The sequence below is a fragment of the Vibrio sp. 10N.286.48.F5 genome, assembly GCF_041469785.1.
GTDB lineage: Bacteria > Pseudomonadota > Gammaproteobacteria > Enterobacterales > Vibrionaceae > Vibrio > Vibrio crassostreae_C.
On sequence record NZ_JBFRLG010000034.1, the window covers coordinates 59,024 to 116,694 of the forward strand.

44 protein-coding genes and 1 other RNA gene (1 of these 45 cut by a window edge) are annotated in these 57,671 nt (G+C 46.1%); 31 read left to right on the top strand and 14 right to left on the bottom strand.

The window, feature by feature from the left end:
• Nucleotides 1-207 precede the first annotated feature (207 nt).
• The 7 genes from rplM to sspB all read left to right on the top strand — a co-directional run bounded on the left by rplM (nucleotide 208) and on the right by sspB (nucleotide 5,196).
• On the top strand, nucleotides 208-636 hold the full coding sequence (gene rplM, locus AB4185_RS18325) for a 50S ribosomal protein L13 (protein WP_010434689.1): 429 nt from the start codon (nucleotides 208-210) through the stop codon (nucleotides 634-636).
• Nucleotides 637-649: 13 nt separating this feature from the next.
• The gene (rpsI, locus tag AB4185_RS18330; RefSeq protein ID WP_004740758.1) at nucleotides 650-1,042 is read left to right on the top strand and encodes a 30S ribosomal protein S9; all 393 of its coding nucleotides are present in this window, start codon (nucleotides 650-652) and stop codon (nucleotides 1,040-1,042) included.
• 330 nt (nucleotides 1,043-1,372) lie between these two features.
• Complete coding sequence (gene petA / locus AB4185_RS18335) at nucleotides 1,373-1,963, top strand: ubiquinol-cytochrome c reductase iron-sulfur subunit (RefSeq protein WP_017061434.1); 591 nt, start codon at nucleotides 1,373-1,375, stop codon at nucleotides 1,961-1,963.
• The gene (locus AB4185_RS18340; protein WP_017061435.1) at nucleotides 1,963-3,228 is read left to right on the top strand and encodes a cytochrome bc complex cytochrome b subunit; all 1,266 of its coding nucleotides are present in this window, start codon (nucleotides 1,963-1,965) and stop codon (nucleotides 3,226-3,228) included. The genes petA and AB4185_RS18340 overlap by 1 nt, the downstream gene beginning before the upstream one ends.
• On the top strand, nucleotides 3,225-3,962 hold the full coding sequence (locus tag AB4185_RS18345) for a cytochrome c1 (RefSeq protein ID WP_017061436.1): 738 nt from the start codon (nucleotides 3,225-3,227) through the stop codon (nucleotides 3,960-3,962). The genes AB4185_RS18340 and AB4185_RS18345 overlap by 4 nt, the downstream gene beginning before the upstream one ends.
• Before the next feature lie 97 nt (nucleotides 3,963-4,059).
• The gene (gene sspA / locus AB4185_RS18350; protein ID WP_009848943.1) at nucleotides 4,060-4,695 is read left to right on the top strand and encodes a stringent starvation protein SspA; all 636 of its coding nucleotides are present in this window, start codon (nucleotides 4,060-4,062) and stop codon (nucleotides 4,693-4,695) included.
• Between the two features lie 6 nt (nucleotides 4,696-4,701).
• Nucleotides 4,702-5,196: a ClpXP protease specificity-enhancing factor gene (sspB, locus tag AB4185_RS18355; RefSeq protein WP_017072808.1), complete on the top strand. Its 495-nt coding sequence runs from the start codon at nucleotides 4,702-4,704 to the stop codon at nucleotides 5,194-5,196.
• Between the two features lie 255 nt (nucleotides 5,197-5,451).
• Here the strand turns inward: sspB and AB4185_RS18360 are convergent, their stop codons facing one another.
• The 4 genes from AB4185_RS18360 to AB4185_RS18375 are packed head-to-tail and all read right to left on the bottom strand — an operon-like array spanning nucleotide 5,452 to nucleotide 8,869.
• A complete protein-coding gene (locus AB4185_RS18360; protein ID WP_017059276.1) occupies nucleotides 5,452-6,057 on the bottom strand; it encodes a BON domain-containing protein in 606 nt (201 codons plus the stop codon).
• 16 nt (nucleotides 6,058-6,073) lie between these two features.
• Nucleotides 6,074-6,664, bottom strand: a complete 591-nt coding sequence (locus AB4185_RS18365) for a phosphoheptose isomerase (RefSeq protein ID WP_004729817.1) — start codon at nucleotides 6,662-6,664, stop codon at nucleotides 6,074-6,076.
• Between the two features lie 2 nt (nucleotides 6,665-6,666).
• Entirely contained in the window at nucleotides 6,667-7,065 is a 399-nt protein-coding gene (locus AB4185_RS18370; RefSeq protein ID WP_017059277.1) for a YraN family protein, read from the bottom strand.
• On the bottom strand, nucleotides 7,052-8,869 hold the full coding sequence (locus AB4185_RS18375; RefSeq protein ID WP_017069550.1) for a penicillin-binding protein activator: 1,818 nt from the start codon (nucleotides 8,867-8,869) through the stop codon (nucleotides 7,052-7,054). Before AB4185_RS18375 ends, AB4185_RS18370 begins: the two co-directional genes overlap by 14 nt.
• Before the next feature lie 61 nt (nucleotides 8,870-8,930).
• Here AB4185_RS18375 and rsmI point away from each other — a divergent pair, with 61 nt between their 5' ends.
• From rsmI to AB4185_RS18485, 22 genes are all read left to right on the top strand, one after another.
• Nucleotides 8,931-9,797: a 16S rRNA (cytidine(1402)-2'-O)-methyltransferase gene (gene rsmI / locus AB4185_RS18380; protein ID WP_372135739.1), complete on the top strand. Its 867-nt coding sequence runs from the start codon at nucleotides 8,931-8,933 to the stop codon at nucleotides 9,795-9,797.
• Between the two features lie 176 nt (nucleotides 9,798-9,973).
• Nucleotides 9,974-10,413: RNase P RNA component class A (rnpB, locus tag AB4185_RS18385), an RNA gene on the top strand.
• A gap of 228 nt (nucleotides 10,414-10,641) precedes the next feature.
• Entirely contained in the window at nucleotides 10,642-11,592 is a 951-nt protein-coding gene (rsmH, locus tag AB4185_RS18390) for a 16S rRNA (cytosine(1402)-N(4))-methyltransferase RsmH (RefSeq protein ID WP_017066240.1), read from the top strand.
• Nucleotides 11,593-11,595: 3 nt separating this feature from the next.
• Nucleotides 11,596-11,913 carry a cell division protein FtsL gene (gene ftsL, locus AB4185_RS18395; RefSeq protein ID WP_048662657.1) on the top strand — a complete coding sequence of 106 codons (318 nt, stop codon included), beginning with the start codon at nucleotides 11,596-11,598 and terminating at the stop codon, nucleotides 11,911-11,913.
• A complete protein-coding gene (locus AB4185_RS18400; protein ID WP_102332769.1) occupies nucleotides 11,910-13,667 on the top strand; it encodes a penicillin-binding transpeptidase domain-containing protein in 1,758 nt (585 codons plus the stop codon). The genes ftsL and AB4185_RS18400 overlap by 4 nt, the downstream gene beginning before the upstream one ends.
• An 18-nt stretch (nucleotides 13,668-13,685) precedes the next feature.
• Nucleotides 13,686-15,170: a UDP-N-acetylmuramoyl-L-alanyl-D-glutamate--2,6-diaminopimelate ligase gene (murE, locus tag AB4185_RS18405; protein ID WP_102332770.1), complete on the top strand. Its 1,485-nt coding sequence runs from the start codon at nucleotides 13,686-13,688 to the stop codon at nucleotides 15,168-15,170.
• A complete protein-coding gene (gene murF / locus AB4185_RS18410; RefSeq protein WP_102332771.1) occupies nucleotides 15,170-16,543 on the top strand; it encodes a UDP-N-acetylmuramoyl-tripeptide--D-alanyl-D-alanine ligase in 1,374 nt (457 codons plus the stop codon). Before murE ends, murF begins: the two co-directional genes overlap by 1 nt.
• A complete protein-coding gene (gene mraY, locus AB4185_RS18415; protein WP_017059284.1) occupies nucleotides 16,540-17,622 on the top strand; it encodes a phospho-N-acetylmuramoyl-pentapeptide-transferase in 1,083 nt (360 codons plus the stop codon). Before murF ends, mraY begins: the two co-directional genes overlap by 4 nt.
• A gap of 57 nt (nucleotides 17,623-17,679) precedes the next feature.
• Nucleotides 17,680-18,996 (top strand): UDP-N-acetylmuramoyl-L-alanine--D-glutamate ligase, encoded by a 1,317-nt coding sequence (gene murD / locus AB4185_RS18420; protein WP_372106023.1) that lies wholly within the window; start codon nucleotides 17,680-17,682, stop codon nucleotides 18,994-18,996.
• Nucleotides 18,997-19,018: 22 nt separating this feature from the next.
• Nucleotides 19,019-20,215 (top strand): cell division protein FtsW, encoded by a 1,197-nt coding sequence (ftsW, locus tag AB4185_RS18425; RefSeq protein WP_065584711.1) that lies wholly within the window; start codon nucleotides 19,019-19,021, stop codon nucleotides 20,213-20,215.
• Between the two features lie 12 nt (nucleotides 20,216-20,227).
• Nucleotides 20,228-21,289: an undecaprenyldiphospho-muramoylpentapeptide beta-N-acetylglucosaminyltransferase gene (gene murG / locus AB4185_RS18430; RefSeq protein WP_017062898.1), complete on the top strand. Its 1,062-nt coding sequence runs from the start codon at nucleotides 20,228-20,230 to the stop codon at nucleotides 21,287-21,289.
• A gap of 13 nt (nucleotides 21,290-21,302) precedes the next feature.
• Nucleotides 21,303-22,763 (top strand): UDP-N-acetylmuramate--L-alanine ligase, encoded by a 1,461-nt coding sequence (gene murC, locus AB4185_RS18435; protein ID WP_102428620.1) that lies wholly within the window; start codon nucleotides 21,303-21,305, stop codon nucleotides 22,761-22,763.
• A 278-nt stretch (nucleotides 22,764-23,041) separates the two neighbouring features.
• Nucleotides 23,042-23,734, top strand: a complete 693-nt coding sequence (locus AB4185_RS18440) for a cell division protein FtsQ/DivIB (RefSeq protein ID WP_372050049.1) — start codon at nucleotides 23,042-23,044, stop codon at nucleotides 23,732-23,734.
• Nucleotides 23,727-24,995, top strand: coding sequence for a cell division protein FtsA (gene ftsA, locus AB4185_RS18445; RefSeq protein WP_010434747.1), 1,269 nt, complete (start codon nucleotides 23,727-23,729; stop codon nucleotides 24,993-24,995). The genes AB4185_RS18440 and ftsA overlap by 8 nt, the downstream gene beginning before the upstream one ends.
• Before the next feature lie 31 nt (nucleotides 24,996-25,026).
• Nucleotides 25,027-26,256, top strand: coding sequence for a cell division protein FtsZ (gene ftsZ, locus AB4185_RS18450; RefSeq protein WP_017059291.1), 1,230 nt, complete (start codon nucleotides 25,027-25,029; stop codon nucleotides 26,254-26,256).
• 96 nt (nucleotides 26,257-26,352) lie between these two features.
• Entirely contained in the window at nucleotides 26,353-27,270 is a 918-nt protein-coding gene (gene lpxC, locus AB4185_RS18455) for a UDP-3-O-acyl-N-acetylglucosamine deacetylase (protein WP_010434751.1), read from the top strand.
• 390 nt (nucleotides 27,271-27,660) lie between these two features.
• Complete coding sequence (secA, locus tag AB4185_RS18460; protein WP_017066234.1) at nucleotides 27,661-30,387, top strand: preprotein translocase subunit SecA; 2,727 nt, start codon at nucleotides 27,661-27,663, stop codon at nucleotides 30,385-30,387.
• Nucleotides 30,388-30,735: 348 nt separating this feature from the next.
• On the top strand, nucleotides 30,736-31,134 hold the full coding sequence (mutT, locus tag AB4185_RS18465; RefSeq protein WP_017062897.1) for an 8-oxo-dGTP diphosphatase MutT: 399 nt from the start codon (nucleotides 30,736-30,738) through the stop codon (nucleotides 31,132-31,134).
• Between the two features lie 92 nt (nucleotides 31,135-31,226).
• Nucleotides 31,227-32,051 carry a 4-hydroxy-tetrahydrodipicolinate reductase gene (gene dapB / locus AB4185_RS18470; protein ID WP_020628676.1) on the top strand — a complete coding sequence of 275 codons (825 nt, stop codon included), beginning with the start codon at nucleotides 31,227-31,229 and terminating at the stop codon, nucleotides 32,049-32,051.
• A gap of 503 nt (nucleotides 32,052-32,554) precedes the next feature.
• Nucleotides 32,555-33,709: a glutamine-hydrolyzing carbamoyl-phosphate synthase small subunit gene (gene carA / locus AB4185_RS18475; protein ID WP_010434758.1), complete on the top strand. Its 1,155-nt coding sequence runs from the start codon at nucleotides 32,555-32,557 to the stop codon at nucleotides 33,707-33,709.
• Between the two features lie 16 nt (nucleotides 33,710-33,725).
• Nucleotides 33,726-36,956 (top strand): carbamoyl-phosphate synthase large subunit, encoded by a 3,231-nt coding sequence (carB, locus tag AB4185_RS18480; protein ID WP_017059294.1) that lies wholly within the window; start codon nucleotides 33,726-33,728, stop codon nucleotides 36,954-36,956.
• 195 nt (nucleotides 36,957-37,151) lie between these two features.
• Nucleotides 37,152-37,931, top strand: a complete 780-nt coding sequence (locus tag AB4185_RS18485; protein ID WP_372102359.1) for a TSUP family transporter — start codon at nucleotides 37,152-37,154, stop codon at nucleotides 37,929-37,931.
• Here AB4185_RS18485 and AB4185_RS18490 read toward each other — a convergent pair.
• The 10 genes from AB4185_RS18490 to gltB (AB4185_RS18535) form a co-directional block, all read right to left on the bottom strand.
• Nucleotides 37,882-38,727 carry a LysR family transcriptional regulator gene (locus tag AB4185_RS18490; protein ID WP_372057792.1) on the bottom strand — a complete coding sequence of 282 codons (846 nt, stop codon included), beginning with the start codon at nucleotides 38,725-38,727 and terminating at the stop codon, nucleotides 37,882-37,884. The two genes, AB4185_RS18485 and AB4185_RS18490, sit on opposite strands and share 50 nt — an antisense overlap.
• Before the next feature lie 204 nt (nucleotides 38,728-38,931).
• Nucleotides 38,932-39,549, bottom strand: coding sequence for a TRIC cation channel family protein (locus AB4185_RS18495; RefSeq protein WP_017062893.1), 618 nt, complete (start codon nucleotides 39,547-39,549; stop codon nucleotides 38,932-38,934).
• A 74-nt stretch (nucleotides 39,550-39,623) separates the two neighbouring features.
• Nucleotides 39,624-40,493, bottom strand: coding sequence for a vitamin B12 ABC transporter substrate-binding protein BtuF (btuF, locus tag AB4185_RS18500; protein WP_372135740.1), 870 nt, complete (start codon nucleotides 40,491-40,493; stop codon nucleotides 39,624-39,626).
• 1 nt (nucleotide 40,494) lies between these two features.
• Nucleotides 40,495-41,454, bottom strand: a complete 960-nt coding sequence (locus AB4185_RS18505; RefSeq protein ID WP_372135741.1) for a cobalamin biosynthesis family protein — start codon at nucleotides 41,452-41,454, stop codon at nucleotides 40,495-40,497.
• Nucleotides 41,455-41,464: 10 nt separating this feature from the next.
• A complete protein-coding gene (gene mtnN, locus AB4185_RS18510) occupies nucleotides 41,465-42,160 on the bottom strand; it encodes a 5'-methylthioadenosine/S-adenosylhomocysteine nucleosidase (protein WP_017059300.1) in 696 nt (231 codons plus the stop codon).
• Between the two features lie 127 nt (nucleotides 42,161-42,287).
• Nucleotides 42,288-42,716 carry a DUF1499 domain-containing protein gene (locus AB4185_RS18515; protein ID WP_017059301.1) on the bottom strand — a complete coding sequence of 143 codons (429 nt, stop codon included), beginning with the start codon at nucleotides 42,714-42,716 and terminating at the stop codon, nucleotides 42,288-42,290.
• Between the two features lie 443 nt (nucleotides 42,717-43,159).
• The gene (locus AB4185_RS18520) at nucleotides 43,160-44,572 is read right to left on the bottom strand and encodes an FAD-dependent oxidoreductase (RefSeq protein ID WP_372135742.1); all 1,413 of its coding nucleotides are present in this window, start codon (nucleotides 44,570-44,572) and stop codon (nucleotides 43,160-43,162) included.
• A gap of 16 nt (nucleotides 44,573-44,588) precedes the next feature.
• Nucleotides 44,589-49,052 (bottom strand): glutamate synthase large subunit, encoded by a 4,464-nt coding sequence (gltB, locus tag AB4185_RS18525; RefSeq protein WP_372135743.1) that lies wholly within the window; start codon nucleotides 49,050-49,052, stop codon nucleotides 44,589-44,591.
• Between the two features lie 428 nt (nucleotides 49,053-49,480).
• On the bottom strand, nucleotides 49,481-50,950 hold the full coding sequence (locus AB4185_RS18530) for a glutamate synthase subunit beta (RefSeq protein ID WP_017066517.1): 1,470 nt from the start codon (nucleotides 50,948-50,950) through the stop codon (nucleotides 49,481-49,483).
• Nucleotides 50,950-55,497 carry a glutamate synthase large subunit gene (gene gltB / locus AB4185_RS18535; protein ID WP_372135744.1) on the bottom strand — a complete coding sequence of 1,516 codons (4,548 nt, stop codon included), beginning with the start codon at nucleotides 55,495-55,497 and terminating at the stop codon, nucleotides 50,950-50,952. Before gltB (AB4185_RS18535) ends, AB4185_RS18530 begins: the two co-directional genes overlap by 1 nt.
• A 529-nt stretch (nucleotides 55,498-56,026) precedes the next feature.
• Here gltB (AB4185_RS18535) and AB4185_RS18540 point away from each other — a divergent pair.
• Both AB4185_RS18540 and AB4185_RS18545 read left to right on the top strand, forming a co-directional pair.
• The gene (locus AB4185_RS18540) at nucleotides 56,027-56,980 is read left to right on the top strand and encodes a TIGR01212 family radical SAM protein (protein ID WP_017059306.1); all 954 of its coding nucleotides are present in this window, start codon (nucleotides 56,027-56,029) and stop codon (nucleotides 56,978-56,980) included.
• Nucleotides 56,981-57,071: 91 nt separating this feature from the next.
• Nucleotides 57,072-57,671, top strand: the start of a protein-coding gene (locus AB4185_RS18545; RefSeq protein WP_017059307.1) for a diguanylate cyclase domain-containing protein. Its footprint extends 1,152 nt past the window's final position; only the first 600 of its 1,752 coding nucleotides appear in the window; the start codon lies at nucleotides 57,072-57,074; its stop codon lies off the right edge, out of view.

Here is a 57,671-nt window from a genome sequence, read left to right on the forward strand (position 1 = left end):
TGATTTTGTTCAAAAAGAGGTGATTTTTTCTTCGCTCTTCTCTATAATCCTGCGACCTACCGTTACTGCGGGCCTCTAGCGATGAGTAAAATCACGTTATGCCAAGAGTTTTCCAACACTCGAAGGGGTGATGAATGGTAACTCTTAGACAGTGGGAATACGCGAGTATTCCTTAAGTGTAAATTTTTTAAATAGGTAATTATTAGCATGAAAACTTTCGTTGCTAAACCAGAAACTGTAAAACGCGACTGGTATGTTGTAGACGCTGAAGGCAAAACTCTTGGCCGTCTAGCAAGTGAAATCGCTTCTCGCCTACGCGGCAAGCACAAAGCAGAATACACTCCTCACGTAGACACTGGTGATTACATCATCGTTGTTAACGCTGAGAAAGTTGCTGTAACTGGTAACAAAGCTAAGGGTAAGGTTTACTACCGTCACTCAGAGTTCCCAGGTGGTCTTAAAACTATCACTTTTGAAAAGCTAATTGCTAAGAAACCAGAAATGGTTCTAGAACTAGCAGTTAAAGGTATGCTTCCACGTGGTCCTCTAGGCCGCGCGATGTACCGTAAGCTTAAAGTGTACGCTGGTACTGAGCACAACCATGTTGCTCAACAGCCACAAGTACTAGACATCTAAGGGGATTATGAAAATGGCAGAGAATCAATACTACGGCACTGGTCGTCGCAAAAGCTCAGCAGCTCGTGTTTTCATCAAACCAGGCTCTGGTGAGATCGTAATCAACAAGCGTAGCCTTGATGTTTACTTCGGTCGTCCAACTTCTCGTATGGTTGTTAAGCAACCTCTTGAGCTAGTTGAACTAACTGAGAAACTTGACCTTTACATCACTGTTTCTGGTGGTGGTATTTCTGGTCAAGCTGGCGCAATCCGCCACGGTATCACTCGCGCTCTTATGGAGTACGATGAAACTCTACGTCCTGCTCTACGTGCAGCTGGCTACGTTACTCGTGACGCTCGTTGCGTTGAACGTAAGAAAGTTGGTCTACGTAAAGCACGTCGTAAACCTCAATTCTCTAAGCGTTAATTTTTCTTTACGAAAAAGTACACGCCCCCAGTTTTACGACTGGAATTGTGGTTCAAAGCTCGGCTATATGCCGGGCTTTTTGTTTTTATACCCCCTCTAAACGCTTTCCCTTCCTCGTTTTATTTCCAAATTCTTATATTTTGAAAGCTTTTGTAACCCAATGTGCGCTTTGCCTCATGATTGTTACAAAAAGGTAGCTTTATCTTGTCAAAAAGTAGGGTTTTATTTATCATTTGCCGTCAATAAATAGAACTAAATACATATTTTGTTAGCCATGCTCTTTAATCGGAATTATTTCAATCCACAAGGAGCAAATGGGAGAATGTTTGGATGAGCAACGCGCCTTTAAATAACGGTCGCAGGCGTTTCTTAACCGCAACAACAGCCGTTGTTGGTGGTTTAGGAGCAGCTGCTGTAGCCGTGCCTTTTATTAAATCATGGAATCCGAGTGCCAAGGCGAAAGCTGCGGGTGCGCCGGTGGAAGTGGAAGTCAGTAAGTTAGAACCGGGACAAATGGTTCGTGTCGAGTGGCAAGGTAAACCTGTATGGGTTGTACGCCGTGCTGAGTCGGTACTAGAAAACCTAAAATCGATCGGTGGTCAACTTCGTGACCCTCAATCTGAAGCTGAACAACAACCAGAATACGCACAGAACGAGTTCCGTTCAATTAAGCCGGAATTCTTCGTTGCTGTTGGTTTCTGTACGCACTTAGGTTGTTCTCCAACTTACCTGCCGGATTCTTTTGCAGAACAAGTTCAGGGTGTTAAGTCTGGTTTCTTCTGTCCTTGTCATGGTTCAAAGTTTGATATGGCAGGTCGAGTATTCCAAGGCGTACCAGCTCCATTGAATCTTGTTGTACCAAAGCATATGTATTTGAGTGACACTAAGATCATGATCGGTGTGGACGAGGGAGACGCGTAATGCAAGGATTGCTTGATTGGGTAGAGAAACGTCTACCCGCGATGAATGCGTATAAAAAGCATTTATCTGAATACCCAATGCCTAAGAACTTTAACTTTTGGTACCTTTTCGGTTCTTTGGCAATGTTGGTATTGGTTAACCAAATCCTTACGGGTATTTGGCTAACAATGAACTACGTACCGTCAGGTGAGGGTGCATTTGCTTCTGTTGAATACATCATGCGTGATGTGGAATACGGTTGGCTACTACGTTACATGCACTCAACAGGTGCTTCGGCATTCTTCGTTGTTATCTACCTGCACATGTTCCGTGGCCTAATCTATGGTTCTTACCAAAAGCCTCGTGAGCTACTTTGGATCTTCGGTATGTTGATCTTCTTAGTGCTTATGGCTGAGGCTTTCATGGGTTACCTACTACCATGGGGTCAAATGTCTTACTGGGGTGCTCAGGTTATCATTTCTCTGTTTGGTGCGATCCCTGTTATCGGTGATGACCTAACGCTTTGGATCCGTGGTGACTACATCATCTCTGGTGCAACGCTGAACCGTTTCTTCGCACTGCACGTTATCGCTCTACCAATTGTACTTCTGCTGCTTATCGTACTTCACGTACTAGCACTGCACGAAGTGGGTTCGAACAACCCAGACGGTATTGAGACGAAACTTCCTAAAGGCACAATGGGCGACGACTACAAAACGCAGTTCCCATTCCACAAGGATTACACTAAGAAATACGACATCATTGACTCTATTCCTTTCCACCCATACGGGACCGTGAAAGATATGGTTGGTGTGGCCGGTTTCCTATTCTTCTTCTGTTATGTGCTGTTCTTTAACCCAGAGATGGGTGGATTCTTCCTTGAGCCGCCAAACTTTGAAGCTGCTAACCCACTGAAAACACCAGAGCACATCGCTCCGGTATGGTACTTCACGCCGTTTTACGCAATTCTGCGTGCTGTTCCTGATAAGTTGCTAGGTGTTGTAGCAATGGGCGCATCTATTGTTGTGCTATTCCTACTACCATGGTTCGACCGTTGTAAAGTGCGTTCTTACCGTTACCGTAGCAAACTGCATTTGATTAACATCATCCAATTCACAATAAGCTTTATTGCGCTTGGTGTACTTGGTGCGCTTCCAGCAACGCCAACATACACGCTACTGGCTCAAATCTTTAGCTTAGGTTACTTCATGTTCTTCGTTCTACTGTGGTTCTACAGTAAAAATGAAGCGACGAAACCATTACCAGAAAGGGTGACATTCAAATGAAAAAGTGGATTGTAATTTTATTTGCTATGTTGCCGTCACTGGTGATGGCAGCGGGTGCAAACGTACCATTAGACAAAGCGAACAATGATTTAACAGACAAAGCTTCATTGCAAAATGGCGCTAAGATGTTCATGAACTACTGTTTCGCTTGTCACTCAACGCAGTACCAGCGCTATGAACGTGTTGCGAATGATTTAGAGATCCCCGTTGATCTTATGAAGGAAAATCTGATTTTCGACCCTGAAGCGAAAATCGGTGACTTGATGGTTAATGCTATGCCTTCTGATCAAGCGGCAAGTTGGTTTGGTGCTCCGCCACCAGACCTAACATTGGTTGCTCGTGTTCGTGGCGCAGACTGGCTGTACACTTACCTTCGTACTTTCTATGAAGATCCGTCTCGTCCATTTGGCGTGAACAACATTGTTTTCCCAAGCGTTGGTATGCCGCACGTTCTTGAAGAACTGCAAGGTATCCCAACACCAATCTACGATACTCATATGGTAGATGGCGAGGAAGTGACGGTTGTTGTTGGCACTGAGACTGACGGCTCTGGCGAATTAAGTGCTGGTGAATACGACGAAGCAGTTCGTGACCTTGTTAACTTTTTGGTTTACTCGGGCGACCCAGTTCAACTTGAGCGTCACGCTATGGGTTGGTGGGTAATGGCCTTCTTAGTAATCTTCACTATCATCGTGATTTTGCTGAAGAAAGAGTATTGGCGTGATGTGCACTAATTGTGCTATAATACCGTGCTAATTCCCAAATTATGTTAATGTTCAATGGAGGCTTTAGGCCTCCATTGTTTTTATTTAAAGTGTACTGGAGGGCTCCATGGCTGTAGCTGCCAATAAACGTTCTGTAATGACTCTTTTCTCAAGTGCTTCTGATATGTATAGCCATCAGGTGCGCATCGTTCTTGCTGAAAAAGGCGTAAGTGTTGAAGTTGAGTTGGTTGATGAAAAAAATCTACCAGCAGAGCTTGTTGAACTGAACCCGTACAAATCAGTACCTACTCTTGTTGATCGTGAGCTTGCTCTATATGACTCGAAGATCATCATGGAATACCTAGATGAGCGTTTCCCTCACCCACCGTTGATGCCTGTATACCCGGTTGCTCGTGGTAACAGCCGTCTAATGATGTACCGCATTGAGCGTAACTGGTATTCAGTTGCAGAGAAGATCGTTAAAGGCAACGCTGAAGAATCTGAAGCAGCTCGCGTTAAACTGCGCAACGACCTACTGACTCTTGCTCCTATCTTCGCTGAGTATGAATACTTCATGAGCGAAGAGTTTAGCCTAATTGATTGTTACCTAGCTCCGCTATTATGGCGTTTACCTGAGCTTGGTATCGAACTAATTGGTCCTGGTTCTAAAGAGCTTAAGATTTACATGAACCGCGTATTCGAACGTGATTCATTCCTAGCTTCTCTAACTGAAGCTGAGCGTGAGATGCGACTCGTTCGCTAAGCGTTTATGGATATTTCTAATATGACTCCACGCCGACCATACATGCTTCGTGCATTTTATGAGTGGCTGGTTGATAACGAACTAACTCCACACCTTGTTGTTGAAGCAACATTACCGGGTGTGCGAGTTCCAGAAGAGTTTGTTCAAGATGGTCAGATCATTCTGAACATCGCGCCTCGTGCGGTTGGACAACTTGAACTGGGTAACGAAGCTGTGACGTTTAGTGCTCGCTTTAGTGGTCGTCCACACTCTGTGATCGTTCCGCTTTACGCAGTACAAGCGATTTATGCTCGTGAAAATGGTGCTGGTACCATGTTTGAACCTGAAGAGGCTTACATGGAAGCGTTTGAAGAAGGGATTGAAGAAAGTCCTTTTGAAGAACCAGAAAAAGGCCCATCTTTGAGCGTAGCAACGGCAGACGTAGATGCTGAAGAGCCAGACTCAGATCCTGAGCCACCTCGTCCAGCGAAAGGTCGCCCAAGCCTTCGTGTTATCAAATAACGTTAGTTATACCAATCACAGTAAGTAAGTGATCAGAAAATAGCGCAGGAAAAAAGCTTGAGAGCAAGGCGGAATTTTTTGATAAGTAGTTATTCTACAATCAAAAATTCTAACGCAGTTATCGAGATTTTTAACAAGCTAGAATGATAGATTATTTACTACGATTGGTATTAGATAACGAACCAAATAAAAAAGCAGCGACTCGTCGCTGCTTTTTCTTTTCTGCTATATAGCATTCAATTGACTGGCTTAAGGCTAGTTAACAGCCGTCTCTTCTTCACCATATTCAAACGCTCGAATGACCTGTTTTACGCCAGAGATGTTACGAGCAACTTCTGTTGCGATATCGGCATGCTCTCGAGTCACGAGTCCAAGCAGGAATACTTCTGAATCCTCAGTAATCACTTTTACTTTGATGCCGTTAAGCTCAGCATTCGCAAGCAGAGCTGATTTCACTTTAGTGGTAATCCAGCTGTCTTTACTAATAGCACTTACAGACAAAGGTTCTTTCACTCGAACCTGATTGTGGATGCTCTCAACGCCAGCCACTTCTTTGGCTTGGTTTTCAAAAGCGCGACGTTCTGAATCTGTGGTTGCTTGTCCCATCAATACCACCGAACCTCGGTACGAGCTTGCGGTGACACGTACGTTGCCACGGAATGGTTGTTTATTGGTAATCGCTGCGACTTCAAATTCGATGTTGTTGTCGTTCCAAATCTCTTTGGTTGTTCGCGTATCCGTGACTAGGTTTGCAGTGGTTGCAGCACCAGCAATGAAAATGCCAGCACAACCAGACAGAGACAGTGTAAGTAGCGAAACACTAATCAGCTTAAACAGCCTCATAGAGGTTAATGATTTCATTGTGATGCTCCGTATATCACTCTTCGTGAGCAGGGAAGAGTACTTGATCGATTAGGTCACATAGGCAGTGTAGTGTCACCATGTGTACTTCATGAATGCGCGCTGTACGGTGTGAAGGGATACGAATCTCTACATCGTGTTCACCAAGCAAACCTGCCATCTCACCACCATCTTTACCGGTAAAGGCGATAATTGTCATGTCGCGAGTTACCGCCGCTTCCATTGCCTTGATGATGTTCTTGCTGTTACCACTAGTCGAGATAGCCAACAGAATATCGCCAGTTTGACCAAACGCACGTACCTGCTTAGAGAAGATCTCTTCATAGTGGTAGTCGTTAGCCACAGCCGTTAGCGTGGTGTTATCTGCTGTGAGTGCCATCGCTGGAAGGCTAGGGCGCTCTGTTTCAAATCGGTTGAGTAGGCACGATACAAATTGCTGAGCATTCGACGCCGAACCACCATTACCACAACAAAGAATTTTGTTTCCGTTAAGCAAGGTCGCAACCATTGCTTGAGCGGCATGCGTGATTGCGTCAGGCAGAGCTTCTGCAGCCGCAATTTGGATTTGAATACTTTCTGTGAAACTTTCTTTAATGCTGTCTAGCATGTTTATCCTTGGGTAATCGCGTTTTGAATCCAGTCGATAGTGTCATTCGGCCCTTCAATGGCAACAATATCAAACCTGAAATCTGTAGAGTGCACCGACAAGCCTTGCTGCATAAGCCAAACATTGGCTGTTTTGAGCAGTTTCTGTGACTTCTTGGCAGTCACCATTTCAGCGGCATGTCCGTAGCGGGTTTGCTTGCGGTATTTTACCTCAGCAAACACAACCGTATTGTTATGGCGCATTATAAGATCAATCTCGCCACATTTTGCTATGAAGTTTTCTTCTATTAACGATAAACCGTGGTTAATCAGATAAGATTTTGCCACGGCCTCGTATTTATCACCCACTTGTTTGTGGGTGATGGTTGGTTTGGATAGGAACTTTCGGCTAAAAAGCCCCATGCTCTGCCCAGCTGATTTCACGTTGAACCACACAGTTGTTATCGATGGTTAGCACACCCGTTTCACCTGGAATGCTGTAACCTTGCACGGCTTTCATCTGTGGCAGTGCATCCATTAGATAGTATGCATCCATTCCTAGTGCTTGCAGACGCTTTTGGCCGTTTGAGTGCGCAGGCCATAGGTCGTTGAGCTCTTTATTAAGCTCGTTTTTATTCTCAACTAATAGTGGGATATCGCTGTAGAACACACCGGTTAGGTCTTCATACTGCTTATCACCGCTGTTGCTGCGTGAGTTTGAGAACAGAGCGGGTTGGCTCGCATCTGGGTTAATTGCAACTTCAATGAAGGGTTTGATTAGTGTTAGCTCTGAGTTCTTAGCCACAATGTAGACAGAATCGATATCACGACGGCTGCGTGGCTCGGTTTCTAGGTCTAGGTTCAGTAATCCGTCCATTTGAGCGATACGCTGTTGGCTCTCTTGCAAGCCGAATACCTGATTCACATTACGTTGCAGTTGGCGTTTGTCAGAGAACAAGCTGATAGCAACATCGTTGCTGCTGTATTTTTTCCACTCTTCTTTAAACGCTTGCTCAACTCGCTCACCTAAACGTCCTCTTGGCGCAAGGATAAGCGGGTACTTGTAGCCTTGAGCAAATAGGTGCTTCGCTGCCTGAGCGACTTCTTGCTCTGGCGATAGAGCGAGATAACAAATGTTAGTATCTGGTTCTAGTTGCGTTGGAATGTTCAGAGCTAAAGCTGGAATCGAGTTCTCGTGGTTTTTCTGCGCTTGCTGAAGTTTAGTTATGTTGCTCTTAATCAGCGGGCCAACGATGAAATCAACGTTGTTCTCTTCCAGTGTCGCTTTAATCTCAGCGGCACTTTGCACGTTGGTATCCATTACCGTCAGCGTTGCATCTTCTTCGCGCTCTTTGTCATTCATCATCGCAAAGATGAAACCGTCACGCACAAGTTGTGCTTGCTTGCCGTACTTACCGGTTAGAGGCAGTAATAGTGCAGTGCTGGTTGGCTTGCTGATCTCTAGTGCCAAGACGTCAGTGATCGCCTGAGGTGTGTATGTCGCTGCTGGGTGCTGAGGATTCTCTGCTAGCCAATCCGACAAGGTTTCCTGCAGGTTTGGAAGGTTTGAGTTCAGCGTCTTCATGTAAATCGCCAGCTGTAACCAACCTGCGAGAACGTCTTCTGTAGGCGACGTCTTAAGCTCCAGAATCTCATATTGAGAGTAGCTATTTAGGTTCTGCCAAATACGGTCAGCAGCTTGCTGTTGGAGCTCGTCGTCAGCGTCTAGATATTCTGAATAAAGAACTAACTCACGGCTTGCTTCAAAATACTCGCTTTGCATTTCAGAAATGTTCGCGCGTAGCTCGTGATAATCTTTCCACTGCTCGTTCGGAAGTTTCCACCAAGGCTGGAAGTTCAGTTGGCTATAAGCTTGTTCAGGCTGCGAGTTATTCACCAACAGTTGAGCGCGAGCTAATTGCCATTCCGCTTGTTGCGTTTCGCTCAGCTCTTGTTTTGCTAAGCGTTTAATAAGCAGAGTTGCTTGATCGGTTTTTCCAGCTTGCACAGAAGCCTTAAGCGCCATGATTAACCAGTCGTTTTGTAGACTTCCTTTGCTACTATCCGCCTGCATCATGTAACTTTCAGTTGATTGCGCTGGATCTAGTGTAATATCAACGCTCGTTGGTGCTTGAGGACCTGAAGAACAAGCCGCCAATGTAATTGCTAATGCAATTGGAGTTAGTAAGCGTGGTACACTGAGTCTCTTATGGTTCATCGTTGCCATGAGTTCTTTAAATTCCGTATAAATTTGTATCTATATTAATCGTTGAAGTGATGGTAAACAAATGACAGATAACAAAACCTTGCTCACAGAGAGCCCAACTCTCTACATTGTGCCAACCCCAATCGGAAATTTGGGAGATATCACTCAAAGAGCAATTGAAATTTTATCAAGTGTCGATGTTATTGCAGCCGAAGACACACGCCACACGGGTAAGCTGCTTGCTCACTTCAATATATCAACCAGAACGTTCGCTTTACATGATCATAATGAACAAACTAAAGCGCAAGTTCTAGTCGAAAGGTTATTAGAAGGTCAGTCTATCGCATTAGTCTCTGATGCGGGTACTCCTTTAATTAGTGACCCAGGTTACCATCTTGTCTCACAATGTCGTCAAGCGGGTGTGAGAGTTGTGCCACTTCCTGGTGCTTGTGCTGTGATTACCGCGTTAAGTGCTTCTGGTTTACCGTCAGATCGTTTCAGCTTTGAAGGCTTCTTACCGCCCAAAAGCAAAGGTCGTAAAGACAAGTTCTTAGAGATCGCAAAGGCAGAGCGCACCTGCATCTTCTATGAATCACCACACCGTATTTCAGACTCTTTGCAAGACATGCTTGAGATTATTGGCCCTGACCGTGAGGTTGTATTGGCGCGTGAGCTAACTAAAACCTTCGAAACCATCCAAGGGCTGCCACTGGGTGAACTTATTGAGTGGATTGAAGAAGACGCGAACCGTAAACGCGGTGAGATGGTGTTACTGATTCACGGCCACCGTGAAGAAGCGAGCACAGAATTGCCAGACGAAGCGACTCGCACACTAGGCATTCTAACCAAAGAGCTGCCTCTTAAAAAAGCGGCGGCAATGACGGCAGAAATCTACAATCTGAAAAAGAACGCTTTATACAAATGGGGCCTAGAGCATCTAGACAACTAGAAACCTCTTTATAGAGTAGCTAACCTGTATTGAAAAGCTTGTGAGGAATGATGGTATTGCCGTCATTCCTCTTTTTTTGTTTGAATTGTGTGAAATTCACGCAGTTGCTTAGAGGTTTGCACCATATTTGTGATCTCGCTAGACACTGCACCCTAATCTCTATACAATCCGCCCTCGGAGTTGAACGGGTAATCGCTGCTTTGCTGATGTCCTTCGGGAGACTGACGTTGAGGTCCTTCGGGAAACTGACGTTGAAGTCCTTCGGGAGACTGGCAGAGGGGAGGAACGTCCGGGCTCCATAGAGCAGGGTGCCAGATAACGTCTGGGGGGCGCGAGCCCACGACAAGTGCAGCAGAGAGAAGACCGCCGATGGCCTCATTTCTTCGGAAGGGGCACAGGTAAGGCTGAAAGGGTGCGGTAAGAGCGCACCGTGCGACTGGCAACAGTTCGTAGCAAGGTAAACTCCACCCGGAGCAAGATCAAATAGGCCCTCACATTGCGTTGCTCGCGTATGGGGGCGGGTAGATTGCTTGAGCCTGTGAGCGATTGCAGGCCTAGACGAATGGTTACCGCCGCGCAAGCGGAACAGAACCCGGCGTATGTGTCAACTCCACCTATATAAAGAACCCATCATTACTTAACGGTAGTGATGGGTTTTTTGCTTTATATTGACGTAAATTATTTAGATTTCCTTAGAATCCTTCACCCTGATATGAGCTTGGGTCAAAAATTCCCAAAGCCTATACACAATATGGTGGAGATACGGCGTGAAATCAGTACACTAAAACGTTAATAGAACAAATTATTGCCGAACTAATGGCTCAATCCACTCACTGAGAAGACTATGACAGAAGCATTCAAACATATTTCAGTATTGCTTAACGAATCTATTGACGGACTTGCGATCAAACCTGACGGTACCTACATCGATGGTACTTTTGGCCGTGGTGGTCACAGCCGTACAATCCTGTCTAAACTGGGCGAGAATGGACGACTCTTTAGTATTGACCGCGATCCACAAGCGATTGCAGAAGCGCAAAAGATTGATGACCCTCGTTTTACGATTATTCACGGCCCGTTCTCAGGTATGGCTGAATATGCGGAGCGTTATGACTTAGTCGGTCAAGTGGATGGTGTGTTACTGGATCTAGGTGTTTCTTCACCACAGCTAGATGACGCTGAGCGTGGCTTTAGCTTCATGAAAGACGGTCCGCTTGATATGCGTATGGACCCAACAACCGGTATTCCTGTCTCTCAGTGGTTAGTTGAAGCCGATCTTGATGACATCACATGGGTTATCCGTGAGTTCGGTGAAGACAAACACGCTCGTCGTATCGCGAAAGGCATCATCGCTTATCAAGAGAATGAAGAGAACGAACCTCTAACGCGCACTGGTCAGTTGGCTAAGCTTATCTCGGATGTAGCTCCAAAAAGCTTCAAAGAGAAAAAGCACCCAGCAACACGTGCTTTCCAAGCCTTCCGTATCTACATCAACAGTGAACTTGAAGAGATCGATACAGCCCTGAAAGGCGCAGCAAGCATTCTTGCTCCTGAAGGCCGTTTGTCTGTTATTAGCTTTCACTCTCTTGAAGACCGCATGGTGAAGCGCTTTATCCGTAAAGAGAGCCAAGGTCCGCAAGTACCACATGGCCTGCCACTAACAGAAGAGCAGATCAAAGCGCTAGGCAGTGCTGATCTTAAGCCTGTTGGTAAAGCGATCAAGCCTTCTAAAGATGAAGTGGATGAGAATACTCGTTCGCGTAGCTCAGTATTACGAATCGCAGAAAAGCTATAGTCAATGAAGACCTCCAAACCTAACTTAGCCAAGATAATATTTTTTGATTTGATCTCCGTGGGTAAAGTCCCATTGGTGCTGCTTATCTGTATCTTCGCGAGCGCGATGGGGGTCGTTCTTACGACACATATGTCACGTCAGGCGATTACGCAAAAAGACATGGCATTAGTCGAACGAGAGCAGCTAGATGATGAGTGGCGAAATTTAATGCTTGAAGAGACAGCTTTGGCTGAACACAGTCGCGTTCAAGCATCGGCAAAACGAGAGTTAGACATGAAACGTCCAGACTCTGATAAAGAAGTTGTGATCACACTGAAATGACCGGTAAAAAGGAAAAATCACCCGCGAAAACCGTTAATAAATCAACGAAAAAGCGTGTGAAGAGCGAAAAGGATTCGGATCCAGTTCTGATAAAATGGCGTTTTAACGTCGTTATTGCTTTCGTGTTTCTTGCCTTTGCTGCACTTGTTGGTCGTGTGGCTTATATACAAATCATTGAACCAGATAACTTAATTCGTCAGGGCGACCTTCGTTCGGTGCGTGTTAAGGCTATTCCTTCTGCTCGTGGCATTATTTCTGATCGCAATGGTGAGCCACTTGCTGTCAGTGTTCCTGTTGAAGCGGTATGGGCTGACCCGAAAACCATCTTCGATAAAAATGGCATGGCCCAAATTGATCGTTGGTATGCGCTAGCTGATGTACTTGGCTTAGATCGACAATCGATGATCAACAAGATCTCCAGCGACAAATCTCGTCGTTTTATCTACCTACAAAGACAAGTTAGCCCAGCAATGGCGAAATACATCCGCGACTTAAAGCTGGTGGGTATTGGTCTTAAAGCAGAATCACGTCGTTATTACCCAGCCGGTGAAGTCAGCGCGCATCTTATTGGTGTGACCGGAATTGATGGACGCGGCCTAGAAGGTGTCGAGCGCAGCTACGATAAGTGGCTCACGGGTGAAGCAGGTAAACGTACGATTCGTAAAGACCGCTACGGACGTGTTGTTGAAAACATTGCTTTAGAAGAGCGTGAAGAAGGCAAACCACTCGAGCTAACGATCGATCAACGATTACAAGCGATCGCCTACCGAGCGATTAAACAGGCGGTGGCCGATCATAAGGCGACTTCTGGCTCAGCGATTTTGTTGGATGTAAAAACCGGCGCTGTGTTGGCGATGGTTAATGCGCCTTCTTATAACCCAAACAATCGTGCTGACTTACAAAGCTTTAAGATGCGTAACCGCGTACTTACCGATGCGATGGAGCCCGGTTCTACCGTGAAACCTTTTGTGGTTTTAGCAGCGCTAGAGAACGGTACAGCTGATCCAGATATCGTTATTGATACTGGCAACGGCATCATGCAGATCGGTGGCAGTCGTGTGCGAGACTCGTCTAAAGTCGGTAAGGCTGATTTAGCGCTGATCCTCAAGAAGTCGAGTAACATCGGTGTGGCGAAGTTGGCACTTAACATGCCTTTAGAAGCTCTGCTAGGGATGTACAGTTCTGTTGGTCTGGGCGAAATGTCTGGGCTGAACTTAATCGGTGAAACGAGCGGTATTTTCCCGAATCGTCGTCGCTGGTCTAAGTTTGAAATTGCAACACTATCATTCGGTTACGGTTTGTCTGTTACACCGATGCAGTTGGCCCATGCGTATGCGACGCTAGCCAACAAAGGCATGTATGAACCGATTCATATTATTAAGAGTAACGACCAAGACTTTTCTAAGCAGATCATCAAGCGCGAGAACGCTGAACTGGTTTTGAATATGCTCGAAGGGGTGACTCAAAAAGGCGGCACAGCAACAAGAGCGGCCGTTCCTGGTTACCGAGTTGCAGCAAAAACGGGTACTTCTCGTAAGGCTGAAGCTGGCGGATACAGCGACGAATACATTGCGATTACTGCAGGTTTTGCCCCGGTTAGTGACCCAAGAGTCGCGCTGGTTGTTGTGGTCAATGAGCCTCAAGGTGACCTTTACTATGGCGGTTCAGTTGCTGCCCCCGTTTTTTCTGAAATCATGAAGGGTGCATTGCAAATACTGAATGTCCCTGCTGATGAAAACAAGTTTCAAGAATAGAGCCAATCAGGATTCAATATGAGTAATAGCCTCACGCTGTCATCTTTACTTTCTCCTTGGAGTGACTTTAGTTCACCTGAGCTGGATGCGATTGCCGTTGAACAGTTGGAGTTGGATAGTCGTGCCATCAAAGACGGCGATATTTTTGTTGCTGTAGTTGGGCATGCTGTTGATGGCCGTCGTTTCATTGACAAAGCGGTCTCACAGGGAGCCAATGCCGTTATCGCACAAGCTGATGCTGAAAAGGCCCATGGTCTGATTGAGTGGTTGGATGCTGTTCCGGTTGTTTACATTAAAGACCTTAACTTGGTGTTATCTGAGTTGGCCGGTCGTGTTTACTCGTCTCAGGCGACTAAGCTGATTGGTGTTACCGGCACCAATGGCAAAACCACTATCACCCAATTGATTGCTCAGTGGCTAGATTTAGTCGGCCAACGCTCTGCGGTAATGGGCACCACGGGTAACGGTTTTCTAGACAACCTTAAAACGGCGGCGAATACGACCGGTAGTGCGATTGAAATACAACGTACGCTGAGTGAGTTGGCTGAAGAAAACGCTGTTTATACCGCGATGGAAATCTCGTCTCATGGTTTGGTTCAAGGCCGAGTTAAGGCATTGGATTTTGAGGCTGGTGTATTTACTAACTTGAGCCGTGACCACTTGGATTACCACGGCACGATGCAAGAGTACGCTCTGGCTAAGAAGAGCTTGTTTACTCAGCATAAGTGTAAGCACGCTGTGATTAATGTTGATGATGAAGTCGGTAAAGCTTGGATGGCTGATCTGTCCAATGCAGTAGCTGTGTCATTGCTTCCGTTATCGGGCTACCAGCAGTCAGTATGGGCATCGGATGTTGCTTATGCAGAGACGGGTATCAAACTCGCTTTTGATGGTAGCTGGGGGCAGGGACAACTGTCTGTTCCTTTAATTGGCCAGTTCAACGCATCAAATGTATTGGTTGCTTTCGCGACCCTACTTGTACTAGGCATCGACAAGCAAACCTTGATCGACACAGCACCTCAATTGCAACCTGTGATTGGCCGTATGGAATTGTTCCAAGTGCCGAACAAAGCGAAAGTGGTTGTCGACTACGCGCATACACCTGACGCATTAGAGAAAGCATTGGCAGCACTACGTGTACATTGCTCTGGAAAGCTATGGGCAATCTTTGGCTGCGGTGGTGATCGAGATACAGGCAAGCGCCCTATGATGGCGGTTACCGCAGAGCAGTTCGCCGATAACATTATTATTTCAGATGACAACCCTCGCAGTGAAGACCCGGCATTGATTGTTAAAGACATGCTGGCAGGTTTAAGTGAGCCTGAAGTCGCCTTTGTTGAACACGATCGCTTTCAGGCGGTTAAGTTTGCTCTAGAGCAGGCGGGTAATAACGACATTATTCTTCTGGCAGGTAAAGGCCATGAGGATTACCAAGTATTGAAAGACAAAACGATCCACTATTCGGATCGAGAGTCAGCACTACAACTTTTAGGTATTTCATAATGATTGATGTATCACTCGAGCAGATCTGCTCAGCGGTGTACGGTCAGCTGATAGAGGCTGGCAAATCGAGCAATAGTTTGATCAATGCGGTTTCTACCGATACTCGCACCGTTGAAGAAGGTGCACTGTTTGTTGCTCTTGTAGGTGAACGTTTTGATGCGCATGATTTTTGTGGTCAGGCTGTTGAGGCCAATGCGAGTGCGTTATTAGTTCAACGAAAACTTGACCTAAATATTACTCAAGTTGTTGTTGAAGACACTAAACTTGCTTTAGGTCAGCTAAGTGCTTGGATCCACAAACAATGTAACGTGCCAATCATGGCGATAACAGGAAGCTGTGGCAAAACGACCGTCAAAGAGATGGTCGCGAGTATTCTACAACAACGTGGCAAAGTGCTGTTTACAGCGGGTAACTTCAATAATGATATTGGAGTACCACTAACCTTGCTGCGCAGTGAACCCAATGACGACTATGCCGTGATAGAACTGGGCGCGAACCACATTGGTGAAATTGCCTATACCACGCAGCTTGTGAAACCACAGGTGGCCTTAGTGAATAACGTTGCTGCCGCGCATCTAGAGGGCTTTGGCTCAATTGATGGTGTTAAACAAGCGAAAGGCGAAATTTTTCAGGGGCTTGCTGCTGGTGATACTGCTATTGTTAACCTAGAGAGCAATGGTGGTGACTTCTGGAAAGATGTGCTTGCAGACAAAAACGTACTGACCTTTTCTGAAAGTGATGACACGGCGGATTACTTTTCGACGAATATTCGCATCAACGAGCAGGGTGAAGCTTGCTTTGATATGCAGACCCCGCAAGGCGCTATCGATGTCGAACTTGGCATTATTGGTCAGCACAATGTAGCCAACGCATTAGCCGCAGCAGCACTGAGCATTCAATTCGGTGCCACGCTTGCAGAAATTAAAAGCGGTTTAGCGAATCTTATCTCAGTTAAAGGCCGAGTTGAGGTTCAACAATTAAGTCAGAATATCAAGCTGATAGATGACAGTTACAACGCCAGTGTACCGGCAATGAAGGCTGCAGCTAAATTGTTGTCGAGCTTCAAAGGTCAGCGTTGGTTGATTTTAGGCAATATGGCTGAGTTAGGCGATGAAAGCCTTGCACTTCACCGTCAAGTCGGTGAATATGCTGCCCCATTCGCTTTTGAGCATGTACTCACTTACGGTGATGATACCAAGGTGATTAGTGAAGTGTGTAACGGCACTCACTTTGCAACGCATGAAGCGATGATCGCGCACATAGAGCAGCACTTGAGCTTGCCAGAAAACGCGCCACATACCTTGTTGGTAAAAGGCGCCAATAGTGCAGGAATGAGTAAAATAGCCGCTGCTTTAAAGGAGAACTTTTCATGATAATTTGGCTTGCAGAGCTACTACAGCCACACTTTTCTTTTTTCCGTTTGTTCGAATACTTATCGTTTCGTGCAATCGCGAGCATTTTGACGGCTTTATGTCTGTCGCTGTGGATGGGACCTCGTTTAATTGAGCGTCTGCAAATGCTGCAAATTGGCCAAGTTGTTCGTAATGACGGCCCAGAATCTCACTTCAGTAAGCGTGGTACACCAACCATGGGTGGTGTGATGATCCTTGCTGCGATCATCATTACGGTCTTACTTTGGGCTGACTTATCAAACCCTTACGTTTGGGCCGTACTTGTCGTGCTAGGCGGTTACGGTGCAGTTGGTTTTGTTGATGATTATCGTAAAGTCGTTCGTAAGAACACTGATGGCTTGATTGCGCGTTGGAAGTACTTCTGGCAATCGGCTATTGCATTGGTTGTGGCGTTTGCTCTGTATGCTCATGGGCAAGACACTGCTGCGACACAATTAGTGGTGCCTTTCTTTAAAGATGTGATGCCACAACTTGGTTTACTGTACATTGTTCTAACTTACTTTGTTATTGTGGGTACCAGTAACGCGGTAAACCTAACTGATGGCCTAGATGGCTTGGCGATTATGCCAACGGTTATGGTTGCTGCGGGTTTTGCTGTTATCGCTTGGGCGACAGGTAACGTTAACTTTGCAGCATACCTACACATTCCATACATCCCATACACCTCTGAACTGGTGGTGGTATGTACTGCTATCGTTGGTGCAGGCCTTGGCTTCCTATGGTTTAACACTTACCCAGCACAAGTATTCATGGGCGATGTTGGCTCTCTAGCACTGGGTGGTGCGTTAGGTGTGATTGCGGTACTCGTTCGTCAAGAGTTGGTACTAGTGATCATGGGTGGTGTGTTTGTAATGGAGACTCTGTCAGTGATTCTGCAGGTGGGCTCTTACAAATTGCGTGGTCAGCGTATTTTCCGCATGGCACCGATTCACCACCACTATGAACTTAAAGGTTGGCCAGAGCCGCGTGTTATCGTGCGTTTTTGGATAATCTCAATGGTATTAGTACTGGTTGGCCTAGCGACACTGAAAGTTCGTTAATCCTGTATGAGCCTCTGAATAGGGGCTCTTTAAAACTATTAAGAGCATCTTGTTTAAATGGAACGTTGGCAAAATATTCAAAATGTAGTGGTTGTGGGGCTCGGTATTACCGGGCTCTCTGTCGTTAAACATCTCGTAAAATATCAGCCCCATACTTGCGTAAAGGTAATTGATACGCGAGAGCTACCACCAGGAAAGGAATCTTTGCCTGAGTCGGTTGAGCTGCATTCTGGAAGCTGGAATAGCCAATGGCTAGCTGAGGCTGATCTGGTGGTTGCTAACCCAGGCATTGCTTTAGCGACACCTGAAATTCAAGATGTGCTTCAAGCGGGTACGCCTGTCGTTGGCGACATCGAGCTGTTTGGTTGGGCTGTAGATAAGCCTGTTGTGGCGATTACTGGTTCAAACGGTAAGAGTACCGTGACTGATCTGACTGGTGTGCTTGCTAAGGCTGCTGGGCTTAATGTTGGCGTTGGCGGCAATATTGGCATTCCTGCCCTAGACCTTCTAGAACTTGATGCGGATTTATATGTCCTTGAACTTTCAAGTTTTCAGTTAGAAACTACATCGAATTTAAAACTTGCCGCTGCGGCATTCTTAAATCTGTCTGAAGATCATATGGATCGCTATCAAGGCATGGCTGATTACCGTGAGGCCAAGTTAAGAATCTTTAATAACGCGCAGTGTGCGACTGTTAACCGCGACGACAAAGAGACGTATCCAGACCACAACATGTCATTAGTAACATTCGGACTCGACGATCAAGAGTTTGGTGTCGCGACAGTTGATGGTACCGAATGGCTAATGGACAACGGTAAACCTGTCCTTGCTACCCAAGATTTAACATTGGTTGGACGTCACAATGTGGCGAATGCGTTAGTCTCACTTGCACTATTGAAGCAAGTTGGTATCGACTACAGCAAAAGTCTTGATGCTTTGAAGGCCTATAACGGTTTGACGCATCGTTGCCAAGTCGTGGCTGACAAGCGCGAAATCAAATGGGTTAATGACTCCAAAGCAACGAATGTAGCCAGCACATTGGCAGCCCTGTCTGGGTTGGAGTATCAAGGTACGTTATATCTTTTGGTTGGCGGCGTTGGTAAAGGTGCTGACTTTAGTGAGCTTGAACCAGTATTGGCGCAACTTGAGCGTGTTCAGCTGTGTTGTTTCGGTGAAGATGCAGATCAATTCATGCCTCTGCACCCATCGGCACAAAAGTTCGATACCATGCAGCAGATAATCGAATCTATCTCGCCACAGCTGGTGGCTGGAGATATGGTGATGCTGTCTCCGGCGTGCGCAAGCTTCGATCAATTTAATAATTTCATGGCAAGAGGTGATGCGTTCACTGAGCTTGCTCATGAGTATGCTTAACGTGTTGAAGGACTAACATTCAGTGCAAAGAGTCAAAGAGATTAATCAATCCATCTGGCAGTGGCTAAACCGTGCTACTCCCGAGGCGCTTTACGATCGTCAATTGGTGTGGATTGCTCTTGGGCTAATGCTGACAGGTTTGGTGATGGTGACGTCTGCTTCGTTCCCCATCAGTGCTCGTTTAACCGATCAGCCGTTTCACTTTATGTTCCGTCATGCCATCTTCCTTGTATTGGCGTTAGGTGTCTCTAGCGTCATATTGCAAATCCCGATGCAACGCTGGTTTCAATACAGTATGTATCTACTGGGCTTGTCCTTCTTCTTGCTGATTGTGGTATTAGCCGTCGGTAAGTCGGTTAACGGCGCATCGCGTTGGATCCCATTAGGGCTATTTAACTTACAACCCGCTGAAGTCGCCAAGTTATCGCTGTTTATCTTTATGGCGGGCTACTTGGTTCGGAAGCAAGATGAAGTGAGAAAAACCTTCTTCGGTGGTTTTGGTAAACCGATCATGGTATTCGGCGCTTTTGCCGTGCTGCTGCTAGGCCAGCCCGATTTAGGTACTGTGGTCGTAATGCTAGTGACCCTGTTCGGCATGCTATTCATTGCTGGTGCCAAGCTTTCACAGTTTATCGCCTTGATGGTGGCAGGTATTGCCGCGGTCGTCGGTTTGATTGTTATAGAACCTTATCGTGTTCGACGTGTTACCTCATTCTGGGAACCTTGGAACGACCCGTTCGGCAGTGGTTACCAGTTAACTCAGTCATTGATGGCGTTTGGCCGTGGTGATTGGATGGGGCAAGGGCTTGGTAACTCGATTCAAAAACTCGAATACTTACCAGAAGCGCATACCGATTTTGTATTTGCTGTGTTGGCTGAAGAGCTTGGCTTTGTCGGTGTTACCTTAGTATTAATGTTGATCTTCAGCTTGGTGTTAAAAGCCATTCTGATAGGTAAAAAAGCCTTTGAACACGATCAAGTGTTCAGCGGCTATCTGGCTTTTGGTATTGGTATTTGGTTTGCGTTTCAGACGCTTGTTAACGTAGGTGCTGCATCTGGCATCGTTCCGACCAAAGGTCTAACCCTACCGCTAATCAGTTATGGTGGTTCGAGTTTAATTGTTATGTCTGTGGCGGTATCAATGCTGCTGCGCATTGACCACGAATGCCGAATGCAACAAAAAGAACAAGCTGATAGTCAAAACGAATTAGTAGAATAAGAATCTAACGTGATGAAACAAAACAAAAAACTTTTAGTGATGGCTGGTGGTACTGGCGGTCACGTTTTCCCAGGGTTAGCAGTAGCGAAAAAGCTTCAGCAACAAGGTTGGGAAATTCGCTGGTTAGGCACAGCAGACAGAATGGAAGCGGATTTAGTGCCAAAGCATGGCATTGAAATCGACTTCATCAAAGTGAAAGGCCTGCGTGGTCAAGGCATTAGCAAGTTAATTAAAGCGCCGTTCCAGATTATTAATGCCATACTTCAAGCAAGGCAACACATCAAAGCATGGCAGCCTGATGTGGTACTTGGTATGGGTGGCTACGTGAGTGGCCCGGGTGGTATCGCGGCATGGTTGTCTGGCATTCCAGTGGTTCTCCATGAACAAAATGCAGTGGCAGGTTTAACCAACCAATGGCTGTCTAAGATTGCTAAAAAGGTTTTCCAAGCTTTCCCTGGTGCGTTTCCTACTGCAGAAGTGGTGGGTAACCCAGTACGCGAAGATGTGGTTGCCTTAGCTGAACCCGAGCAACGCATGGCTGAGCGTGATGGTGACATCCGCATCTTGGTTATGGGCGGCAGTCAGGGCGCAAAAATCCTAAACGATACCTTGCCAGTAACGATGGCGCAGCTTGGTGAAGGCTTCACTGTGATGCACCAAGCGGGTAAGAACAATCAACAACAAGTTATTGAGCAATACAAATCACATTCTGTTGGTAATGTTCAAGTGACTGAATTTATTGATGATGTGGCGCAAGCTTATGAGTGGGCAGATCTATTAGTGTGTCGCTCAGGTGCATTAACCGTATCAGAAGTGTCTGCGGCAGGTGTCGGTTCTATCTTCGTTCCGTTTATGCACAAAGACAGACAACAAGCGTTGAATGCCGACCATTTAGTTGAATGTGGCGCAGCGTTAATGATTGAACAGCCTCAACTAACGGCTGATAAGCTAGCGAACACTATCGCGCAGCTTGATAGAAATGAATTAAAAATGATGGCAACAAAAGCTCGTCAAGCCGCCAAGCTTGATGCTGATGTGACCGTCGCTGAAGCGATTAAAGCTTTAGCAAAATAATGAGATTGAATTGATGACGATTGAACATACCCAAGACTTAGCGCAAATCCGTGCAATGGTGCCAGAGATGCGCCGTGTTAAATCTATCCACTTCATTGGTATTGGTGGTGCCGGAATGAGCGGGATTGCTGAAGTCTTGCTAAATGAAGGCTACCAGATCACGGGTTCTGATATTGCTCAAAACCCAGTGACTGATCGTTTAGTTAGCAAGGGTGCGACCGTTTATATCGGTCACCAAGCGAGTAACGTTGCCGACGCAAGTGTGGTGGTTGTTTCAACCGCTATCAACGAAGAAAACCCAGAAATTATTGCAGCTCGTGAAGCGCGCACACCGATCGTTCGTCGTGCAGAAATGCTGGCTGAGCTGATGCGTTTTCGTCACGGTATTGCTGTGGCAGGTACGCACGGTAAAACAACCACGACTGCGCTAGTGACACAGATTTACTCGGAAGCCGGCCTAGATCCCACCTTCGTAAACGGTGGTTTGGTTAAAAGTGCTGGCACTAACGCACGTTTAGGTTCAAGCCGTATTCTTATCGCTGAAGCCGATGAGAGTGATGCTTCATTTTTACATCTGCAACCTATGGTTAGTATCGTAACTAACATTGAAGCGGATCATATGGATACCTACGGCGGCGATTTCGAAACGCTAAAGCAGACATTTATCGATTTCCTACACAACCTGCCGTTCTACGGCCAGGCTGTGATGTGTGTAGATGATCCTGTTGTACGTGAACTTATCCCTCAGGTGAGCCGCCAAGTGATTACTTACGGCTTCTCTGAAGACGCTGATATCCGCATTGAAAACTATGTACAACAAGGTCAGCAAGGCAAGTTTACGGTTGTTCGTAAAGGTAAAGCCAATCTCGATATTACGTTGAACATTCCTGGTCGCCATAACGCACTGAACGCATCAGCGGCGATTGCGGTTGCGACGGAAGATGACATCAGCGATGAAGCGATTCTAAAAGCGATGGCTGGAACGGAAGGCACTGGCCGTCGTTTCGATCACCTTGGTGAATATGAAACGGGTAAGGGTGTTGCAATGCTGGTCGATGATTACGGCCATCACCCAACCGAAGTTGATGTCACCATTCAAGCTGCACGAAGTGGTTGGACTGATAAACGTCTTGTGATGATCTTCCAACCGCACCGTTATAGCCGCACTCGCGATCTGTATGATGACTTCGCGAACGTTCTTGAGCAGGTTGATGTGCTTATTCTGTTAGATGTTTATTCTGCAGGTGAGAAACCTATTGCAGGGGCTGACGGACGCTCGTTAAGTCGAACTATTCGTGGGCGTGGTAAGATTGATCCCATCTTTGTTGCTGATATCAACACGCTGCCGTCGGTTTTAGCCAACGTTATTCAAGGCGGAGACCTTGTTTTAACACAGGGTGCTGGTGATGTTGGTCGTGTAGCGAAGCAACTTGAATCGCTACAATTAGACATTAATAAGATGCAAAACGCGTAGCAGAATACTGTATACAGACTGTGGTTGATCGCTCACTTCTTGCGATTGACCTAAAATTGACCAAAAATCTTATTATCAACGTTTGATAGTTTGATTTTGCTCAGTATAATTCATAGGTTAAAGTAAGTGCTTTTACCTCTATTACGAAGATAGGGAATAGAATTGCGAACCAACGACAGGGAATGCGGGCTTTGGTAGAAAGTACTTTTAGCGAAAACCGCCACCTATTCAGTTTACCATCGCTAAAGAAACACGCTGTAGGCGGGTCTTTTTTTGTCATGGTACTGCTATTCATTGGATTTCTTTTCTATACCACACTGACTTGGATGTGGGACGATCAGCGATTGCCTCTCTCCAAAATAGTACTTCAAGGCGACTTAACTTACGTAACTGCTGGTGATGTTCAACATGCCTTTGGCGAGCTAGAGCATATTGGAACGTTCATGTCGCAAGACATCGGTGTGTTGCAAGACAGTTTAGAAGCGTTACCTTGGGTTTCAGTGGTGTCCATTCGTAAGCAGTGGCCAGACACAATAAAAGTATTTTTGACTGAGTACCATGCGGCAGCAATCTGGAACGGTAACATGCTGCTGAATGACGATGGTCAGGTGTTTAATGGTGATATCGGTCTTTTGAAGGGCGATAGAGTCAAGCTTTACGGCCCAGACGGCACCAGCCAAAAAGTGATAGAAAAGTGGCGACAAATAACTCCTTTGATTAACAATCTAGGGTTAACCGTTACCTCGCTCGTTCTCAATGAGCGTCGCGCTTGGCAAATAATCCTAGATAACGGTATCCGTTTAGAACTAGGTAAAGATTCTTTAGATGAGCGTGTTGAACGCTTCATTTCGCTTTACAACGAACTTGGTAGTAAAGCGAATCAAGTGAGCTACATCGACCTCAGGTATGATACGGGAGCCGCTGTAGGTTGGTTTCCAGAGCAAGAGTTAGAAGAGAGCACAGATGACTAAGACCGCAGATGACAACATAATCGTTGGTCTTGATATAGGCACTGCGACCATATCAGCTCTAGTTGGTGAAATATTGCCTGATGGTCAAATCAATATCATTGGTTCAGGGCAAAGCCCATCCAGAGGTATGGATAAAGGTGGTGTAAACGACCTAGAGTCGGTAGTGAAGTCAGTTCAGCGAGCCATTGATCAAGCAGAGTTGATGGCGGAATGCCAAATCAGCAATGTGTTTATCTCGCTATCGGGCAAACATATCGCGAGCCGAATTGAAAAAGGCATGGGCACTATTTCTGATGAAGAGGTGTCTCAAGACGATATGGATCGAGCGATCCATACCGCGAAATCAATTAAAATAGGTGATGAGCAGAGAATTCTGCACGTGATTCCACAAGAATTTACCATCGATTATCAAGAGGGGATCAAGAATCCACTTGGTTTATCTGGTGTTCGAATGGAAGTCAGTGTTCATCTAATTTCTTGCCACAGCGACATGGCGAGAAACATTATTAAAGCTGTTGAACGATGTGGTCTCACAGTAGAACAAATCGTGTTTTCAGGACTTGCCTCAAGCAATGCGGTAATTACTGAAGACGAGAGAGAGCTTGGAGTATGTGTTGTCGATATCGGTGCGGGTACAATGGATATTTCCATTTGGACTGGCGGCGCACTTCGACACACAGAAGTCTTTTCCTACGCAGGAAATGCAGTAACCAGTGATATTGCCTTCGCTTTCGGCACGCCAGTGAGCGATGCTGAAGAGATAAAAGTAAACCATGGTTGCGCTCTGAGTGAACTCGTAAGCAAGGATGATTCTGTTAACGTCCCAAGTGTTGGTGGTCGCCCATCGAGAAGTTTGCAACGACAAACTTTGTCGGAAGTGATTGAACCACGTTACACTGAACTTATGGGTCTCGTTAACCAAACTATTGATACGGTTCAATTACAGCTACGAGATGAAGGTATTAAACACCACCTTGCAGCTGGCGTCGTTCTCACTGGTGGAGCGGCACAAATTGACGGATTGGTAGAGTGTGCGGAACGTGTTTTCCGCAATCAAGTTCGAGTTGGTAAGCCGTTAGAAGTTAGTGGCTTAACTGACTATGTTAAAGAGCCGTATCATTCTACGGCGGTTGGTTTACTTCATTACGCAAGAGATTGTCAGATCAGTGACGAAGGTGATTACAGCGAACCTAAGCGTTCAGCACCTTCTATGTCTGGTTTATTTGGCAAATTGCGTAATTGGATACAAAAAGAGTTTTAACCTGAGTTGCAGGAAAAAACGGAGATAACACATGTTTGAACCGATGATGGAAATGTCTGACGATGCAGTAATTAAAGTCGTTGGAGTTGGTGGCGGTGGCGGTAACGCTGTTGAGCACATGGTACGTGAATCAATCGAAGGCGTAGAATTCATCAGTGTTAACACTGATGCACAAGCACTTCGTAAAACAAGCGTGAGCAGCGTGATCCAAATTGGTGGTGATATCACTAAAGGTTTGGGCGCTGGTGCAAACCCACAAGTAGGCCGTGATGCAGCTCTCGAAGATCGAGAAAGAATTAAAGAAGTTCTAACTGGCGCCGATATGGTATTTATCGCAGCTGGTATGGGCGGTGGTACTGGTACAGGTGCTGCTCCAGTTATTGCTGAAGTTGCGAAAGAGTTGGGTGTGCTAACGGTTGCTGTTGTAACTAAGCCATTTAGCTTTGAAGGCAAAAAACGTTTAGCGTTTGCTGAGCAAGGTATTGAAGAGCTTTCTAAACATGTGGATTCTTTAATTACGATTCCAAATGAGAAGCTACTTAAAGTACTTGGCCGCGGCGTAACTCTGCTAGAAGCTTTCGCAAGTGCCAATGATGTACTTAAAAACGCTGTACAAGGTATCGCTGAGCTAATTACTCGCCCTGGTATGATTAACGTCGATTTCGCGGATGTTCGCACCGTAATGTCTGAGATGGGTCATGCAATGATGGGTAGCGGTATCGCAAAAGGTGAAGACCGTGCTGAAGAAGCTGCTGAAACGGCAATTTCTAGCCCACTACTAGAAGACATCGACCTAGCTGGCGCACGTGGCGTTCTTGTGAACATCACAGCAGGCCTAGATATGCGTCTAGATGAATTCGAAACAGTAGGTAATACAGTTAAGGCATTCGCATCTGATAACGCAACAGTTGTGATTGGTACTTCTCTAGACCCTGATATGACGGATGAAATCCGTGTAACTGTTGTAGCAACAGGTATCGGCACAGAGAAAAAACCAGACATTACATTAGTTGCTGGTGGTAAAGCTAAGGTTGCACCAACTCCTCAACCACAGGTAGCGGCTCAAACTGCACCAAAAGTGGAAGAGAAAGTGGCACAACCATTGCAAGAAAAAACTGAGGTTAAACCTCAAGTTAAGCCGCAGCCAACAACGTCACCTGTTTCTTCAGGTACAGGCGCTAGCCAAAGTGCAGCACCTAAGGCTGAGAAAGAGAGTGGATACTTAGATATTCCAGCATTCTTACGACGTCAGGCTGATTAACAAATACCCAAAATTTGACTATCGTCGAATTAATGGTAAAATTCGCGGTCGGTAAATACTGACCGTGATTTGTAGCACTGATAACGAGGCAAGCAGATGATCAGACAACGTACTCTGAAAGAAATTGTGAAAACAACTGGTGTGGGTCTCCACTCTGGTCGTAAAGTCACACTTACTCTTCGCCCGGCAGCTGCAAATACAGGTATTGTTTATCGTCGTACAGATGTAAATCCACCTGTAGATTTCCCAGCTGATCCAGCGTCAGTTCGTGACACTATGCTATGTACAGCTCTTGTTAATGACGAAGGCGTACGTATCTCTACAGTGGAACACCTTAACGCAGCTTTAGCGGGTATGGGCATCGACAACATTATTGTTGAAGTAGATGCACCTGAGATCCCAATTATGGATGGTAGCGCAAGCCCATTCGTATACTTGCTACAGCAAGCGGGTGTAGAAACACTGAATGCAGCGAAGCGTTTTATTCGTATCAAAAAGCCTATCCGTTTTGAAGATGGCGATAAGTGGGCAGAATTTGTTCCATTTAACGGCTTCCGTATGGACTTTGAGATCGACTTTAACCACCCAGCTATTGAATCTGATGAGCAACGTTTGTTGTTTGATTTCTCTTCACAAGGTTTTGTGAAAGAAATTTCTCGCGCTCGTACTTTCGGCTTCATGCGCGACATTGAGTATCTACAATCTCAAAACCTAGTACTTGGCGGTAGCTTTGATAATGCTATCGTACTGGACGAATACCGAATTCTTAATGAAGAAGGTCTACGTTTTGACAATGAGTTCGTAACTCATAAAGTACTAGACGCGATTGGTGACTTGTACATGTGTGGACACGCTATTATTGGTGAGTTCCGTGCATACAAATCAGGTCACGGCCTAAACAACCAACTACTACGTGCAGTACTTGCTGACGCAGAAGCTTGGGAATGGGCAACATTCGAAGAAGAAGTAGGCTCTCCTGTTGCATTTGCTGAGCCAGGAATGGTTCTAGCGTAATTGTTGTTTACAGCAATATAAGATTTCGAAAACCAGGTCATTGACCTGGTTTTTTTGTATCTATTTTCCAGATACAGTGTCGTCAACATCCGAAAGTTGTCTCCCAATGAGCTGCAGTCTGGCTAATCCATCAGCAATTAGAAAGAAAAGTTCCAAGCACATCAAACAAATGGGGTTATAAATGGTTGTTGATGTGAAAATTACTTACACTAAAGGGCATTAATTTTAACTCAAGCCTTGAAAACTCTACTCTCAAGTACAATATCAAAGATACTAGATTTATCTCAGTATCCTTGGTTAGTAACTGAAGACTAGTTCATAGCTAGTAGAGACACTGACGGCATTTAAAATAGATCGCGGACGATCTGAGAACGAAGAGATTCCAAGCACATGATTACTAAGCTGCTGACAAAGGTAATTGGCAGTCGCAATGACAGAACACTGCGCCGCCTTAGAAAAATTGTAAAAGAAATTAATAACTACGAACCAACGTTTGAAGCTCTTTCAGACGAAGAGCTAAAAGCAAAAACGGTTGAGTTTCGTGAGCGCTTAGATAAAGGTGAATCGCTAGACCAACTTCTACCTGAAGCATTTGCTACGGTACGTGAAGCGTCTAAGCGTGTTTACGGCATGCGTCACTTTGACGTGCAAATGATTGGTGGCATGGTTCTAAATGCTGGCCAAATTGCAGAAATGCGTACTGGTGAAGGTAAGACTCTTACAGCAACCCTACCAGCTTATCTTAACGCCCTACCTAGCAAAGGTGTTCACGTAGTAACGGTGAACGACTACCTAGCGAAGCGTGATGCGGAAACAAACCGCCCATTATTTGAATTCCTTGGTATGACTGTTGGCGTAAACGTGCCAAACATGGCTCCACCAGAGAAGAAAGAAGCGTACCAAGCGGATATCCTATACGGAACAAACAACGAGTTTGGCTTCGATTACCTACGTGACAACATGGCTTTCCGTGCTGAAGATCGTGTTCAACGTGAGCGCTTCTTTGCTGTTGTCGATGAGGTTGACTCAATCTTAATCGATGAAGCTCGTACTCCACTTATTATCTCTGGCCCAGCTGAAGATAGTTCAGATCTTTACACGCGTATTAACACGTTGATCCCTAACCTTGAGCGCCAAGATAAAGAAGATTCTGAAGAGTACCGTGGTGAAGGTCACTACACCATGGACGAGAAATCGAAACAGGTTCACCTGACTGAAAACGGTCAAGAATTTGTAGAAGAGCTAATGGTCAAAAACGGCCTGATGGAAGAGGGTGACACGCTTTACTCTCCAACTAATATCAGCCTATTGCACCATGTTAATGCAGCGCTGCGTGCACACGTACTGTTTGAGAAAGACGTCGACTACATCGTTACTGAAGAAGGCGAAGTGGTTATCGTTGATGAACATACTGGTCGTACTATGCCAGGTCGTCGTTGGTCTGAAGGTTTACACCAAGCTGTTGAAGCTAAAGAAGGTGTGAAGATTCAGAATGAAAACCAGACGCTAGCATCGATTACATTCCAGAACTTCTTCCGTCTATACGAAAAACTGTCAGGTATGACAGGTACAGCCGATACAGAAGCTTTCGAATTTCAGTCTATCTACGGCCTAGAAACAGTGGTTATCCCAACCAACAAGCCTATGGTTCGTAACGATATGCCAGATGTGGTTTATCGTACCGAAGAAGACAAGTTCAATGCGATCATTGAAGACATCAAAGACCGTGTAGCTGCTGGTCAGCCATCATTGGTTGGTACGGTTTCTATCGAGAAGTCTGAACTACTGTCTAACGCACTGAAAAAAGCAAAAATTAAGCACAGCGTTCTAAATGCTAAATTCCACGAAATGGAAGCAGAGATCGTTGCACAAGCTGGTATGCCGAGTGCGGTAACTATCGCAACTAACATGGCTGGTCGTGGTACCGATATCGTATTAGGTGGTAGCTGGCAGGCACAAGTTGAGAAGCTAGAGAATCCAACCAAAGAGCAGATCGAGAAGATCAAAGCTGACTGGAGAGTAATCCACGATAAAGTGCTTGAGTCAGGTGGTCTGCACATCATTGGTACTGAGCGTCATGAATCTCGCCGTATCGACAACCAGCTACGTGGTCGTTCTGGTCGTCAAGGTGATGCGGGTTCTTCTCGTTTCTACCTATCAATGGAAGATTCTCTGCTACGTATCTTCACATCGGATCGTATGGCTGGTCTTATCCAAAGTGGTATGGACGAAGGCGAAGCGATCGAATCTAAGATGCTTTCTCGCTCAATTGAAAAAGCACAACGTAAAGTTGAAGGTCGTAACTTCGATATTCGTAAGCAGCTTCTTGAGTACGATGATGTAGCCAATGACCAACGTAAAGTGGTTTATGAGCTTCGTGATGAACTGATGAGCTCTGACGATATCAGCGAGATGATCGAACACAACCGTGAAGATGTATTGGCATCAGTGATTGATGAATACATCGCACCTCAGTCTCTTGAAGATATGTGGGATATCGCGGGTCTGCAAGATCGTCTGAAGAATGACTTCGATCTAGACTTTGATATTCAAGGTTGGTTAGACGAAGACGACAAGCTTTATGAAGAAGCATTGCGTGAGCGTATTCTTGCTATGGCGGTTGATTCGTACAAACAGAAAGAAGAAGTGGTTGGTGCTCAAGTACTGCGTAACTTCGAGAAATCTGTGATGCTACAAACGCTAGACGGCCTTTGGAAAGAGCACTTGGCTGCGATGGATCACCTTCGTCAAGGTATCCACTTACGTGGTTATGCTCAGAAGAACCCGAAACAAGAGTACAAGCGCGAGTCGTTTGAACTGTTTGAAGGCCTACTAGATGTACTGAAAACAGACGTTGTTACCATCCTTTCTAAAGTGCGCGTTCAGCAACAAGAAGAAGTTGAAAAGATGGAAGCTCAACGTCAAGCTCAAGCTGAAGAAGCGGCGCGTCGTGCACAAGCGCAACATGCAACAGCTGAAAACCAGCTAGCTGACGATGAAGCTGAAGCGGCATCTCCACAAACGGTAGTGCGTGACGAGCGTAAAGTTGGCCGTAACGAGCCATGCCCATGTGGTAGCGGTAAGAAGTACAAGCAGTGTCACGGTAAAATCGCGTAAGTTTAATGAATCGTTGCTGTAGCGCATGATAGCTGCGTTGGTGGTACTCACTTACAGTCGTAAGCTCCGTGCCACCGCCTTGCTCTCATACACTACAACTTAGCTTCATAAAACTAACAAATAGAATATAAAGAGTCGCTTAGGCGGCTCTTTTTGTATGTAAATTTCATGGCTTACTTTGTTACGCAAGGAAGTTGTCATTCCCTATAGCGAGGAGCGAGCGTAGTATGGAATCTTGTTTAGTTAGGCTCGCGTAGTTTTAGATCCCCAACTCAGTCGTTCCTCTTTCTTGAGGATGACGTATTTAGGGACTATGTGAGTTCAGCGTTTTATTAAGGAACACCATCAATGAAAAGAATCCATATCGTAGCGGGTATTATCTTCAATCAAGATAAGTCACAGGTCTTTATCACTAAGCGTCCAGATGACAAGCACAAAGGTGGCTTCTGGGAATTTCCAGGTGGCAAGGTTGAAGAGGGCGAAACTATTGAGCAAGCGATGACTCGCGAGCTTGATGAAGAGGTCGGTATCAAGGTGACCGAGCAGTCTCTGTTTGAGCATCTTGAATTTGATTACACGGATAAGTCACTTAAGTTCGATTTCATTCTCGTGACTGATTTTGAAGAGCAGCCTTATGGTAAAGAAGGTCAGCAAGGTGAATGGGTAAGCCTAGAATCATTGAATCAATACGCCTTCCCAGAGGCAAATGTGCCAATTTTAGAGCGAGTAATAAAAGAGTTTTCGTAATTGCTAGCCTGAGTTTGAGATTGTTGTTAGTTTAAAGAGATTAATCGATTGAACGTTGCTGCAAGAGATAAGTGGCAACGGTAACCAAAACAATGGAGATATTCGCAGTGGTAAGAATTGCAATTGCAGGAGCAGCGGGCCGCATGGGCCGCAACTTGGTGAAAGCCGCTCATCATAATTCAGAAGCAAGTGTTGGAGCTGGTTCAGAGCGTCCAGAGTCATCTTTGGTCGGCGTAGATGTCGGCGAGTTATGCGGTGAAGGTCGTTTTGATGTTGCTTTAGTCGATGATTTGTCTAAAGCCATCGAAGAGTTTGATGTGATTGTCGATTTTACTGCCCCTGTTAGCACATTAGCGAATATTGAACTTTGTAAACGTCACGGTAAAAAACTGATCATCGGTACAACGGGCTTCTCTGAAGAAGAGAAGCAGGTGATTGATGCTGCTTCAAAAGAGATGGCTATCGTAATGGCACCTAACTACAGCGTTGGTGTGAACCTGGTCTTTAAGCTGCTAGAGAAGGCCGCTAAAGTGATGGGCGATTACTGTGATGTCGAGATCGTTGAGGCTCATCACCGTCATAAAGTCGATGCACCGTCAGGTACTGCGATTGGTATGGGCGAAGCTATTGCGGGTGCTATGGGCAACGAGCTGAACGATGTAGCTGTATGGTCACGCGAGGGTATTACTGGCGAGCGCACTAAAGATGAGATTGGTTTCGCGACGATTCGTGCCGGTGACATTATTGGTGAACACACCGCTATGTTTGCTGATATCGGTGAACGAGTGGAAATTACCCATAAAGCCACTGATCGAATGACCTTTGCTAATGGCGCAATCAAGGCCGCGGTTTGGTTAAATGATAAACCAGCAGGCTTTTATACCATGACGGATGTGCTTGGTTTGAATGACCTATAAATAGATATTTATGCGCTGGCAATTGCCGGCGCTTTCTTTATTTGGTGCCTTTTCCTTAGTAATCTCACTTCTCCGATCTTCCTTCTACTTTCTTCTTATCGCCTTTTTGACTCCATTTCTATGCTGTTTATGTGGTCTTTAGTATGTTTTTTGTTTTAGATCTTTAAATTGTCATGTTTTCTCTTGGTATTTATCGATTGCGTTTTGTTGCTGATATTTTTATCACTCTATGGTTGGCTAAAATGAGGGGTGAAAATTAGAAAATCGTAATATTCGAGCTAAATGCGTATGAAAGTTGAACTTTTGGAGCTTTGAGGGGGTAAATTGAATTAGTCCTTACAAATGTTTAATTTCTTTTGAGTTAAATGTTGACACGTATCACGCAGATCACTAAAATACCGCCAATTTGTCTAATTTCCATAAACACGCAGTTTTTGGTGTTGCAGGAAGGTAGATTTGCAAATTAAATCAATTTTAATGCATTTTTATTTCTGGAGGTTGTCTTGAAGAAGTCAGCACTACTCGTCCTAGAAGATGGGACAGTATTTCACGGTGAAGCCATTGGCGCTGTAGGTTCTGCAGTTGGTGAAGTCGTTTTTAATACCTCGATGACGGGGTACCAAGAAATCCTCACTGATCCTTCCTATTCTCAACAAATCGTTACCCTTACTTACCCTCACATTGGCAATACCGGAACCAATTCCGAAGACGAAGAATCTTCTTCAATCCACGCTCAAGGCCTTGTGATTCGCGATCTCCCTCTAATCGCTTCTAACTTCCGTAATGAACAATCCCTTTCTGATTACCTTAAGTCGCAAAACGTTGTTGGTATCGCTGATATCGATACTCGTAAGCTGACGCGTATTCTTCGTGAAAAAGGCGCACAGAACGGTTGTATCGTAGCTGGCTCTTCAGTAAACGATGGAAACCTAGACGAAGCTCTAGCTCTTGCTAAAGCAAAAGAATTCCCTGGCCTGAAAGGTATGGACCTTGCGAAAGAAGTTACAACAAAAGAAGCGTATCAATGGAAACAAGGTTCGTGGACGCTTACGGGTGGACTTCCTGAAGCGAAAGCAGACTCAGAATTGCCATACCACGTTGTTGCTTATGACTTCGGTGCAAAACGAAACATCCTACGAATGCTTGTTGACCGCGGCTGCCGCCTAACGGTTGTTCCTGCTGAGACTTCAGCTGAAGAAGTACTTGCTCTGAACCCAGACGGTGTTTTCCTTTCAAACGGCCCTGGTGACCCAGAACCATGTACTTACGCAATTGAAGCGACAAAAGTGTTCCTAGAAAAAGGCTTACCAATCTTCGGTATCTGTCTAGGTCACCAGATTCTTGCTCTTGCGTCAGGCGCTAAGACAGTGAAGATGAAGTTTGGTCACCACGGTGCAAACCACCCGGTTAAAGATTTAGATCGTGATGTTGTGATGATTACTTCGCAAAACCACGGCTTTGCTGCTGACGAAGAAACCCTTCCAGAGACACTACGTGCAACGCACAAATCACTATTTGATGGTTCTCTACAAGGTATTCACCGTACAGACAAACCAGCATTCAGCTTCCAAGGTCACCCTGAAGCGAGCCCAGGTCCAGAAGACGCAGCGCCGTTATTCGACCACTTTATTGAACTAATCAAACAGCACACAGCGTAATTCGGAGTAGTAGACAATGCCAAAACGTACTGACATTAAAAGTATTCTTATTCTAGGTGCTGGCCCGATCGTTATCGGCCAAGCATGTGAGTTCGATTACTCTGGTGCTCAAGCTTGTAAAGCGCTTCGCGAAGAAGGTTACCGAGTTATTCTTGTGAACTCGAACCCAGCGACAATCATGACTGACCCAGATATGGCAGATGCAACTTACATCGAGCCTATCCAATGGGAAGTTGTGCGTAACATCATCGCTAAAGAGAAGCCTGATGCAGTTCTACCTACTATGGGTGGCCAAACTGCATTGAACTGTGCTCTAGACCTAGAAAAGCACGGCGTTCTTGAAGAGTTCGGTGTTGAAATGATTGGTGCAACGGCTGACGCTATCGATAAAGCAGAAGACCGTTCACGCTTCGATAAAGCAATGAAAGCAATTGGCCTTGAGTGTCCAACTGCTGATACAGCGAAAACGATGGAAGAAGCTTACAAAGTTTTAGACATGGTTGGCTTCCCTTGTATCATTCGTCCATCGTTCACGATGGGTGGTACTGGTGGCGGTATCGCTTACAACAAAGAAGAATTTGAAGAAATCTGTCGTCGTGGTTTGGATCTATCTCCAACTAATGAACTTCTTATCGATGAATCACTTATCGGTTGGAAAGAGTACGAGATGGAAGTGGTTCGTGACAAAAACGACAACTGCATCATCGTATGTGCGATTGAAAACTTCGACCCAATGGGTATTCACACAGGTGACTCAATCACTGTGGCTCCAGCTCAAACGCTGACAGATAAAGAATACCAACTAATGCGTAACGCATCTCTAGCAGTACTGCGTGAGATTGGTGTTGAAACAGGTGGTTCAAACGTACAGTTTGGTATCAACCCGAAAGATGGCCGTATGGTTATCATCGAAATGAACCCACGTGTATCTCGCTCTTCTGCACTAGCATCTAAAGCAACAGGTTTCCCAATCGCTAAGATTGCAGCGAAACTGGCTGTTGGTTTCACGCTAGACGAGCTAATGAATGACATCACTGGCGGCGCAACTCCAGCATCATTCGAACCAACAATCGACTACGTAGTAACTAAGATTCCTCGTTTTAACTTCGAGAAGTTTGCAGGTGCTAACGACCGCCTAACGACGCAAATGAAGTCGGTTGGTGAAGTTATGGCTATCGGCCGTAACCAACAAGAATCTCTACAAAAAGCACTTCGCGGCCTAGAAGTTGGCGCGACTGGTTTTGACGAAATGGTAGACCTAGACGCACCAGATGCTCTAACGACTATCCGTCACGAACTTAAAGAAGCTGGCGCAGAGCGTATTTGGTACATCGCTGACGCATTCCGTGCTGGTATGTCGGTAGATGGTGTATTCAACCTAACGCAAATCGACCGTTGGTTCCTAGTTCAAATCGAAGACATCGTTAAGCTAGAGCAAGAACTTAAAGCGAAAGGCTTTGCTGGTCTAAATAAAGACGAGCTAAACAAGCTTAAGCGTAAAGGTTTTGCTGATGCGCGCCTATCTAAGATTCTAGGTGTAGCGGAAAGCGAAATCCGTCGTCTACGTGACCAATACGATATCCACCCGGTATACAAGCGTGTAGATACGTGTGCAGCTGAGTTCTCTTCAGATACGGCTTACATGTACTCATCTTACGATGACGAGTGTGAAGCAAACCCAACAGACAAAGAAAAAATCATGATTCTAGGCGGCGGTCCAAACCGTATCGGCCAAGGCATTGAATTTGACTACTGTTGTGTACACGCATCACTAGCGCTACGTGAAGATGGCTACGAAACTATCATGGTTAACTGTAACCCTGAGACAGTTTCTACAGACTACGATACGTCTGACCGTCTGTACTTCGAACCAGTAACTCTGGAAGACGTACTAGCAATCGCTCGTGTTGAGAAGCCAAAAGGCGTTATCGTTCAGTACGGTGGTCAAACGCCACTTAAACTGGCACGTGCTCTTGAAGCTGCTGGCGTACCAATCATCGGTACTAGCCCAGACGCAATCGACCGTGCAGAAGACCGTGAGCGTTTCCAAGTTGCTGTAGACCGTCTAGGCCTACTTCAACCAGAAAACGCGACAGTAACAACAATGGAGCAAGCGGTAGAGAAATCTCGTGAAATCGGCTTCCCACTTGTTGTACGTCCTTCTTACGTACTTGGTGGTCGTGCGATGGAAATCGTATACGACGAGCAAGACCTACGTCGCTACTTCAACGAAGCAGTTAGCGTATCAAACGAATCTCCAGTACTACTTGATAGCTTCCTAGATGACGCTGTTGAAGTAGACGTAGATGCGATTTGTGACGGTGAGCGCGTTGTAATCGGCGGTATTATGGAGCACATCGAGCAAGCGGGTGTTCACTCTGGTGACTCAGCATGTTCTCTTCCTGCATACACGCTAAGCCAAGAAATCCAAGACGTAATGCGCGAGCAAGTTGAAAAGCTAGCGTTCGAGTTGGGTGTTCGTGGTCTGATGAACACGCAGTTTGCTGTTAAGAACAATGAAGTGTACCTAATCGAGGTTAACCCTCGTGCAGCACGTACGGTTCCATTCGTATCTAAAGCAACTGGTGCGCCAATCGCTAAGATTGCCGCTCGTGTAATGGCGGGTCAATCTCTAGAGTCTCAAGGCTTTACGAAAGAAATCATCCCACCTTACTACTCAGTGAAAGAAGTTGTACTTCCATTCAACAAGTTCCCTGGTGTTGACCCACTGTTAGGCCCAGAAATGCGCTCTACTGGTGAAGTTATGGGTGTTGGTGCGACGTTCGCAGAAGCATACTCTAAAGCTGAATTGGGTTGTGGTAACATCTACCCAGAAGGCGGTCGTGCACTTCTTTCTGTTCGCGAAGGCGACAAAGAGCGTGTTGTTGACCTAGCATCTAAACTATCTAAGCTTGGTTACCAGCTAGACGCAACTCACGGTACTGCGGTTATCCTTGGCGAAGCGGGCATCAACCCACGTCTAGTAAACAAGGTACACGAAGGTCGTCCTCACATTCTTGACCGTATCAAGAACAACGAGTATACGTACATCGTGAACACTGCAGCTGGCCGTCAAGCGATTGAAGATTCTAAAGTTCTTCGTCGTGGTGCACTTGCTGAGAAAGTTAACTACACGACTACGCTAAATGCTGCATTCGCGACTTGTATGGCGCACACTGCAGACGCGAAAACGTCAGTAACTTCAGTTCAAGAGCTACACGCTCAGGTTAAAGCTTCTCAAGCTTAATCGCCTAAAGTGTATCGCTGATATGCGGATATAAATGCTCAAAGCCCACTCTTCGGAGTGGGCTTTTTTATGTCTGTTATTCCGCAGTAACTTAATGATGAATATTTGGAATAGGTTAGAATCTTGTGTTTCGTTATTGCTCTCCTGCCGTGAGTGGTAACTTGTCGCTACACAGGACTTTAAGGCGTTGGGTATATGGAAATCACTCTAGAAATATTGGCTATCTTGTTTGTTGTTGCAACGGCAGCAGGCTTTATTGATGCAATGGCTGGCGGCGGTGGGTTACTGACTCTACCTGCATTGCTAGCGGCTGGAGTTCCACCGACGCAGGCATTGGCAACTAACAAACTCCAAAGCTCATTTGGCAGCTTCTCTGCGAGTTGGTATTTCGTGCGCAACGGTATCGTCAGCATCAAAGAGATGCGCCTTGCTATCTTTTGTACCTTTATTGGCTCTGCAATTGGCGCTGAGTTAGTCCAGCACATTGATGCGAGCCTACTGACCAGTGTTATCCCACTGCTGCTTATCGCTATCTCTCTCTATTTCCTGTTGGCACCCCAAACTAGAGCGTCTGAAGGAAAACAGAAGATCTCTGAGGCCATGTTTGCTCTGTGTATTGGTGGCGGCGTGGGTTTCTATGATGGCTTTTTTGGCCCAGGAACAGGTTCTATCTTCACCGTCTGCTTTGTTGCTATTGGTCACTTCTCGTTAGTCGATGCTACGGCGCGTACTAAAGTACTTAACTTTACCTCGAATATCGCTGCCTTAATTTTCTTTATTTTGGCTGGTTTGCCTATTTGGGAGTTGGGATTAGTGATGGCGGTCGGTGGATTTATGGGCGCTCAGCTTGGCGCTAAAGTGGTGGTGACAAAAGGGCAGAAATGGATTCGCCCCTTTGTGATCGTGATGTCGATGCTAATGGCGTCTAAACTGCTTTGGGAACAGCATCAACAATGGATTCTATCAGTGTTTTAACTCGTGGAGACTGGTAACTATTTGGTCTGACACAGATATGAATCGGCCGAATCAAGCCTGCTAATTCGGTGAAGCTATACAGATATTGAGGCTCAATATTGAGTGTTTTTACGATAGAGAGCGGTATTAACGCTGGCCCAGTCCCGCCCAATGCAAGTTGAGCCGCTGCGGTGTAGGCATCCATCTCCATCAAGGGTTTGATACCAAACTTCTCTAATACAGAAAGTTGATAAGAATTGGCAGGGTTGGTCATGTCGTTAGTGATGACCATTGGAGGAAGCTCCGTTAGCGGTGACTTACTCACTATGTAAAACGGCTCATCAAATAGATGGAAGGTCATCAACCCATGATGCGGTGGCAGTAAGCCAGCACACAACCCCAAGGTCGCCTTACCAGATTGCACTCGCTCTATGATTCTCGGCGTGTGGTTGGTGGTAATGGTGATGTACTTATCTTGCTGGATGAACTGGCCCATCATCTCACCTAAATAACCGGCTATCAGAGACTTAGAGCTGTCTAGGGTGATGAGAGTAGTATCTTCCAACTCTTGCTGTTCATAAATAAGCCCGCGAAGTTCATTGAATGTCGGGCCAATACTCTCTATTAATGCTATCGCATCTGGCGTGAGTTTTATCTGTCGGCCACTCGGTTCAATGATCTTTTTACCTAGCTTCTTTTCTAAATTCGCAATCCGTTTGCTGACCGCTGATTGGCTGATATAAAGCAAACTGCCTGTGCGGCTCATGGTCTTTGCTTTACTCAATACCAGTAGAGTTTCGATTCCTTCGAGTAGCATTGGGTTATATTCATGAAATTTGGGAATGATTTTTTCAACTTACCTCAAACAACATTCATTCTCTAGTCTTGAAACTAAAGCTTTGAACCAAGTTAGGTATTTTTAGCTATGCTCGCACGTGTAGCGCGAGAGCATAATAATTGTGTTGGGGAGCTCAAATTAAGAAAGGCTCCTTTACGGAGCCTTTCACTTTGTAACGTTAGCTTATTTGATGGCGAAGGTCGGCAATGATAAATGCCAACGAATAGCGCCAAGCCTTATCAATAGTGTTGAGAACACGCCGGCCAGAAATGCAGTTTCTGAATCGTGCCCCATGCTGATCGCCATGGTATGGAAAGTACCACCAATGATACAAGCGGTCGCGTAGACTTCACTTCTTAGAATCATAGGCACTTCACGGGCAAGTACGTCGCGGATAATACCGCCACCGCAGCCGGTGATGACACCCATGATGATCGCCACTAGTGCTGAATCTTGATAGATAAGTGCTTTTTCTACACCAATGCCAACAAACACCGCTAGGCCAATCGCATCACATACCGGCAATATCCACCAAGCCAGACGTTTCGGGCGTCTTACAATAATCATGGTCAGCAAACAGGTGATGATGATGACCCAAAGGTAGGTGGTATCGGTGATCCAAAACACGGGAGTTGCACCCAATGCCATGTCACGAATTGTGCCGCCGCCAATCGCGGTTACACTGCCTAGAACGGCGACGCCAAAGGGATCCATCTTAAGACGGCCAGCGACAAATACGCCTGAGACGGCAAAGATGGCAGTGCCAAATAAATCGATAATATAAAGCAGCATGGAGTCCATGATACTGGTGCTCTTATAGTTAAAATTGTAGGGACAGGTCGGTGGCGAATTGTACGAAAAAACGCAGCAAATAGTTAGTGATTTTGCCTAGCTCTATCGAAGAAATCGCACACTTGTTGGATCGCTTTCAAAGTTCTCGTTGTCGGGCGATTAATCCAGTCTGAATTGAGGGACCAAATCTGATTTTGAGCGACTGCTGGGACTTCATCTTCCCATGTTTGCCACATGGTTCCATTCTCAATCGCGTGCTGAGAAGTGAAAATCACTTGCGGTTTTCTTAATACAACTTGTTCAATACCAACTTGCGGATATGGCGAGGCGCTGTCTTCAAAAATATTGCGGCCACCACAAAACTCAAACACCTCACTTGGCCAGTGTCCTTGAGCAACAGTGATGATCGGCTTTTCACTGAGCTGGTAGAAGTAGTTTACTGGCTCGGCATCTTTGTATTCTAGTCTCAACGCGTTGAGCTGCTCTCTGTATTGCTGAGCGTTATTTTCGCCAATGCTTGGATCGCTAGCGTATTCGCTCAGTTGTTCAATATTGGTTGCGATACTGTCTAGGCTTTTGGTCTTGGAGTAGTAAATATTAAAACCAAATTGCTCTAGTTTCGCGAGCTCTCTGGGCGGGTTTCCCGCTGGCCACGCAAGAATCAAATCAGGCTGAAGTGCGATGATCTTCTCAACCTTGATACCTTGATAGTTTGCCACTTTTTCAAGCTTATCGGCTTGTGGTGGGTAATCACTTCGTTCACTTACGGCGACAAGGTTGTTACCTAAACCTGCGCTGTACGCGAGTTCAGTGGCATGAGGAGCAAGGCTGACTACGCGTTGAGCCGGCTGTACTTGTTCTTGAGTCCGTGGTGCTTCTTCTGCAAATGATAAAGGCAGCCATAAGCTGGAAGACAAAATAGTAAGGCTTGTAACAAGTGCTGAAGGTTTCACTCTAAATCCCTTGGTGAATAAATAGTAAGGCTAGGCTTTGTAAAAATATCCAGATAGCGATGCGACCAAAGAGTAGTTTCTGAACCTGAGATAGATGCAGAGCTGACGGTGCGATTCTTCCGCCTAATTTTGCGCGAATGGCTTTAGTGTTGTCGTAAATCGCAGGGCCACCCAATGATAGTTCAAGCTTGTTGCCAACAGCCGTGATCAACCAGGCTGGGCCGGGTAGTGGCCAAGAGCGACTTTGGACTAACATCATCTTAAATGTGTGCGTTGCTTTATCACCACATACGATCATCAAAGCAAACAAACGCATCGGTATAAATTCGAGAATCGCGACTATCTTGATCGCCGTTGAGCCGAACGGAGAAAATTGCTTGCGACTTGGCGACCAAGCTCGAGCTAACTCGACCACAAGGCGATACATTAACGCAGCGATTCCACCACCAATGGCGTACCAGAACAACACACAAACTACGTTACGAGCGTAACCCATGATTATGGTTTCTGTGGCGGCTTTGCCGAGGCCAAGTGATGAAAGTGATTCGGTTTGACGATTGACAATCGGAGCCAGTAACTGACGAGCGGCCGCTTTATCTTCTCGGCCAAGTACTTTGATCAGTTGGTTAGCCAGCTTTTCATTATTGCGCCAATCAATCGCGAGTAATAACAGTGCCAATTCAAATAGTTGAGATTGCCAAACCAATGGTTGCAGTGCCAATAGAATAACCAGAGTTGGCAGTACCATTAACCCCCAGGCTAATGTGCCTGAGATTAAACTTTGGGAATAGTTGTGGTTGTTATTGTTATTAACCTTGCTTGCTAAAAGCTCAGCAAACTTATGCCATAAGGTCGTGGGGTGTGCGGCATGGGGGATAGGTAAAATTAAATGAAAAAGCAGTGCTCCCAACATCACAAGGAGCACGCCATTTGCAAATACCTGATCAAACAGTGTTTGCATGTCTAGTCGCTTACTTTAGTAGGGCAACCATCTTGATAACCATTTCAGAAGAGCTTTGCGCTGCTAGTGGCAGGAACTCTTCGAAGCTCATTGGTGATTCTTTGTCTGCAACATCAGAGATTGCACGAACAACCACGAATGGTACTTGGAATTGGTGACAAGCTTGAGCGATAGCCGATGCTTCCATCTCTACAGCAACAACAGATGGGAAGTGCTTGCGGATGAACTCTTGGCGTTCTGCTGTGCAAACAAATGCGTCGCCAGTACAGATAAGACCGCGAACGGCATGCTTGTCTTCCATTTGTGCTAGTGCTTGTTCAGCAACAGCCATCAGTTTGTCGTCAGCTTTGAACGCTGCAGGTTGACCTGCCATTTGGCCGATTTCGTAACCGAAAGCTGTAACGTCTGCATCGTGGTGTCGAACTTCAGTTGAGATAACCACATCGCCAAGGTTCAGTGTTGAATCAAAACCGCCAGCAGAGCCCGTGTTCAGAACGGCATCTGGTTGGTATTCGCTTAGTAGGATTGAAGTACCAACAGCCGCTGCTACTTTACCAATGCCAGATTGAAGCAAAACAACGTCAACACCATTTAGCTGACCAGAGAAAAAGGTACAACCGCCTTTATTAACTTCAGTAATGTCTGAAATTGCTGCTTTTAGGATCGCAACTTCTTGCTCCATTGCGCCAATGATGCCGATTTTCATGTGTAGTCTCTTAATAAATAATATTTAAACAGTAGAGCGAAATTGTAGCATGGATAAGAAGTGTCGAGCGACTGCCCAGAGGCACTTCTCATCCGAATAGTAGCGATTTATCTGCGTATTCTTTTATCTATTTGATTAGGCCTTCGCTTTTCAAGCTAGCACGAAGTTGTTCAGCTCGTTTTCGGTTTACGCCAAAATCAGAATGGCCAGTACGAGACTCTGAACGCACGATCAGTTTGCCATCCGTGATTTTAAGTTCTAAGTCATCGACAAAACGCATGATGCGCGAAGTACATTCAACACGCAGATAATCTTCTGTTTTACTCGCGGTTTTTGATCCCGGTAAGGTTAGCGCAACCTGCTCAATCGCATCTAAGCTCGCTGAATCTGACAACTCAAACGCGGCCAATGCATGTTGCTCACGATCATCTTGAGTTGATACGCAGTTTGGTTTGTCTCCACAAGGTGATGAAGTTCTGTCTTTCATGTCCGTGATTCCTTGGCTGCAAGCGGTTAACGTTAAAAGTGATAGCGAGAGGAGAGCTGCTTTTTTCATAATGTTTCCTATGGCGTTGTTTTAATTATAATTGTAGTTATCGGCATTGGTTTGTCTGCGATTGTTTTACGTATTTTTGTTGTGCTTGTGATAAACGTATCTAATTCAAAAAAGGATCCATCATTGGATCCCTTTTTTATAGTAACGGCCTGAGTAATAAAGGAAACCTTATACTAGGGCGTGTTGACCTTTCGTGGTTAAATTTTGTTCGAGATAAAAGCGTTTTAATCGCGGCGAGGGGGAAGTAGCCTAGTCACTCTAAGCAAATCTCCCTCAACAAAGAGTAAAACGCTTTTAGCCGAACCCTTCGGGCAGCGTTTGCTGGTCATTTCTACTACGTTATCGGCTTCTCATGTAGGCTAGCTACACATCGACGCCTCTGCCTTGTATAAATGCCCAGCAACTCGCTGCAAAAATCAGCTCGAAAGATCAACACGCCCTGGTCACACTTCTAGGTAGTCCAAGATCCCTTCTGCGGCTTTACGGCCTTCATCGATAGCGGTCACCACTAAGTCAGATCCTCGAACCGCATCGCCACCTGCAAATATCTTGCTGTTGGTGGTTTGGTATTGAAACTCTTGTTTACCGGGAGCCTTGATACGGCCCCACTGATCGAGCTCGACACCGAAAGGTTCTAGCCATTCCATCGTATGAGGTTGGAAACCAAATGCCATAATTACGGCATCAGCCTCAAGAACATGCTCACTGCCTTCGACAGGTTCTGGACGACGACGGCCTGCTTCATCAGGCTCACCCAAAGCGGTTTTCACGAATTTCACACCAACCACATGACCAGCGCTGTTAAGCTCTAAGCCGATAGGTTGTAGGTTGAACTTGAACTTCACCCCCTCTTCACGTGCATTTTTTACCTCACGGCGAGAACCTGGCATGTTGGCTTCATCTCGGCGGTAAGCACACACCACATCTGCCGCATTCTGACGAATAGAGGTTCGAACGCAGTCCATCGCCGTATCACCACCACCAAGCACGACGACTTTCTTACCTTGCATATCGATAAATGGGGTTGGGTTTTCCAGTTCCATGACCTTGTAGGTATTGGAAACAAGGAATGGCAGAGCATCATAAACGCCCGGTGCATCTTCGTTGTCTAAACCCGCACGCATGTTTTTATAGGTGCCGACACCAAGGAAAACAGCGTCGTAGTCATCGACGAGTTGCTGAAGTTGTACATCTTTGCCGACTTCGGTATTCATTTGGAACTCGACGCCCATCTCGCTAAAGATATGGCGACGATTTTCCATGATGCCTTTCTCAAGCTTGAACGATGGAATACCAAACGTCAGTAGGCCACCGATCTCCGGATAGCGGTCAAACACAACGGCTTTTACGCCATTACGAACTAAGATATCAGCCGCCGCTAGACCTGCTGGCCCCGCACCGATGATCGCGACCTTTTTATCAGTCCACTCAACGTGAGACATGTCTGGTTTCCAACCCATCTCGAACGCTTTGTCATTGATGTATTTTTCAATGTTGCCGATGGTTACTGCGCCGAAATCGTCGTTGAGGGTACAAGAGCCTTCACACAAACGGTCTTGAGGACAAACTCGTCCGCAAACCTCAGGCAAGCTGTTGGTTTGGTGAGACAGTTCAGCCGCTTCGATAATGCGCCCTTCATTGGCAAGCTTGAGCCATTGAGGGATGTAGTTGTGGACTGGACACTTCCATTCACAGTAAGGGTTACCACAGTCTAAACAGCGATCAGCTTGCGCCTTGGCTTGCTGTTTAGTGAAAGGTTCGTAGATCTCTACAAACTCAATCTTACGTATCTTGATTGGTTTCTTCGCTGGGTCTACGCGATTCACATCAATAAATTGGTATACATTCTGGCTCATTATTGGCTCCTTCCAATTATTGCGCTTGAACACGAAGTTCAGCAGAGCTGCGGCTTTGGTGACCGAGCAAGGTGTTAAGATCCGCCGTCTTTGGCTTCACTAGGTAGAACTTCGGAATCCATTCATCAAAGTTCGCCAGAATAGCTTCAGCGTGTACTGAGCCAGTCTCTTCTAAGTGTTCTGCAATTAAGCCACGCAGATGTTCTTGGTGGATAAATAGATCAGACAGAGAAAGTGCCTCGACCGACTCGTTATTTACTCGGCCTTGGAAGTCTTCATTCTTATCCATGACATAAGCAAAACCACCTGTCATACCGGCGCCGAAGTTGACGCCAGTTGCGCCAAGAATGGCAACAATACCGCCTGTCATGTATTCACAGGCGTTGTCACCCGCACCTTCAATCACGGCAACCGTGCCTGAGTTACGTACACCAAATCGCTCGCCCGCAGTACCAGCTGCAAATAGCTTGCCTCCGGTTGCGCCATACAGACAGGTGTTGCCTATGATGGTCGCTTCGTTACAAGTAAATGCGGTGCCTTGGTGAGGCTTGATAACCACTTTGCCGCCAGCCATGCCTTTGCCAACATAGTCATTGGCATCGCCTGTTAGGTATAACTCGACGCCGCCTGCGTTCCAAACCGCAAAAGATTGGCCTGCTGTACCATCGAGGTACAACTTAATTGGTGAGCCCGCCATGCCTTGGTTACCGTAGCGTTTCGCGATTTCGCCAGAGATACGAGCGCCAACCGAGCGATCGGTGTTGATTACGTTGTAGTAAAGGCTGGTGGATTGACGTTTCTCAATCGCATCGAGTGCATCATCAAGGATCTGCTGGTTGAGCTGAGCCTTATCAAATGGTGCGTTTGGCTCGGTCCAAAACAGAGGGTGACCTTCTGGAGATACCGGAGCTTCGAGTATTGAAGAGAGATCGAGCTTGTTCTGTTTCGCGGTGAGGCCTTGAACGGCTTCAAGTAAGTCAGTACGACCAATCAGGTCCGTGAGTTTTTCTACGCCGAGTTCTGCAAGGTATTGGCGAACTTCATCGGCTAGGCCTGTAAAGTAGTTCACCACCATGTCTGGCAGGCCTTTGAAGTATTCGCGGCGTAGTGTTTCATCTTGAGTCGCAACACCCGTCGCACAGTTGTTTAGGTGACAAATTCGTAAGAACTTACAACCCATTGCGACCATTGGCGCGGTACCAAAACCAAAGCTTTCTGCACCGAGAATCGCACCTTTAATCACATCAAGGCCAGTTTTTAAACCACCATCGACTTGCAGGCGGATCTTATGACGAAGCCCGTTAGCAACCAGTGCTTGTTGAGTTTCTGCTAAGCCAAGCTCCCAAGGGCAACCTGCGTATTTTACCGAGGTTAGAGGGCTTGCCGCGGTACCGCCATCGTAGCCAGAAATGGTGATCAGATCGGCATAGGCTTTCGCTACACCAGTTGCAATCGTGCCTACACCCGGTTCCGATACTAACTTTACTGAAACCAAGGCTTTAGGGTTCACTTGTTTAAGGTCGAAAATCAGCTGCGCTAGATCCTCGATAGAATAAATATCGTGATGTGGAGGAGGGGAGATCAGTGTCACCCCTTGAACTGAATATCTCAGCTTAGCGATTTCTGCGGTAACTTTATGGCCGGGCAGTTGACCACCTTCTCCAGGCTTCGCACCTTGCGCGACCTTGATCTGCAAAACATCCGCATTGGTTAAGTAATGTGGCGTCACACCAAAACGACCGGAAGCTATCTGCTTGATACGAGAGTTACGGTCAGTACCAAAGCGTCGAGGGTCTTCACCACCTTCACCAGAGTTTGAGTAACCACCCAAGCGGTTCATCGCCATTGCTAATGCTTCATGCGCTTCTGGGCTCAAAGCACCGATCGACATTGCCGCAGAGTCGAAGCGTTTAAACAGATCGCTGTTAGGCTCGACTTGCTCTAGTGGTAGAGGCTGAGCTGCTTTTTTGAGGCTCATTAAGTCGCGTAACATCGCAGCTGGACGAGCATTTACTTGCTTAGCAAAAGAGAGATAATCCGATGTCTCACCTGTTTTTACTGCAGTTTGCAGAGTGCCAACCACATCAGGGTTATAGGCGTGATATTCGCCGCCGTGTACGTATTTGAGTAAACCACCGTGCTCGATTGGCTTACGCTTAGTCCAGGCTTTACGCGATAAGTTATAGATATCTTGTTGGAAATCGCTAAAGCTTGCGCCTTGGATTCGAGTGGTAACTCCGCGGAAACAGAGCTCAACAACATCGGAATGAAGGCCAACGGCTTCGAAAAGCTGTGAACAGCGATAAGAGGCAATGGTTGAAATTCCCATCTTCGACATGATCTTGTACAGACCTTTGTTGATGCCGTTTTGGTAATTTTGCATTGCGGCACGATAATCTTTATCTAAAGAGCCATCATCCAACATTTTACCTAACGCTTCATAAGCGAGGTATGGGTAAACCGCGGTTGCACCGAAGCCAAGCAGCACAGCAAATTGGTGTGGGTCGCGCGCAGTTGCTGTCTCAACAACGATGTTGGCATCACAACGCAGGTTGGTATCAGCAAGCCTTGTTTGCACCGCACCAACCAACATGGCTGCAGGGATCGGTAGTTTTCCTTTCTCTAAACCTTTGTCCGACAGCACAACTAAAACCGCACCTTCGCTGACTTCTTGTTCGGCGCTATCACATACTGCTTTGATTGCTTGTTCTAGATCTTGGTTATTCGGGTCGTAGTGCATGCTGAGAATGACATGACGATAATGTTTTTGACTCAACTGCAGAAGCTGCTGCATGTCTGAGTAAAGCAGTACTGGTGAATCAAACGTGACACGATAGGCGTGACCGTCTGTTTCACAGAACACGTTCATCTCTTTCCCAATACTGGTCGCCAAAGACATCACGTGTTTTTCACGCAATGGATCAATCGGTGGGTTGGTGACTTGTGCAAACTTTTGACGGAAGTAATCAGTGACCAAGCGTTCTTTTGAAGAGAGCACAGCCATTGGCGTGTCGTCGCCCATTGAGCCTACTGCTTCTTGCCCCATATCACCAAGCACACGCAGCACTTGGTCGGACTCTTCGTTGCTCATCGCAAACTGTTTTTGGTAGGTCTTGAGCGTGTCATCGTCAAAGCTGCGCTTACCGACTTGCTCATCGGGCAGATCGGAAAACGGTGTGAGTTTGTGAACGTTCTTTTCCATCCACTCTTTATAAGGATGGCGACCTTTAAGGTCATTGTCGATCTCGTTAGATTGCCATAGCTTGCCGCGGCGAGTATCTATTACCAACAGTTCGCCCGGGCCGACACGCCCTTTCTCTGCCACTTCATCTGGCGCGTAGTTCCAGATACCGACCTCAGATGCCAAGGTGATCAGGTTGTCTTTGGTGATGACATAACGCGCAGGACGCAGGCCATTTCTATCGAGGTTACACGCAGCGTAACGACCATCAGAAAGTACGATACCAGCAGGACCATCCCACGGTTCCATGTGCTTTGAGTTGAAGTCGTAGAATGCACGTAGATCTGGGTCCATATCTGGGTGGTTTTGCCAAGCGGGCGGCACAAGCATGCGCATCGCTCGGAACACATCCATACCACCGGCAAGGAACAGGTCGAGCATGTTATCTAGGCTTGATGAATCTGAGCCTGTCTCATTCACAAAGGGTGCGGCGGTTTGTAAGTCTGGCAGCAACGGCGAAGAGAATTTATAGGCACGAGCCTTAGCCCACTGACGGTTACCTTCAATGGTATTGATCTCACCATTGTGCGCTAAATAGCGGAATGGTTGAGCCAGTGGCCAACGTGGCTGAGTATTGGTTGAGAAACGCTGGTGGAACAGACATATCGCCGATTCCATGCGTAAGTCTGCAAGATCGAGGTAAAATCGCGGAAGATCGGCCGGCATACACAGACCTTTGTAAACCATGACTTGTGTCGAAAGGCTACAAATATAGAAATCTTTGTCTTCGGTGATCTGTTTTTCAATTCTGCGACGAGCGATATAAAGGCGTCGTTCAATATCGCGTTCACGCCAACCCGCGGGGGCCGAGATAAACACTTGCTGAATATTGGGAACTGAATCTTTGGCAATCGGACCTAATACGTCGGTGTTGGTCGGTACTACGCGCCAACCTGCAACCGTTAAGGTCTCTTGAGCGAGCTCTTTATTGACGATGTCTTGCGCGGATTGCGCTTTAATTGGATCTTGGCTGAAGAAAATCATGCCGACAGCGTATTGCTTGCCGAGCTTGAAGTTATTCTCTTCAGCAATAATTCTGAGATAAGAGTCAGGCTTCTGTAGTAATAAGCCACAGCCATCCCCGGTTTTACCATCCGCAGCGATACCACCACGGTGTGTCATGCGATCGAGGGCTGAAATAGCAGTTCTTACCAACTTATGACTAGGTTGGCCTTCCATTTGCGCTATTAAACCAAATCCACAGTTGTCTTTTTCAAGACTAGGATCATATAGAGCCATTGCAATTCTCCCTTTTGCTTCTCTGTCATCCAGACAGTAAATGACTAACTATTCATATACTTGTTGTTTTTTATAAACTGATAGTTTGCTTTAGCCAGTTAAAACGTTATTGGTTGTGTTAACAAAACCGATTGATTTTATTTTCATCAGCTTTACAACGTATAGCTAATTGTGTTTAAGGTCAAGTTCATGGTTAATTATCATGCATAAACGCGATTAGCCACTTAATAATCTAAAATAGTCGATGGATATCAATGAGATATATAAGGTGAATGTTAACGAGATTTAACATATACAACAGGATGATTTTGAAAACGCCAAAGGCCAGATAGAAAAAAGGCTAGCATCGAGTGCTAGCCAAATATAAAAGTTAGGAAGGGTATTGCTTTTCCTCTAGGCTAACGTAATTGACGTTAGCCCGAGAAATATTATGCGGAAAGCATGAGTGAATCAGCTTTCGCTTCTAAGTTTGAGTTACCCATTAAGAAGTCATCAATCGCAATTGCACATTCACGACCTTCATTAATACAACGTACAACTAGAGATTGACCAGTACGCATATCACCAGCAGCGAAAACGCCTTTCTGGTTCGTTGCAAAACCTTCAGAAGCGACGTTACCGCGCTCGTCCAGTTTAATGTCTAGTTGAGCAAGCACGCCGGTTGGCTCCGGGTGTAAGAAGCCCATTGCTAGGAATGCCATGTCACAAGGAATAACACGTTCAGAGTTCGCGACTTCATCAAAGCCTGGACGCTCACCTGGTTTCGCATCTTGCCAAACGATGTCAGCAATACGTAGACCCGTCACTTGACCTTGCTCGTTACCGATGAACTCTTTGGTTAAGATGTTCCAGTGACGTTCACAACCTTCTTCGTGAGAAGTGGTGGTTTTCATGATCATTGGGTATTGAGGCCAAGGCATGTTTGCAGGGCGCTTCTCTGGTGGGATCGGCATGATCTCAACCTGAGTAATGCTCGCTGCCTTATGACGGTTTGATGTGCCCACACAGTCAGAACCAGTATCACCACCACCGATAACCACAACGTGCTTATCTTTAGCGTGAATCTCTTCTGTTTTAAGATCTAGGTTGTTAGCACGGCGGTTGTTTTGACCAAGGAATTCCATGGCAAAGTGAACGCCTTTCAACTCACGACCAGGGATTGGCAAGTCACGTGGAACCGTAGAACCACCCGTTAGCAATACCACATCAAACTCTTGGCGTAGCTGCTGAGCGTTAACATCAACACCGATGTGTTGGTTAACTTTAAACTCAACGCCCGCTTCAGCCATTAGGTTGATCTTACGATCAATCACGTCCATACCCAGTTTGAAGTCTGGGATACCGAAGCGAAGTAGACCACCGACTTTCTCGTCACGTTCAAATACCGTTACCGAGTGACCAGCGCTGTTTAGCTGCTCAGCTGCGGCTAGGCCAGCAGGACCTGAACCGATAACTGCGACAGTTTTACCTGTGCGAGAGCGTGGTGTTTTAGGTTTTGCGTACCCTTCACGGTACGCAGTTTCGACAATCGTTTTCTCGATATTACAGATAGTGATTGGGTCTTGGTTGATACCAAGAACACAGGCACTTTCACAAGGAGCAGGACAAACACGACCGGTAAACTCAGGGAAGTTGTTGGTAGAGCTTAGGATATTCCAAGCCTCTTCCCAGCTGTCACGGTAAACCGCATCATTGAATTCTGGGATGATGTTACCAATCGGACAGCCGTTGTGACAGAAAGGTACGCCACAGTCCATACAACGAGAGGCTTGAGTATTGATCTTTTCACCAAACTCTTCGTTAAGTACGAACTCTTTGTTGTCTTCAATTCGAACTGACGGGTCGAGCTTCTTTGGAAGCTCACGACCGTGTTCTAAAAATCCAGTAGGCTTACCCATTATACTGCCTCCACTTCTTCCGTTTGTGCCTGTTGTGCTTCAGCTTTACGCTTTTCAAGAACCGCTTTGTAGTCGCGTGGCATTACTTTAACTAGCGATGCAACACTTGCTTCAAAGTTGTCTAGGAAAGACTGAGCAACTTCACTTCCTGTGAATTCAACATGCTTCGTTAGCATATCTAGTAGAAGATCTTTATCTTCTTGTTCAATTGGATCTAGGTCTACAAGTTCAGAGTTCAGCTTGGTTTCGAAGTCACCCGCTTTATCCCATACATAAGCCACACCGCCACTCATGCCCGCAGCAAAGTTACGACCTGTTGAGCCAAGGATAATCGCAACACCGCCAGTCATGTATTCACAACCGTGGTCACCAACGCCTTCAACAACAACCTTAGCACCAGAGTTACGAACACAGAAACGTTCGCCAGCCATACCGCGAATGAAAGACTCACCTGAAGTCGCACCGTAGAAACATACGTTACCTACCACGATGTTGTCTTCAGCAACGATAGTCGATTTCGCATCTGGGTACAGTACCAAAGTACCGCCAGACAGACCTTTACCCCAGTAATCGTTCGCGTCGCCTTCTACTTCGAACTTAACGCCTTTCGCAAGGAACGCACCGAAAGATTGGCCAGCACTACCGTGGAACTTAACGTTCATTGGTTGTGGTAAACCTTGGTCTTTGTAAACCTTCGAGATTTCGTTCGACAGCATGGTACCTGCAGAGCGGTCCGTGTTGATGATAGGGAAGCTTGCATTCACGGCTTCGCCTTTCTCAAGAGCTGGAATCGCAGCTTGAATCAACTTGCGGTCTAGAACGTCTTCTAGGTTGTGGTTTTGTTGTGTCTGGTTGTAGATACCATCTTCTTCACGTGCCTGCTCAATGTGCAGTACAGGTGTTAGATCTAGGTTCTTGTACTTCCAGTGGCCGATGTCATCACGAACTTTAAGTTTGTGCGATTGACCAACCATCTCATCGATAGAGCGGAAGCCAAGTTCAGCCATTACTTCACGCAGACCTTCAGCCATGTATTGGAAGAAAGTGACTACGTCTTCTACGCGGCCGTCGAAACGTTCACGCAGAGTCTTGTTCTGTGTAGCGATACCAACAGGACATGTATTCTTGTGACACTTACGCATCATGATACAGCCTTCAACCACTAGAGCTGCTGTTGCTACGCCCCATTCTTCAGCGCCAAGTAACGTTGCTACTGCAAGATCACGTGGTGTTTTCATCTGACCATCAGATTGAACAACGATACGGTTACGTAGGCCGTTTTTCAGTAGTGTTTGGTGCGTTTCCGCTAGACCCAGCTCCCAAGGCAGACCGGTATGACGGATAGAAGACATCGGAGATGCACCCGTACCACCATCAAAACCTGCGATAAGTACCACGTCAGCTTTCGCTTTCGCTACACCCGATGCAATCGTACCTACGCCAGCTTCTGATACTAGCTTCACGTTGACACGACCGTTACGGTTCGCGTTTTTCAGATCGTAGATCAGCTGAGCCAAATCTTCGATTGAGTAGATATCGTGGTGTGGCGGTGGCGAGATAAGACCTACGCCCGGAGTCGAGTGACGCGTTGCGCCGATCCAGTCATCAACCTTATCACCAGGTAGTTGACCACCTTCGCCCGGTTTCGCACCTTGAGCCATCTTGATTTGTAGCTCATCAGCGTTAGATAGGTAGTAAGACGTTACACCAAAGCGACCAGAAGCCACCTGTTTGATTGCTGAACGTTCCCAGTCGCCGTTTTCTTTACGTTCGAAACGTGCTGGATCTTCACCACCTTCACCTGAGTTTGATTTCGCGCCAATGCGGTTCATCGCAACAGCCAGTGTTGAGTGAGCCTCATGCGAGATTGAACCAAAGCTCATTGCGCCGGTTGCGAAACGCTTAAGAATGTTCTCGATTGGTTCTACTTCTGCTAGAGGAATAGAGCCTGCAGGGTTCTTGATGAAGTCCAGTTGGCTACGTAGCGTTGCTGCGTTGTCGCCTTGGTCATCAACTGCTTTTGCGTACTTCTTGAACTGACCGTAATCTTTGTTACGCGTCGATTCTTGAAGTAGAGAAATCGTTTCTGGGTTGAATAAGTGTTTCTCACCACGTTGTTTCCACTGGTAAACACCACCAACATCAAGGATCTGAGCTGGAATTTCACGAGCTGGGTAACCAACACGGTGACGAACCAATACTTCTCGCGCGATATCGTCGATCGTTAGACCTTGGATACGAGAAACAGTACCGGTGAAGTATTTTTCAACCACTGATTTGCTAACACCAAGTGCTTCAAAGATTTGTGCACCGTGGTAAGACTGCAGCGTAGAGATCCCCATCTTAGAGAAGATCTTAAGTAGACCGCCGTTAACACCTTTACGGTAGTTATCGAATAACTCACGTGGGTGTATGTTTGGATCTAGCTTCTTAGTGCGTTGCAGTTCAACAATCGTTTCAATAACTAGGTATGGGTTAACTGCGTTTGCACCATAACCGATAAGCGTTGCAAAGTGGTGTGTCTCACGAGCGTCGCCCGTTTCAACAACGATGTCACACTTAGCACGTAGACCTTTACGGATTAGGTGGTGGTGAACCGCGCCAACCGCCAGCATTGCAGGAATAGCGGCATGGTTAGAGTTAACCGCACGGTCTGTCAGTAGGATGATAGAGTAGCCATCAATCACTGCGTCTTCTGCGTATTGGCAGATACGCTTAAGTGCGCGCTCTAACTTACCTTGGTCGCCATTTGCTTGGAATACGATATCCAGCGTCTTCGCCTGAAGGTGCTCGTTATCGATTGCACGCAGTTTTTCTAACTCAGAGTTAGACAGTACTGGAGACTCAAGTTCTACTTTTTGACAGTGCTCAGGTGTTTCAGCAAGTAAGTTCTGGTCTTTACCTAGGTAAGTGTTCAGAGACATAACCATGCGCTCACGAATCGGGTCGATCGGCGGGTTAGTTACTTGTGCAAACAACTGTTTGAAGTAGTTTGAAAGGTGCTGCGATTGGTGAGAAAGAATCGCTAGCGGCCAGTCAGCACCCATTGCAGAAAGTGGCTCGTAGCCTGTTTTCGCAAGAGGTAGAATGATTTCGTTTACTTCTTCAGAACTCACGCCAAACGATTGTTGTTTGTGTAGTAGTTTCTCTGGAGAAGGTTGGCTAAATTCGTTGCTCGCATCCGGTAGCTTTTTCAGGCTCAGAAGGTTCTCTTCAACCCACTTTTCGTAAGGTTGTGCTTTAGCAATGCTGTCTTTCACTTCTTCATCAGAAATGATGCGGCCTTGCTCAAGGTCAGCAACGAAGATACGACCTGGTTGTAGACGACCACGGTACTCAACGTTTTCAGGTGCAATCTCAACAACACCAGACTCAGACGCCATTACTAGGAAGTCGTCTTTAGTTACTGTGTAGCGAGAAGGACGCAGACCGTTACGGTCAAGTGTTGCACCTACTTGAACACCATCGGTGAAACATACTGATGCTGGGCCATCCCATGGTTCCATTACGTTCGCGTGGTACTGGTAGAACGCACGACGAGTTGGATCCATGTTTTTGTTTTCTTGCCATGCTTCCGGGATCATCATCATCAACGCGTGTGGCAGAGTACGACCTGAAAGAACAAGTAGTTCCAGTGCCATATCGAAGTTTGATGAATCCGAACTACCTTCCTGACAGATAGGAAGCAGCATGTCGATTTCAGCTTGTGTAAACAGATCCGATTCTAGGATTGCTTCACGTGCTTTCATCCAGTTCAGGTTGCCGCGAACCGTATTGATTTCGCCATTGTGCGCGATGTAACGGAAAGGCTGAGCTAGACGCCAACGTGGGAATGTATTGGTAGAGAAGCGAGAGTGTACTAGTGCTAGAGCTGTCACCATGGTTGGGTTTTGCAGATCTAGGAAGTACTGAGGAACTTGTTCAGTTGTTAGCTGACCTTTGTACACCAATGTCTTGTAAGACATAGAGTTGATGTAGAAGTCATCACCGATATTTGAAACGCTTTCTAGGCATACACGAACCGTGTAGTTACGTAGAACATACAGTTTACGCTCAAGCTCTTCTGGTGTGATACCAGGGCCGCCAGAAATAAATACGTGTTCAAATTGAGGTTCAGTGCTTAGTGGGTCAGCACCAATCATTGAATTGTCCGTTGGAAGTTCACGGTAACCGATAACTTCTAACTCAAGGCGTTGTGCATTGCGTTCTAGAATGTCACGACACTGTGCACGTTTGTGTTCATCTTTAGGGAAAAGTACAACACCAACACCATATTTTTCAAAAGATGGCAGCTTAATTCCAAGCTTTACGGCTTCTTCTAGTAAGAATTCGTGCGGCTTCTGTAGCAGGATACCTGCACCATCACCAGAACACGGATCGCAGCCTTGGCCGCCACGGTGTTCCATACGTGCAAGCATATCGAGTGCTTGAGTTACTACATCATGAGATTTGCGATTCTTTAGATGCGCAACAAAACCGATACCACAAGCGTCATGCTCCAATTCAGGAGTATACAGACCCTGTGAGTTCTGCTCTTGATCTACCATAGATACATCCTTCCAGTTAAATCTAGGCGCAACTTATTTGTATAAAGTCAGCCTTGTCCTTTTATATTTATGGGTCTAAACCTGCCTATGCTGGCGGTTTGAATCCTTTCCGTATCTCGCAGGAAAAGTATTGCGAGAAAAACAATCCTTAGTGATACCTGTTTATTTTTAACCACAAACTAGTGGTTTATATAGGTGGGAGTTAGATATCACCGACTTATTAGCAAGTTTTCGTTGTAAGTAAATACTCAAAAATAGCCAATATGTGTAAGTATCCTACAATTTTGTCTAGGCGAATTGCAATGAAAGTTGACCCATGTAGACCATTTTTTTCGTTTTATTTTGAATTTAATGCCTAACAAATGTGCAACATTAGGCAAATAGAGCCGATTTTTTGCATGTTTATTGATATTTGTTAGGTTGCTCGCAAAAAGCCTTGAGTAAACTAATTGGTCGAATTTTGCAGGGATGTAATTTTTTTTCAAAAAAGACTGATATTCATTCTTATTTACTTGAGTGCTTTGAAAATATGCAATTACACGAGTTGGTCAATACTATCGGCCAAGACCTTCAACGCCGTTATGGCGAGAAGGTTCACAAGCTGACGCTTCATGGTGGTTTCAGCTGCCCAAACCGAGACGGGACAATTGGCCGTGGAGGTTGCACGTTTTGTAACGTGGCTTCCTTTGCCGATGAACAAACTCAAATTCAAAGTATTGCTGACCAGCTAAAAGATCGTGCGGGTGAGATTGCTCGTGCCAAGAAGTACCTGGCTTACTTTCAGGCGTACACCAGCACTTATGCTGAGGTGCAAGTGCTCAAGAATATGTATGAAGAGGCGCTAAAAGCACCCGGTGCAGAGATCGTCGGCCTTTGTGTTGGTACGCGACCAGACTGTGTGCCTGATGCGGTGTTGGATCTGTTAGCGGGCTACGTTAAACAAGGCTATGAGATTTGGCTCGAGCTTGGCCTGCAAACCGCCAATGATAAAACCCTCAAGCGAATTAACCGCGGCCACGATTTTGCAGTGTATGAAACGATCACCCAACGCGCACGCGCTTTAGGTATCAAGGTGTGTACTCATCTGATTGTTGGCCTACCAAAAGAAACCAAAGCGGATAACCTTGAAACCTTAGACAAGGTATTAGCCGTTGGCACCGATGGTATTAAGCTGCACGGCCTTCATATAGTAGAGGGCAGTACCATGGCTAAGGCGTGGAAGGCCGGAAAGCTAGAAGCCCCAAGCCTTGAAGAGTACATCGATATCGCGAGTGAGATCATTCAACGCACGCCTGCGGACGTGGTTTATCACCGTGTTTCTTCAGCGGCGAGACGCCCAACCTTACTTTCTCCTTTATGGTGTGAGAACCGCTGGTTAGCGATGACTGAAATAGGTCGTTCGTTGGATAAAACCGGTGCTCAAGGCATCAAAACGGGCTCTGCATTCGAGTACACGTTGCCTGTTTTAAACGCGGCCAATTAATAGAAATGGGTGACTGTAGGTAACAGCAGATAAAACCAATAAATAGTGGTAACATTTCCCTAGCAGATTTTATGGTATAGATTGAGAGTAAATGGAACTGGTAATGACTTGGTTGTGGGACAGGGCGTATGGCTACGGTATTTATATCGTTGTTGTATTGCTGATTGCTCTCATCTGCTGGCATCTCTATTCTCGTTATCAGTCGCATATCGAAACGCTTCTACTTGCTACCCCGTCGCCACTCTACTTTGTTGATGTTCGAAGTGGCGAAATACTCTATGCCAATCGCCAAGCCATGCAGTTGCTTGGTATCCGCCAAATCGGTGTTAATTTTCGCTTTCCTACTGTGGAAAGCGAGAACAGCTTTCGTCACTACTTAACCAACCACATCAACTCTCGAGCCTTCGAGCAGGTCTCCCTGTGGGCGCTTTCTGAATTTGAGTCGTTCAAGATCAACTTGATCGGTCGTAAGATCCATTTTAGAAATAAGCAGGCTTGGATGATTCACGCCTCACCTTATAAAAACACTAACGAAGAACTGTCCCAAGAAGTTCGAGAACTGAATGTTGCTCGTACCGCTTTGGATTCTTTGTCTGAGCTGATCTACGTGAAAGATCAGAAAGGTCAGTTAGTGACGAGTAATCGCTCGTTTAAAAAGTTTTGGCATGGTCGTGCTGAAGAGGGCACCCTG

Bases quoted from the DNA above. Each gene is read 5' to 3' on its own strand.
- AB4185_RS18495 (WP_017062893.1), bottom strand. From the start codon at position 39,549: ATGGACTCCATGCTGCTTTATATTATCGATTTATTTGGCACTGCCATC.
- sspB (WP_017072808.1), top strand. From the start codon at position 4,702: ATGGATATTTCTAATATGACTCCACGCCGACCATACATGCTTCGTGCA.
- dapB (WP_020628676.1), top strand. From the start codon at position 31,227: ATGGAGATATTCGCAGTGGTAAGAATTGCAATTGCAGGAGCAGCGGGC.
- murE (WP_102332770.1), top strand. From the start codon at position 13,686: ATGAGTAATAGCCTCACGCTGTCATCTTTACTTTCTCCTTGGAGTGAC.
- AB4185_RS18490 (WP_372057792.1), bottom strand. From the start codon at position 38,727: ATGCTACTCGAAGGAATCGAAACTCTACTGGTATTGAGTAAAGCAAAG.
- AB4185_RS18520 (WP_372135742.1), bottom strand. From the start codon at position 44,572: ATGAGCCAGAATGTATACCAATTTATTGATGTGAATCGCGTAGACCCA.
- murC (WP_102428620.1), top strand. From the start codon at position 21,303: ATGACGATTGAACATACCCAAGACTTAGCGCAAATCCGTGCAATGGTG.
- murG (WP_017062898.1), top strand. From the start codon at position 20,228: ATGAAACAAAACAAAAAACTTTTAGTGATGGCTGGTGGTACTGGCGGT.
- AB4185_RS18540 (WP_017059306.1), top strand. From the start codon at position 56,027: ATGCAATTACACGAGTTGGTCAATACTATCGGCCAAGACCTTCAACGC.
- AB4185_RS18345 (WP_017061436.1), top strand. From the start codon at position 3,225: ATGAAAAAGTGGATTGTAATTTTATTTGCTATGTTGCCGTCACTGGTG.
- AB4185_RS18400 (WP_102332769.1), top strand. From the start codon at position 11,910: ATGACCGGTAAAAAGGAAAAATCACCCGCGAAAACCGTTAATAAATCA.
- sspA (WP_009848943.1), top strand. From the start codon at position 4,060: ATGGCTGTAGCTGCCAATAAACGTTCTGTAATGACTCTTTTCTCAAGT.
- murF (WP_102332771.1), top strand. From the start codon at position 15,170: ATGATTGATGTATCACTCGAGCAGATCTGCTCAGCGGTGTACGGTCAG.
- gltB (WP_372135744.1), bottom strand. From the start codon at position 55,497: ATGGTAGATCAAGAGCAGAACTCACAGGGTCTGTATACTCCTGAATTG.
- ftsL (WP_048662657.1), top strand. From the start codon at position 11,596: ATGAAGACCTCCAAACCTAACTTAGCCAAGATAATATTTTTTGATTTG.
- AB4185_RS18360 (WP_017059276.1), bottom strand. From the start codon at position 6,057: ATGAAATCATTAACCTCTATGAGGCTGTTTAAGCTGATTAGTGTTTCG.
- AB4185_RS18440 (WP_372050049.1), top strand. From the start codon at position 23,042: ATGGTACTGCTATTCATTGGATTTCTTTTCTATACCACACTGACTTGG.
- murD (WP_372106023.1), top strand. From the start codon at position 17,680: ATGGAACGTTGGCAAAATATTCAAAATGTAGTGGTTGTGGGGCTCGGT.
- mutT (WP_017062897.1), top strand. From the start codon at position 30,736: ATGAAAAGAATCCATATCGTAGCGGGTATTATCTTCAATCAAGATAAG.
- AB4185_RS18485 (WP_372102359.1), top strand. From the start codon at position 37,152: ATGGAAATCACTCTAGAAATATTGGCTATCTTGTTTGTTGTTGCAACG.
- AB4185_RS18375 (WP_017069550.1), bottom strand. From the start codon at position 8,869: ATGGCAACGATGAACCATAAGAGACTCAGTGTACCACGCTTACTAACT.
- AB4185_RS18515 (WP_017059301.1), bottom strand. From the start codon at position 42,716: ATGAAAAAAGCAGCTCTCCTCTCGCTATCACTTTTAACGTTAACCGCT.
- AB4185_RS18340 (WP_017061435.1), top strand. From the start codon at position 1,963: ATGCAAGGATTGCTTGATTGGGTAGAGAAACGTCTACCCGCGATGAAT.
- rsmH (WP_017066240.1), top strand. From the start codon at position 10,642: ATGACAGAAGCATTCAAACATATTTCAGTATTGCTTAACGAATCTATT.
- ftsZ (WP_017059291.1), top strand. From the start codon at position 25,027: ATGTTTGAACCGATGATGGAAATGTCTGACGATGCAGTAATTAAAGTC.
- carB (WP_017059294.1), top strand. From the start codon at position 33,726: ATGCCAAAACGTACTGACATTAAAAGTATTCTTATTCTAGGTGCTGGC.
- rsmI (WP_372135739.1), top strand. From the start codon at position 8,931: ATGACAGATAACAAAACCTTGCTCACAGAGAGCCCAACTCTCTACATT.
- rpsI (WP_004740758.1), top strand. From the start codon at position 650: ATGGCAGAGAATCAATACTACGGCACTGGTCGTCGCAAAAGCTCAGCA.
- mtnN (WP_017059300.1), bottom strand. From the start codon at position 42,160: ATGAAAATCGGCATCATTGGCGCAATGGAGCAAGAAGTTGCGATCCTA.
- petA (WP_017061434.1), top strand. From the start codon at position 1,373: ATGAGCAACGCGCCTTTAAATAACGGTCGCAGGCGTTTCTTAACCGCA.
- AB4185_RS18370 (WP_017059277.1), bottom strand. From the start codon at position 7,065: ATGGGGCTTTTTAGCCGAAAGTTCCTATCCAAACCAACCATCACCCAC.
- mraY (WP_017059284.1), top strand. From the start codon at position 16,540: ATGATAATTTGGCTTGCAGAGCTACTACAGCCACACTTTTCTTTTTTC.
- secA (WP_017066234.1), top strand. From the start codon at position 27,661: ATGATTACTAAGCTGCTGACAAAGGTAATTGGCAGTCGCAATGACAGA.
- AB4185_RS18365 (WP_004729817.1), bottom strand. From the start codon at position 6,664: ATGCTAGACAGCATTAAAGAAAGTTTCACAGAAAGTATTCAAATCCAA.
- lpxC (WP_010434751.1), top strand. From the start codon at position 26,353: ATGATCAGACAACGTACTCTGAAAGAAATTGTGAAAACAACTGGTGTG.
- AB4185_RS18530 (WP_017066517.1), bottom strand. From the start codon at position 50,950: ATGGGTAAGCCTACTGGATTTTTAGAACACGGTCGTGAGCTTCCAAAG.
- rplM (WP_010434689.1), top strand. From the start codon at position 208: ATGAAAACTTTCGTTGCTAAACCAGAAACTGTAAAACGCGACTGGTAT.
- ftsA (WP_010434747.1), top strand. From the start codon at position 23,727: ATGACTAAGACCGCAGATGACAACATAATCGTTGGTCTTGATATAGGC.
- AB4185_RS18505 (WP_372135741.1), bottom strand. From the start codon at position 41,454: ATGCAAACACTGTTTGATCAGGTATTTGCAAATGGCGTGCTCCTTGTG.
- gltB (WP_372135743.1), bottom strand. From the start codon at position 49,052: ATGGCTCTATATGATCCTAGTCTTGAAAAAGACAACTGTGGATTTGGT.